Origin of the sequence: Pseudomonas psychrophila (assembly GCF_001043005.1) — a bacterium.
Classification (GTDB): domain Bacteria; phylum Pseudomonadota; class Gammaproteobacteria; order Pseudomonadales; family Pseudomonadaceae; genus Aquipseudomonas; species Aquipseudomonas psychrophila.
Map to the genome: position 1 here is coordinate 172,366 of NZ_JYKZ01000006.1, position 57,671 is coordinate 230,036.

A 57,671-nucleotide genomic window follows, 5' to 3' on the forward strand; every position below is an offset into this window, starting at 1 on the left:
AGAAGCCAGCAGGTTGATCGAAATGTAATGCAGCCCCGCAGACACCCGGGTCTTGCCCGAGCCGTGGAGCATCAAACCGTAAGAGGCGGCCAGCAGCACTTCGAAAAACACGAACAGGTTGAACAGGTCGGCAGTCAGGAAGGCCCCGTACAGGCCCATCAACTGGATCTGGAACAACGCATGGAAGCTGGCACCGGCGCGGTCCCAGCGGGCCATGGCGAACAGCAGGGCGCAGATGGCGATGATGCCGGTCAGGACCAGCATCAGGGCGCTCAAGTGGTCGACCACCAGGGCAATCCCGAAGGGCACTTGCCAGTTGCTGGGCAGGTACACGCCAATTGAGGCCGGAATGGCCTGATGACGGGTCCACAGCAACAGCATCACAGAGATGCCCAGGCCGAGCAGGGTTGAGATCAGGTTGATCCGGGCTTTGAGTGGACGGTGTTTTTCGCCCAGCAACAGCATGCAGGCTGCGGTCAGCAACGGTAGCAAAATGGGTGCGACGATCAGGTGCGGCATCAAATTCATTCTTTAGGCTCCCGGCCATCAACGTGGTCGGTACCGGTCAGGCCCCGAGAGGCCAGCAAGACCACCAGGAACAGCGCGGTCATGGCAAAACTGATGACGATTGCGGTCAGCACCAGAGCCTGGGGCAATGGGTCGGTGTAATTGAGCAAATCCTGGGGCACGCCGTTCTTGATTACCGGCTCTTTGCCGATAAACAGGCTGCCCATGCTGAAGATGAACAGGTTGACACCGTAGGACAGCAGGCACAGGCCCATGACCACCTGGAAGGTTCGCGGACGCAGAACCAGCCAGGTGCCCGATGCGGCCAGTACTCCAATAGCAATGGCGATGACTTCTTCCATCAGGCGGCTCCTTCTTTAGTGGCAAGAGCGGATTGAGGGGCAGGCAGCGGGGCAAGCTGATTGCTCGGGCGATGGGCCCGCACAGACTGGTGAGCCAGTGCCGTGAGGATCAGCAGGGTCGCACCGACCACCACCGCATAAACGCCGATATCGAAGAACAGGGCGCTGGCCACATGGATATCCCCCAACAGCGGCAAGCTGAAGTGCGCGGTGTGGGTGGTCAGGAATGGATAACCCAAGGGGATTGCGCCCAGCCCGGTCAGGGTCGCGCACAACAGCCCGGTGCCCATCCAGCGCAAGGGGCGCAGGCTCATTTGCGCTTCGACCCACTGTGTGCCGGCAACCATGTATTGCAGGATAAACGCGACCGACATCACCAGGCCTGCGACAAAGCCGCCGCCCGGTTGGTTATGGCCGCGCATGAACAGGTACATGGACACCACAAAGGCAATCGGCAGCAGCAAGCGCACCAGCACTGCCGGCACCATCATAAAGCCCAGTGCGGTATCGCTGGCGCTGCGGGGGTTGACCAGGTCGGTCATCACGTCCTTGGCCAAGAGCCGCTGCTGTGCAGGGAGTTGCATGCTTTCTTTGGAAGGGCGGAAGCGACGCAGCAGGGCGAATACCGTCAGTGCCACAGCGGCCAGAACGGTGATTTCACCCAGAGTGTCGAAGCCACGGAAATCCACCAGCATCACATTCACCACATTGCTGCCGCCGCCTTCAGGCAGCGCCCGGCTGAGGTAGAACGAAGAAATGTCGTTGGGGGTCTGGCGTGTCAGCATCGCGTAGGACAGCAACGCCATGCCGCCACCCACTGCCGTAGACAGCAGCAAGTCGCGCAAACGACGGATCTGCGCCTTGCGCAGGGTGCCCGGCAGTGGCGAGACTTCTTCGATACGGCGTGGCAACCAGCGCAGGCCCAGCAGTATCAGCACCGTGGTCACGACCTCGACCACCAGTTGGGTCAAGGCCAGATCCGGCGCCGAGAACCATACAAAGGTGACGCAGGTCATCAGGCCGCACACGCTGACCATCGTCAGGGCTGCGAGACGGTGGTACTTGGCTTGCCAGGCGGCGCCCAGTGCACAGGCAATCGCCAGCAGCCACAGGGTGATGAAGGCAATCGAACCCGGTATTTTCGGGCGATCGCCCCAGCTCAGGCCGCTGTAGAACATCGGGATCAGCCCGGCAATCACGGCAACCAGAATCAACAGGAACAGCTGGGTTTGCAGGCGCTGGGTGCTGATGCGTCGTTCAAGCCGCCGCGCGCCGCGCATGATCACTACCAGGCTGCGCTCGAAGAAACGCTTGCCATTGAAGAACTTGCTCAGCGGCGGGTACGGGAAGCGACCGAGCTTGAGCTGTTTGCGCAACAGCACATACAGCAAGATGCCGCCGGACATGGCAATCAGGCTCATGATCATCGGTGCATTCAGGCCGTGCCAGATGGCCAGGCTGTATTCGGGCAACTCGCCCCCCACCACCGGTTGTGCGGCGGCGGCGAGCAGCGGGCCGACGGTTTGTGCCGGGAAAATCCCGACCATCAGGCAGGTGAATACCAGCAGCTCGACCGGGGCGCGCATCCAGCGTGGAGGCTCGTGCGGAGTGTGTGGCAGGTTGGTCGCAGGCGGGCCGAAAAACACGTCCACGGTAAAGCGAAGGGCGTAGGCCACGCTGAACGTGCCGGCGATGGTCGCAATGACCGGCAGGGCGATTTCGACCCAGGCCGTGGAGTTGATGAACACGGTTTCAGCAAAGAACATCTCTTTGGACAGGAAACCGTTCAGCAGCGGCACCCCGGCCATCGAGGCACTGGCCACCATGGCCAGGGTTGCGGTGTAGGGCATGAGCTTGAACAGGCCGCTGAGCTTGCGAATGTCACGGGTGCCGCTCTCGTGGTCGATGATCCCGGCCGCCATGAACAGAGAGGCTTTAAACGTTGCGTGGTTAAGGATGTGGAACACCGCGGCAACGGCCGCCAGCGGGCTGTTAAGGCCCAGCAGCAGGGTAATCAGGCCCAGGTGGCTGATGGTCGAATAGGCCAGCAGGCCTTTAAGGTCATTTTGAAACATCGCGCAGTAAGCGCCCAGCACCAGGGTGCAGGCACCGGCGCCGCTAACAATCCAGAACCACTCCTCACTGCCCGACAGGGAGGGCCAGAGGCGAGCAAGCAGAAACACCCCGGCCTTGACCATCGTTGCCGAGTGCAGATAAGCCGATACGGGGGTGGGCGCCGCCATGGCGTGGGGCAGCCAGAAGTGAAACGGGAATTGCGCACTTTTGCTCAGGGCGCCGATCAGGATCAGGGGGAGCAGGATTGGATACAGACTGTGGGCGCGGATCTTGTCGCCCGCCGCGAGCACGGCATCCAGATCATAGCTGCCGACGACATGGCCAAGCAGCATGACCCCCGCCAGCAGACACAACCCCCCGGCGCCAGTGACCATCAGCGCCATATAAGCGCCGCGTCGGGCATCCGAGCGGTGGTGCCAATAACCAATCAGCAAGAATGAAAAGAGGCTGGTCAGCTCCCAGAAAAATACGATCTGGATCAGGTTGCCCGACAGTACCAGGCCGAGCATGGCACCCATAAACGCCAGGAAAAACGCAAAGAAGCGCGGAACCGGGTCTTCAGGTGACATGTAGTAGCGGGCGTACAGCGACACCAGCGTGCCGATGCCAAGCACCAGAATCGAGAACAGCCAGGCGAATCCGTCCAGGCGCAGGACAAAATTCAAGCCGAGACTGGGCAGCCACATGAACTCTTCACGAATGACGCCGCCGTGGGCGATTTGCGGATAGAGCATGGCTACTTGAACAGTACCGATCAAAGCAATAAGACCGGCCAACAGTGATTCACTGTTACGTGCGTTATGCGGCAAAACAGCCGCCAGACAGCTGCCAACGAAGGGCAGAAGCAGTAGAACTATCAGGGACATAGGCTTCTAATCTGCAGGAGTTTGTAAGCGATCATACGTGGCGAGTTGCAGATCACCAACAGCGAACCTGTGGCTGAATCCTACAAAGTCTGTCGATAACCGGTCAGGTTTCCTACAGCTCTCTCCTTGTATAACCGCTTATAAGTAAAAAATCGTACCGGTTCACAGGCGTGCAGTTCTAATCGCAGGCTTGGTCGCCTTGCTTTTCCTCACGCTCTTCGAGCTTGTTACCTTTTGTTTTTAACTCACTCACGATCACCGCTGCAACAATCAATGCCGCGCCAAGCAGTGCAATGCCAGGCAATCGCTCCCCCGCAAGACGCCCGGCGATGCCGGCCCAGACAGGTTCACCCGCATAAATAAGGGTGGCGCGGGTAGGCGAAACACTCTTCTGAGCCCAATTCATCGCAACCTGAATGGCCGCGCTGGCAGCGCCCAGGCCAACGGCACTGGCTAACAATAGCCATGAAAAGTCAGGAATGGCTTCTTGAGTTGGCACAATCATCAAGAATGCCAGAATAGACGCTGTGCTGAGTTGAACGATGGTTACCCGACGCACGTCGACTTTGCCTGCATAAGCACTGATCAGAATGATTTCGGCCGCTATGGCAATGGCGCTGATCAGCGTGGCGATCTCCCCCGGGCTGAAATCCAGGGACGCACCGCTCGGACCGGACAACAACATCAGCCCGGTAAAGGCCAGCATGATCCCCAGGCTGGGCATCAAACCGGGCCTGCGCCCCAGCACCAGCCACTGCAGCAGAGGCACGAAGGGGACGTAAAGCGCGGTAATGAAGGCTGACTGGCTACTAGGGATGGTCTGTAGGCCAATGGTTTGCAAGCCGTAGCCAAGCATGATCGAGACACCGATAAACATACCCGCCTTGAGCTCGAACAGCGTAATACCGCGCAGACTGCGAAGTGAAAACAGAGAGACGATGACCGCCGCCGCCGCAAAGCGCAGGCCTACAAAAAACATCGGTCCGCTCGCCGTCAGTGCATGCTGCACCAATAGAAAGGTGACGCCCCACACCATGGTGATCAGGATCAGCACGCACTCCGCTTTACTTAAGCGGGAGGTCAAAGACAGCAGTCTGGTAAGTTTCAATGGCGTCGCAACCTTGCGTGCTATAGGACAGGAGACGCACAATGCGTCAAAGCTGGGCAGTATACTGCGCAGCCCCACAAGGTGAGCAATATAGTGCCCAAAGAAAATTCGCAACGTGCTTCGGTTTTGCAGCACGTCAGTCAAAACGTACGACGCCTCAGGCTGCTTTCGCACCTGAGCCAAAGCACATTGGCAGAACTGTCCGGCGTGAGTCGGCGAATGCTGGTCGCTATCGAGGCGGGCGAAAAGAACGTCAGCCTGAGCACCCTTGACCGAGTTGCAGAGGCGCTGAACGTAGCCTTCAGCGATCTGATCCAGGCCCCGGGCTCACCAGACCCGAGCCGCATCAACGAAGTGGCCTGGACGGGGACGAAGCCGGGCAGCAAAGCCGTACTCCTGTCCAAAGCCACCGCCACCCGCGAAGTCGAGCTTTGGGAATGGACGTTGGAACCGGGAGAGGAATACCACTCCCAGGCAGACGCCGAAGGCTGGAGCGAACAACTCTACGTATTCGAAGGCTGCCTGACCCTGGTGATGGACGAAGAGGCGCTACGTTTTAGTGCGGGAGAGTTCTACATGTACGCCAGCAACCGACCCCATGCCTACCGCAACGAAGGCGAGGGGATATTGCGGTTTGTGCGCAATGTCGTGATCTGAAAACCCGTGCCAGAGAAATAACTAAAAATTATTAGAATTCAGGGGGTTGCCAGCTTCAACCTTCTAGTACATAATGCGCGCCATCAGCCCGGGGGCAACTACCTGAAGCGCTGAAGAATCAAATAGTTGTAGCGATAAGTCGCAGTAACACACTCTTGTTTTTGATGTTTCTCAGAAGCCTCAAGCGCAATTGGCCGAATAGCAAAATGGTTATGCAGCGGATTGCAAATCCGCCCACGCCGGTTCGATTCCGGCTTCGGCCTCCACATTCGAAAGCCCCGTAGATTAGCGTCTACGGGGTTTTTTATTGGGCGCAGGAAAGTGAAGAGTTCCGAAACTTTAGGGGTGGAGTTCCGAAACTATTTCATTGTGACGGCTTCGCGATGGCTCCAGGGCGCCGGTAAACCCTCTTGGTGTTTTCCTGTTTTGAGTGATCAAGCAGCAAGCTGGCATCACCAATATCAGTAATTTATGAAGCGGCTTACGGACGTATGCCTTTGATATTGGAACTGGGCAAACTTTTCTGCATCACTCTGGTTGCCTTCGACGATTGCTTGAGTCTGGCTTTCTCTCGGGCATCATCCCAGCGGTTGCGCAACATTTCCTGTGATACCTGTCTCCCGGATGTATTCAAAATAAAACGAGCAGAGCTGTGCTGTTTGTTCCTGGTGCATATATCTTCGATTAGCATGCCCAGGCTGGCCCGCAGCGGTCATGGTCAGATTGCGGATAGTGCTGGTCACCACTAGCGGGTTTCGAATTGATGATCCTAGCGACCTCACTACGTCGACGGCGTAACTCCTGCCTTCCAGCTCCATGACGCGGTTGATAGGGCCGGTGATAACGAGTTCGGGTACCGGCGGGGAGCTCGCTGCAGGGAAGATCAAAGTCGCTGTGGGTATTTCTCGGGCACGATCAAGCGCCCGCTGTGCGATTGAGTTCATTGGGTTGCCTCGGGATTAATCGTTGCGGATGATGCCCACAAGATCGCCATCGCGCAGGACGGCGGTCTCTTTCAGCTCCAGCAGGACAGCAGCGGCGTGTTCAAGATTGATGGCGTAGAGGTAAATGCTGAAGGTGCCTTCTTCGGTTTTAACGTCGACAGGGTAGAGCTGCCATTGCAGGCCGTTGACCATGGCGACCCGAGCCAGTGTAGCCATAGGCGGTGGACTGAAACTGTTACCGTACATATGCACTTACTGGGTTTTGGTGAGGGGCTTGCCGTCAGCGCCGTGGCTGATTATGTAGTCGTCCGGGAAGCATTGGGCCTTGTACAACTCGGCCGGTTGCAGCATCCGCAGGCAGATGTCGACGATCACATACGGCGTGCCCTTGATGGTCACGGTGACCAGTGCCAACTGATCACGCGTGGTGATGGTTGGTGCGGGCGCTGCAATGTCTCCCGCGTCACTGGTGCCGTAGTAACTGATCAGGAATGCAGCAACCCGAAGTGCGCCGGCTTCAACCTCCGGGGAGAGTTGCAGTTCAACCAAAGAGCTCTTGCCTCCGCCGCCTGCACTGATTGTGTGCAGTGGCTCATTCAGGTCTCGTGCATCGCAGTTTCCACGCAAGTGCACCAGGTTGGCCGTGACTAATTGTTGTTGGCTGGGCGTGACCAATACATCAAGCGCTCCACGGACATGATTGTTTTTCCGTCGAGTTCTATGACCTGAACACTTGGGACACTGAAGGCAAGCCTGTGTCCGCGAGACGCCGCTGGAAGACTGGCAACCCCGCCGAGTTCGGACCAGGACAGCTTGGTGCCAGCTACTTGTCCAAAGAGGTCCGCTGGGGATTCAAGCGCAACATTTTGATCTGGGCTCGACAGATGATCACGAAATACGCAGGGCAAGAGGCTGGTCGTGTCTATCTGGTCCCTTCTAACACGGCGTTGGATAAAGTCAACAGCATGAGTCGCGCTGTAGCTGCGCCGGTCAACAGCAGAAGCAGCGTCATGGTGTCCCGCCAGAACAACGGCGGTCACCCGGGTACGCCGGGCTACCAGCAGATTGCTCATGCGGTTTGGGCTTTTTTGAAATTTAACGTGTAGCTCCTAACATTAATCATCGAGCCCGCCACTGAGCGGGCTTTCTTATATCTGGAGAGCGCTATGTCCCTCGCCGTGCAGCAACTGCTGCAGATCCTCCCGAACGCCAGCCAAGTTGCTGGCGTTTTTTTTCCTGTTTTAAACACAGCCATGAGCCGGTACCAGATTGTTGGTACCAATCGCATCGCAGCCTTCATCGCACAGGTCGGCCACGAATCCGGCCAGTTAACGCGCGTGGTGGAAAATATCAACTACAGCGCTGACGGTCTGGCCAATACATGGCCGAGCCGATACGCCGAGCCAGACGGTCAGGGTGGATACGTCAAAGTGCAGGTGGCTGGCAAAGTGCGCAACAAACCGAACACCTTTGCACTGACCGTTGACCGCAAACCCGAACAGATCGCCAACATCACCTACGGTAACCGCATGGGCAACACCGCCTCCGGCGATGGCTGGAAGTAACGCGGACGTGGCCTAATCCAGATCACCGGAAAGAACAACTACCATGCCTGCGGCGAAGGGCTGGGCCTTGACCTGATCAAGCAGCCCGAGCTGCTGGAGAAGCCACAGCACGCCTGCATGTCAGCGGCATGGTTCTGGGCGACCAAGGGCCTGAGCACACTGGCCGACGCGGGCCAGTTCGACAAGATCACCCAGCGCATCAACGGTGGCCAGAATGGCGCGGCGGATCGGCAGGCGCTGTACGCCCGTGCGCACAAGGTGTTGGCGTGAAGATTGATGCGGTGAAGTGGGGTGGGGTGCTGCTGATCATCCTGGCCGTGAGGGCGGGCAGCGCGTGGGCCGCATGAGAGTGGCAGGCCAACGCCTATGGTCAGCAGTGGGCCACCAAGGAAGCTGCCCACCAAACCGAGCGCACCAATCTGGCCAACGCCAACTCTGCGCAAATTCTGGTAGAGCAAGGCAAGCGCCTCGCCCTGGAGCAATGGCTGGCAGCAAGTGACCAAACCTATTACAGAGCTCTGACCGATGAGAAAACGAAACAGGCACGTCTGCTTGATCGCCTTGCTACTGCTGACCTGCGATTGTCAGTCCAACTTGACGCCGCAACTGGTTGTGACGCAGTGCACACCGCCACCGCCACCGCCACCGCCACCGCCACCTGCGGCGACGGCGTGGTTTATGGAGCCACGAGAGTACGACTTGACCCAGTGCATGCTCAACGAATTATCGGAATCACCAGCGACGGCGACCAGGGACTGATAGCATTGAAGGCATGCCAATCGTACATTAGAGCTGTGGTGCAATAAGCCTAGCTTGGACTAGTCATTGAATTTTAAGTCCTGCCCAGATCCTGTGAGTAAGGTCTTCTAGGCAGGAAATTAAAATTTACTGTTGAGCCCTAATGAGTCAACGAGGCATTAGTAATGGCTACGGGCGCAGTTATATCCTTGTTCCCGAAAATTTCAGAAAACATCGGGACCAGTACTTTATTGCCAGACTCACTTAGATGGTCGTCATCACGGTATAAAGGCTGATTGTCTTTTGTTCCAACGCAACGGCCATCCGAACATAAGTACGGCAGGGGGTTTAGGATTTTTACGCCGCATTGGTCACGGGCGGCATCTTGTGCTTTCCAGATGAAAGCTTGACGATGGTTGTAGTCAGCAAGCGAGACGTATATTGGTTTTTGCGTTCCCGCCAATGCAGCCCTTGCCGCACGTGTTGGGACATCAACCCCCATCTCTGGAATTGGTCGAACTAGATACACGGTGTGATTTTTTGCAATTTCACACGCGGTATCTTTTAAGTTTCGAGAGTATTCGTCGATGAAATCTGGCTCGGATGTTTGGTAGGGCTTGGAAAAGTAAACCTGTGGGATATTATCTTCACCAATATTTTCATTGGCTCCGATAGCATATTGTGCATAACGATTGACAATTACTACAGGGATATTGCTAGGTATCGTTTTTAGCTTTTGAATAGCCCACTCTACAAACTCGCCGCACTGTCTCTGAACTGGGTGGTGTACACCTTGGATAGTGGGGCAGCCGCTGTAAGTCCATTCCATTATGGCGCTATTGGACGATGGAGCAGCTGATACGACTGCTGAAACAACAGCATTAGCATGGCTGTCTCCCAGGACGATTGCTTGAAGTTCGCTGCCACCGAACGTGCAGGATGGTGACACTACGCCCGTCATGAGTAAGCATTCATCCCTACGAGGGTTTTTATTTTTTGACTCAAGGCTGATTGCTTCAACCTCAGCGGGGAGCCGCCCATTTACACCTTGATTTAAACGAACACCCAACCCAGCTACAGTCACCGCAATAGCACAGCTTAGCAATACTGCGGCGTTCTTGCGCATACTCATGTTGGTTAGATAACGGCGAGCTGGCGTTTCCACAAGGTGATAGGAAATATTGCCGAGCACAAGCGTCAACACTAGTCCTGTGAGGATGTATGTTGGGTTGTTTTGCTGATCTAAGTAGGTAAGGGCCACCACTATCGGCCAATGCCAAAGATACAATGAGTACGAGCGGGTTCCGAGCCACTGTATGGCAGTTGGACCTGTCCAAATAGAGTTTGAACGAGCTGCCAACAATATCAGCGATGTGCCTATTACTGGAACCAATGCTCGCCAGCCCGGCCAGCTAGATGAGGAGTCAAACCCTACGATGGAGCCGATAATAAGAGCGAATCCAACGATTTCAAATGCAGTACGTGTACTGGCCGTAATGACCAGTCGATTTGCCAGCAGATAAACCAAACCACCTGCAAGCATTTCCCAGGCGCGAGTTGGTAACAGATAAAATGCGGCACTTGGTGCTGTCTGTGTAACTACAATAGATGATGCGAGTGATACCATTAGTCCTGTGAGCATCACCAAGGTTATAGCCTGTCGATTCGGTCGCCACTTCCAGACTGCAACCAGAACTAAAGGGAGGATAATATAAAATTGCCACTCCACCGCAAGCGACCAAGTATGTAGAAGCCACTTTTCATGGGATTGTGTATCGAAATAACCAGCTTCACGCCAAAATTGCATGTTGGAAAGAAATGAAACCCCTGCTACGGAATGAGTTCCAAGCATTTTATAATCAAGTGGTGGTAATGCCTTCCAGCCAAGTGCTAATAATACCGCGCAAAGAACAATTAGAGCAGGCAGGATTCGACGTGCCCTAGCCATGTAAAATTCGATAACTGAAAACGGCGAGGTTTTACTACGCTCTAAGCCTTCAACTACAATGCCAGTCATCAGGAAGCCAGATATCGCGAAAAATATATCTACACCAACAAATCCGCCTGCAAATCCATACACGCCGAAATGGTAGAAAATGACTGCGATTACCGCCCATGCACGAAGGCCATTGATGTCATCTCTAAATTTTCTACTCTCAATACTCATTCTGAAATTGCTTTCCTTGCTCTAGCGTGGCTTGGGGTGGGCGCGGTTAAAAAGCCACGCATAATGCCTGAATGCTGTGGAATGTTGAAACAGAGATCTACCTGTTCCCTTACATAAAAATTAGAAACCAGATGTGCGGCCACGACGCTTGACCTTCAGTTTTTGACTAGAGTCCCCCGAGGGAATGTCAGAGCGTGTGATCCCGCTGCCTTACTAGCAGATATTTGGCAGTCAGAAAAGGGTGCTGATGAGTTCATCACGCTAAATCCGTTTGGGGGCAGTCAGTGAGGGAAGGAGATAACCCTCAGTGACTTTCCGAGTGAAATCGTTACTCGGTATCCAGCAGCGTTGGGCGACGTTGCAGCGAGCGCCTGTTGCTGGAGTCCCGTATTTGCTGGCGCTTAGTAAATCCAGCTTGAATGGGGTACTAGGCGGCATGGGGAGAATCTCCGAAGGTAAATATTGCGTCTTCCATTGACGTCAAACCCCTGTCCATGGCGCGTATTGCATAAACCCGTATCCCTCAGATGATGTAGGGCTGCTTACAATGGCAGCAGTGGATGCATTCAATCGGGATTTAAGTACAGCAAGGCAGAAGTCTTGTTGCTGGACCTTTGACTGCCTGGTGAATTTTCAGATGATCTGTTTGTAGTAAACCAGCCTTAAGAATCATCAAAGGGGATGGTGGTATTGGGGGAGATGAATGGGCGCTGGGGCAGGGCACATTGCGTGCTGCCCTCATGTGGTCTCCAGCGCCAAATCCGCTTTAACTGAACTGGCTGCACATAGTCCTAACTTATGGGTTGGGGTGGTTTTTGGCTTAGACACAAAAATCATTGAACCTGCAATTACTGAGGCCCTCAGGTCAATAATGGCTTCCATCGATCCAACTTTACGTTGTGGCGGAGTCGGGAATGACTAGCAGAACGTCCACACCCTTTCCAGACTAGGTACAGTCCTTAACGAGCATCTACTGAGATGACACCCACCTGTCACGAACAATGACAATCGGCCAGTTTTAGCCATTGCAGACCAGCAGCAATCGGGCGTTTGCAGTCGGGACGCCGGAAGAAGAGTGAGAAATAGTTCCTAAACAAAGGGTAGAGGCCGCATTCTACGGGGCTTGCAGAGGGCCGATACTGCCAGAGTTTCGGAAAGGAATATAGCTACAAGCCACGGCCCGCTTGAATTTACATATCGGATTGCAAATCCGCCCACGCCGGTTCGATTCCGGCTTCGGCCTCCACATTCGAAAGCCCCGTAGACCTTGGTCTACGGGTTTTTTTATTGGGCGCGATTTGACGATCAGTTCCGCAACTTTTTGGGATCTCTTGCGCAACTACTACTGGTTCTGGTCGTACTGAATATCAGTATGTGCGCCGCATTGGCTGAAGGAAGCAGTTTCATAATTGAGCAGTGCCGTGTCGGGGCAAATTCAGAACAGTCGACCTTGTGACACGTCATCCCCACGAGCACTCACAACAGGCCTGGCCCCCACATAACTTAGAAACGCCGCTGGCGATGCGGTGGTCTGCTCAAGGCAATTTCTCTTAAGCAGAGAAACAAAAAGTGCCACCGAGTAAGCCTGGCAATTGATGGATTTTTGAGGGTTAAACTCGATGTCGGTGAACGCGGAATAGTCGGATAGCTGATCCGCCAAGTCCGTTCGATGCTTCAGCGCACGGATATATAACCAGTCATAAAAAGCTGTTTGCGGTTCCAGTGGCCACTGCACGTTAGCGAAGTTAAATCCAGTGAGTCTTCCGGATATACGCAGCCGCTCGTCACGCTTTGCATCGCGTGAGGTAAAAGCATAAATATCGGTGAAAGGGCCGCCTTGTTCGAATACCTTGCTGCCCTGGAAGGCGCATTCGACACTTAGTGGGTGACCGAGCATCAAGCTGTCGAAGCAAAGATTAAAAGCGCTGAGCGCAGCACCGAGAGGTTCAGGGGATTTAGTGGAGACCTCCAGCACTTTACCAATGCCTGGTAATGCACGCGCTGCTTGGTGAAGGGCGGTGACAGATTTTTGTTTCTGAGACACTGAGAGACCTGCAAACCATTGGAAGTCTACGAACTGTGTGCTTACGAGCGCTTGCCCGTCAAAGTCAGGGATAAAAACGGGTCTGCTGGCCATCAATAAGTCCATCCGGATTTGCGCGCATAAGTTCGTGCGCCGAGAAAGCCGTAGCCTTCAGTGTGTACGTGCACAGGCTTGTCTACTACGCAGTCTTTGTACTGTTGCAGGCTGTTCTGGTCGCTGAAAACCACGCTGTTGATAAGCGCGGGCTTTAGTGTATCGAATACTAAAACTTCAGCTTGAACATCGGAGGGGTCCCCTGGCTGAAGTCTGCATTCTGCTCGAGAAGGCAGGTTGTACTGCGGACTAAACAGGTTATCGAAAGCTGCGACTGTCTTGAGGGCCGCGAGAGGCTGTTGGCGAATACGGTTATCTGCCGCATTGTGATTGCAGAACGCCGTATCCAGTGACCATAAGACGCAGCGATCAACCACCAGTACAGCCCAGCCTTGCTCGGGACTTTTCCAGCGGTAACTGGCAAACATCTTGTCATTGGGGTGTCCGATAGACATGCACACGGCATTCAGGCGCCCATCAAGACGTAGATGATCGTTAAATCTGAAGTCGATCTTTTTGTCTGTAAGGGCAGTAATGGAGCAAAGTCCATGCTGCATGATCGAAGGCAAATTTTCGACACGTGTGAAATGAATCAGATAGGGCAGTTCAAGAGCGCGCACCCGTGTCTCGAGTTCTTGCTTGCGCAGGAATCCAGGAATGTAGGCTGTCAGCCCGCGACTCTGTATCTCCGGGTCCTGGAGGCCAGCTCTGGACGCCTGAAGTGTGCCCAGTACGGCTCCGAACGTAAGCCGCGCTAACGGTTTGTTGCTTTGCGCGGCTTTGCCGGAAATGAAATCCCAGGTGTCATGCCCCCCCAGCTTGCACAGCTCCTCACGCATTGCGTTACGAAGAGGGGCGTTAGCCCACACTTGCTGAACAATATCGCTGAAAAACCTGTCTCGTTCGTCTTGAAGCTGGCGCTTTTTGACCTCTATGGCGGTCGCCAGAGGGGTAGCTCCGACTCCGAGCACGCTGGAAAAGTCTGGAACCGCCCAAGTAAGTGAAGGAGCCGCCGCTAAGGCCTGTGTGTTGGGCTCGAGCGCTTTTGTGAACTTGGCACGCGCTTGAAGATAGTGCGCCCAGGCTATCTCCCCATGTTCCTGACGCCAAGCATCCAGCTTCAAAGCGCATTGCGCCCGCTCCAATGATTTTTCAGTCCAGAGCTTCTCCGTGAACATGACAGCTTCCAGGGAGGCAGTGGCTTTTTGAACGTCAAGGCTCAAAGCCACCGAGTCGCTGAAGGACGTGATGGTAGTGCTTAGCGAATCGAGCGAACGAAGAAAAGCTCCACCCGAGGACTGACTTTCAGAGGGTGTCCTTACTGCAGGCTTCAAATCCAAAGACTGGGGCTGCGGCGATGAACGCGAGGGTGAGGCCTTTTCACCGGCGGGTACGACGGGATGAGGCTGCACGGCGCTATTTTTGTTCCGTTTAAGGAACCAATAGCATGCCCATATGGTAATCAGCTGCAGCAAGATCAAACTGGGGAGAAACGCGTTGGAAAGTGTAAATACAGTCCATGCGGCACAGACAATAATCAATGACTTTTTACCGAAGATACTCGCGAGGTAAATAGTAAAAATAATTAAAATCTGGAAATAAAGAATTGCCATCCATTGCCCCCAATGAACTGTTTATGGGCTGACTTCAGCGCCCTGAAGTGTTAGCCAGCTGACGAGATAACAACAGGCGTTAAAATCGGGCAGAGATCACTCGACAAGCTCGCGGGTTGCTTCTTTGACGGCTTTCAACTTTGTTGGTGAGACAGGCTCAGGCTCGGGGATTGCCGTCTGGGTGTAACGCGTTATGTCCCCGGGTTGCCAGCTATCGAGCCTATTCATCTTTACCCTGACCCATAGCAAATAGCTGAAGCACAAAGTCGCTACAGCTAGCCCAATTTGAATGCTGAGGGTTTCCAGCAGAACTACGCCTTTTTGCGCATTGGCGCCGTACCAGGATAGGACCGGAATCGCCATTAACACCCATGTGGAAAACCAGGCCAGCAGACCGGCCAGCAGAGTCCTGGCAGTCAATTTGTGTAGGCTGTTGATTGTGCGATTGCACAGCACTTTGTGCCCAGGGCCTATTTGTTGTACGGCGGCAATGGTGAGCGCTTTTTTAAAACCGGGGTCGTAAAACCAGACTCGACTTTTTGTAGTGTTGTTAGCACCGGTCAGGTGGTGATAAATCTCATTGGACATGGCCAATCGTTTGACCGTACAGCCATTAATGCGAGCACTGAATTCGTCACTATGAAAGTCAACTTGTTTCAGGTCTGATATCAAGCAATCGGTATTAAAGAACCTGGGCACACAAAACATCCTGTTCGAGTGATGGCAAATTTATCGGGTTGATATCATATGGCCATATATCGTTTATGTCGAGGATGTTAGGTTGTTTTAATGCAGTGGTGGTGGGTGTGAAAGTGTACGTATATTGGCGTCAATAAAATGGCTGCAGATAGGGGTAGCAATAATATTCGCGTAGGGATACTGAGGTTGCTGATTGTTGGGTGATGAATGCTGAGTTCGCGGAAGTTTGAATTTAGTATGTCGGAAGGAGGAAGAGGCGGGGACTTATAAGTCTAAAAAGAAAAAGCCGGAGGGGGTGATGCAAGTTATTTAGTGTGTGAAGTTAGCTCTTGTGGGAGCGGGCTTGCTCGCGATTGGAGCAACGCGGTTTGACTATCTGACCGTGTCGCCTGCATCGCGAGCAAGCCCGCTCCCACAGTTATCCTTAACTGACTTACATTACCGGGGAGGGGCCTTTGGTGTCAGTAGATATCTTTTGAGATCAAGGTGAGCGGGGTCTTGATCATGATTTTGATATCGAGCCATAGCGACCAATTGTTGATGTAGTCGAGGTCGATCTCAACCCGCTTCTGCATCTTCTCAATCGTGTCGGTCTCACCGCGGCAGCCACTGATCTGAGCCAGGCCAGTAATACCGGGCTTGATACGGTGGCGTGCCATATAGGCGTGAATTTTGCCGGTGTAATAGTCGTTGTGAGCCACTGCGTGAGGGCGTGGGCCGACAAGTGCCATATCGCCATGCAGCACATTGAACAACTGAGGAAGTTCATCCAGCGAAGTGCGGCGGATAAAGCGACCAACAGCGGTAACACGTGAGTCATTGCGGCTTGCTTGTTTGACCTGTTTGTCGTCATGCACTTGCATGGAGCGGAACTTCCATACCTTGATGACTTTGCCGTTCCAGCCGTGGCGGTGCTGTTTGAACAGTATCGGGCCTGGTGAAGACAGCTTTACTGCCAGTGCGATAGCGGCGAGGAGGGGGCTCAGGCAAATAATGGCTACCAGTGAAAGCGAACGCTCCATTAATGCCTTACTTATGGCTGCAGTTGGATAACTTGTCAGTGGGCTTTCATTGAGATGGATGGCTGGGCGGCCGCCAATCTCGCTCACAGAATGGTTCAGCAGCATCATGCTGTCCAGGTCCGGAACCCAGACAACATCGACGTTTAAGTCAAGTAGATCAATGTAGAGTGCTTCAATTCGCTGGGCTTCTTGTAGGGATAAGGAGATGTAAAGCCTGCGTATATTGTGCTCGGCAATCAGTGAGCGCAACTGTGCCAGTTCGCCAACAATCAGCGGAGAGTTTGTCGAGTCTTCAAAGGGTGACGCGCTAACCACGCCAATCAGTGGGAAATGATTTTGTTGAATAAAACTGTCGGCCAGTTTCAGGGCAACGCCATCGGAACCGATAATAAGGCTGTTGTAGTGGTGGTTATTACGTTGATGATAAAACTTGGACAGACGATGCAGTATCAAATAGGGCGGGACCTGGATCAGGTAGCCCAGCAACCCCCAGCTGATAAGGGTTTCGCGGGAAAAAAGTTCACCGGATTTTGTAATGAACCCAATGGTGCTCAAGCAGGCCAGTGTCAGCATCCATCCAAAAAACAAACGGATAGAACCATTGAAGGCCTTGTGTCTTTTATAATAAACGTGAGTGATTGAGTAAGCGGGTACGGAGACAAGTAAGGTTAGAATGGCCAGCATGCGATAATGGAAATCGATCGAGCCAAACTTGGTATAGACCATTGCGAATAACAATGCGATTACAAAGGTCATGGCAATCGACCACTGACCCCAAAAAGTAAGCCCTCTGGCCACGGTTTTACGATCTAGACGTGTATGTATCAAAGTAGCAGCCTTGTGATAAGTACTTGACTATGATGGGAGCTGCTGACGGGCTTGAGTCGCAGCACTATCTTCCATGTGCAGGCGTCGTGCAGCGCAATCACTGTAAAGGCGCACGAAACCCTAATGATAAAGGTTATCTGTCACAAGGGTTCGACGTTTTATAACAGTGCTCCCAAGGGTGGAATTCAGTGGGATTAACGAATATTGCGCACTTCAATGATGGCTATTTGATTATGCACGCTCGCCTTCAGGGTGCGATGGTGTATCAGTCAATAATTTGTACATCTTGCACCAGGCAATAACCGCGATTGCGCACCGAACGAAAAAGACGCTCGCCAAATGCACCTTTGAACTTGCTCTGGAAACGACTCAGGCACATTTCCAGGCCGCAATAGCTATGAGTGTTTTTATTGATGCCGAGAATAAGTTCTTGTTTGCTGCATATGCGCTCATCGCTGCGAGACAGCGTCTGAACGAGCAGTGACTCAATGGCTGTAAGTTGTATGCAAGTCGAGTTGTTGCACAAAGAGTGTGATGCCGAACAGAACAACCAGACTTCAGGGCTGTTCGAGTATTGCACCGATGCTGAGCGGGTTGCTGGGCTGGCGGTAGCTTTAAGGGTGGGAATGGCACTGATTCCGGTAGGGGTGGGATGCTTTTTCAATAGATGAGGCTTCTTTGTCGTCATCAAACTGCAGAGATCGGTAGCGTACTTGTATTGGCTGGTTGTGCCGGGTTGTGCGCTTGACCAGCTCCCCGGAGTGAGGATGTGTGGGGTGTGCCAATACGTATCATTGAATTCAGTAGCTGCAGATCGAAGTCTTGTCTTGCTGTAATGGTCATTGACAGCGTTTATGTTTCGCGAAAATCTAAGTGTTACCTTCATGCTTCAACGTCTCCATTCGTCGATGTTCGTCTGATCCCAATTGGCGAACTACAGCTGTCTGCTGAGCAGCGCATGAAGCGACTGGTTGCAACGATAGTTATCCTGCTATTGTTCCCCGGCGGAGGCGATAACCGAACGCGCGAACACTGAATATCAATTCAAGTTTATAAGCTTTTTTAATTTTGGTTCTCAAGCGGCTAATGGTTTTTTCCAGCGCTCGCGGATCATAAAATACGATATTGGGGTCCAGGGTTTTAGCAATGCTGTCTTGGCTCAGTACATGCTGTGGTGCCTGTATCAGGGCGTCGATAATTATCATTTCGGTATACGAGATTTCAAGTTTGCCCGTGGTACTGCACAGCATCAGCCGTGTACGGTCAAGCGTGAGCTGGGTCGATGCCTTCCAGTGTGAATCTTCGATAGTGCGCGACAGGAGTGTCAGTTTTTCCTGCGGGTCGGCCGGTAACTTAATACAGTGATCAGCCCCTGCCAGGTAATAATTAATACTGGTAAATGATTTATTGTGTGTAACCAATATGAAAATGCACGCAGCCTGATTGGTTTGGCGGATATGTTTAACCAGCTCGAGGCTGTCGTTTATGTTGTCCGGGATGTCAACTTCAATAAAAACAGCTTTGACCAAGCTAAAGTCCCAGCTCAGGTTTGCGATGATATCGAAGGCGTGGATATGGCTCACATCGGCAGTGATAAGTTGATTGATATTGTCGACCAACGCTTTGCTTTGAACAAAATGAAGCGTATTTGGGGTCTGAATGTCGGTTTTGCATCCTGCGAAAAGCATATCACCTAACCCGAATACCAAGAGGCTGTAGGATTTTGCCATAGAAGCCTACACGAAAATCGACATTTTGTAACATTTGTCGCGCGAGGTGTTGTTTTTGCTGGCAATTCCCCAGGAGATGGTATCGAAGATCGATTTTTATGTAGATGCGGGCAATACAGGCTTTAAATGGAGGCTTTTAAGATGCTGGTTATCATCTGGTCGAGATGTTTTCAATGCTTACTTGCCTTGGCGGGTGCCATACCAAGTCAGTAATAGCCCAGCCACCACCCCAAGCGAGTTGGAAAGCGCATCGTAGACTGATGCGCTACGCAGGGGCTCAAGTTCTTGAGCGAGTTCGATCAGCACGCCGGCCAGCACACAGCTGAGAGCGATCCAGCGCAGTTTAACGTTCATAAACGCCAGGCTGCAGCTCAATGTCAGGGCGAAAAAGCCGACAAAATGATGCAGTTTGTCTTCCTGGGTAAAATGCTGCGCAATAGGCTGGGAGCGTAACCCTGCGAACAGCAGGCCGGCGCACACTACTATAAAAGGCAGTGCACGCAGCCAGAAGGGCAGGTCAGCCAGGCGTTGGATCAATCGACTCACTCGGTGATCTTCTCAAAGTTCTCATAAAACGCATCGCGGTTGCGGCCGTCGGTCATTGTATGCAATGAGTACTGGCGATGAAGCATTGCGCCACCGTCTCGTGTCAGCGGAGCCCATGCAATATTGGCGCGGTTCATCGTCGAAACGCTCATCATCTCGTCGAACGGAATCGAGATGTAAATCCCTTTGTCAAAACTACCTTCGCCATATTCTTCTGATGAGGCAGTGGTACGAGTTACCCAGCCTCCGAATTTCACGCCATTGGTAAATTGGCGTGAAATATCGATTGTGGTACCCCAGTCGCGAGCCAGATAGCGACCCACACTAACCGCAGCATCCAGATCAAAAGGCAGTTTGGTATAAGACGTGATATGCCCGGTCACTGTTCTGTAATCGCGTAGGCCAAAGCCTTGGTCAAAAGCTCGTTGGCGCACGTAGTTTAAATCTGCACCGATCGACCAGCGTTCCCCCATGGGGCGATACAGCACCTCACCACCCACCCCTGCATACATGGGTTCAAGGTAGCCGCCGTAAACCATGCCAAACAGATCCTGATCCAGGCGCTTGGCATGGTTAAGTTGTAAGGCTGGCATGGTCACTTCAGACGTAGTGACATACTGGCGCAAATCAGTACGCACCCGTGGCAGGTTGCTTGGGGCGTCATATTTGAACTTGTCGTAGTTGTTAAGCAGGTTGGCGCTGATACCACCGCTGGCCCAAGTTTTAGGGGTGAAGCGGTACTGGCCTTCAGCGTAAGCGCTTATCTGGTAAAGCAAGAATCCGTCGGGACCGCCCAGGTTTTGCTGGTAACCCAAGCCAAAACCATAGGTGAATGGGTCCGGTTTTTGCTCATACAAGGTTTTTTCAACATGGGCCGTGGCGCGATTGACCTCTGTCGTGCGGTGCAGATCCACGAGATCTTGATCGTTGTTGATCACGTTGCGGAAGGTTGAGCGGGGTACGCTGGTTTCTTCCACCGGCATGTCATAACGCTTGTTCACCAGGGTAAACCACTGGATCTCGTCATTGGCGTTATTGTCCAAAATCCGGCTAGCCCGACCCACGCCCTTGGCGGAGTAGAAGTATTTGGATTGTTCGCCATAGACCATCAGCTCGGAATCTCGCTGGGCGATACGCTCGACTTTATAGCCGGCATTGCTTTCCAGTTTTTTCGACACCTCGGCCCACTCCACTTGGTCCAGCCCTACAGTTGGCGTATTGGTTGGCAGTGGTTGGGCAGGCGGATCGTAGGTTTTGGCCGGTGCCTTGCGGCTGACAAAGTTGGTATGCAAGGTAATGCCGAACAATGCGGTGTTGCCGCGCTCCCAGCCTGCGGTTAGATCAATATTCTCGTTAAGCTTGTAGACGGCACCGATGTTGATTGGCGAGTCTTGAGGTAGCATATTTCGGTCTGTATTGCTTTGATATTCACTCTTGTAATCGTTGCCGTCGTACTCAAGTTTCAAGCTAAGAGGGGACCACGGTGTCTGATATGAAACCCCGCCAAATAACGACGTCGGTCCTCGAAAGTATGAACTGGTATTGACGTCTCCTGCTCCCGTCTTTTCGGGGCGGGAATCAAAACGATCATCGATGTAACCGAGAGGATTATCGAAGTCGCCACGATTGCCGATGTAGCCCCAGGCAATCCCAAGGCTAAAGTCTAAGTTTTTATAACGCTTGTTGGCGACAAAGTATTCGCTGGAAAACAGGCCTGTACCACCGACGTCCCTAAAACCCAGAGCAATTTCAGGTATCCAATGGCTTTCTTGCCATAGGCGAGCTTTAACATCAACGGCTTTGTCCTTATAGCTCTGACTACCGCTAAATGACTCGGGTCCGTAATTTAAGTCGGTAATCGCTGTATAACGAAATGTTCCTTCAAGCCAGTCAAGAGGCTGCAATGAAAGGCTATAGCGCGAGTAAGGATCAGTGCGGTTGGCGTTGAGACTCAACTCGCCAGCAGGTGCCATACGTGCCGTAGGGGTTTGCAGCAAGCCAACGCCACCGAAATCATTTTGGGTATAGCGCGGCTCGGCATGGGCCAGGCTGCAAGGCAGTAATACGACAGCAGCAAAACGTAACTTCAAGGGGCAACCTCGGCCAGCGGTTGAGTGGCTAGAAACTGGGCCAGCTGCTCATTCAAATCGGGTGTGGGCAAATCGGCATTGTCATTGCGTACTGGCACCAAAATAGTACTGCCAGCTACTGCATGTACTCCGTCCTGACGATTCCAGGCGGCGATTGCCACGCGCTGGTAACGGCCATCAGGGTTAATAAGCCACAAAAAATCCACCTCGGCTTCGGGCAGGCGCTGGCAACTGTCGAGGTAATCGCGCGCCTCTTGCTGGGCGTGGTAAGGCAGGGTGCAAGGTTGTTGCACCGCACCCAGTACCGTAACGGTGTCGGTCCGCATCGGATAAATCAGTCTGTCTCCATCGCTAAGCGCATAGTTGCGTGCAAAGCCTACTTCCAGCGCAACGGGGTCAAGTACCGCAACCTTGCGACCTGTCACCGGCAGGCGACTAATCTGATCAAACAAGCGTGCGGCCAGTGCAGCAAGGGCTTCATTGTTGTTCAGCAACGCGCCGCGCTGCAGCATTTTAAGGTCAAACAAAACTCCGACCTTGAGCCGGGTCTGCTGCTCAACCAGAGGTGTGTGCAGCCATGCGGCAGCCATCCAATAGCTTTCAGGGTCAGGTTGGGCCTGATTGATGGCATCCAGCAGGCGAATCCCGGGTTTAAACGCCAGGGTTCCTGGCTTGAGAACATCACCACTCACCGTTATGGCCGCCTGGCTCTCGGTGGTCGCACTCATTATAGAAAGACTCAGCAACAGACAAGCACTCAGTTTTTTCAAGTGGCTCACCGGGTTGCCTCCCAGTCTGGACGCAGATGCACAATCTTCAACGCAAGCTCCGGTGTCAGGTATTGTTCGCTTTGCATCACCTGGCCATCGCCAGGCCTGATCCAGAAGTGATTGGTTGCGCTAAAGCCCAGTGCCGGGATCTCGAATTTCTCATCAATGCGTTGCAGCACATGGGGCTGGTTGAGAATGGTCACGGTTTCCAGGCCTTTGCGGCGGAAACGACTGTTGACAGCCAACCCTACCTGCTCACCTTTATAGATATCGATCCAGCGCGTACTGGTGTCACCATCGACGACGTGCTGCAAGCCACGCTTGAAAGGTGACTCACCGTCAAAACGGGTGCCATCCAGGCTGGGCTCAAGCCCGACCGAACGTACGACCAGACCGTCGCGTATCAACAGCACCTGCTTGCCTGATGCAACCCAGAACTGCAGATCACCCTGTTGACGCAGCTTGGCCATAACCCCTTCGCTGGAAGGGGTGGTGACGAGTATCTGTGCATAAGGAACTGCCGCTACATCTGCGTCTGTAAGTCGAAGTGGCTCAGGGCTTTGGACTGCGGCTTTAAAAGTGTCAATAGAGCCTTTCATTAGCGGACTACAGCCGCATAGCAGCAGGCATGCTACGAGGCATGAGCGGTTACGAAGAGTTATCAAAACGGCTCAAACCTTATCGGTTGTTGGCTTCACTGAAGTTATTACCTGCAGCTGCGCTAGTACCAAGAATAGTGGCTGATGGCAGTAATTGACTGATTAGGCGGTTCCAGCGAGTGACTTGGGCAGGGCCAACGTAAACTATGTCTTGCGGCTTAAGTTCAAACTGATTAGCAATCGCAAAGGCTACGGGGGACTGGGCATCCAGTTGGAAAACTTTGGCTGGCTCTGTCTCAATATTTTTGGCTCCGCGAATCACATAGAGTGAATTGCCATTGGAAGTGGTTTGATTTAGTCCTCCAACCGAACCCACGACATCTGCCAAGTTCATATTTTTAGTTTTGAATCGGATTGCTTGGGGGACTAGAACTTCACCCATAACGTAAATCTTTTTGCGGTCATTGTAGGGCAGGTATAGCTGGTCACCGTCTTTCAAAAACACGTTATGAAGCTGTGAAGTGCTGGTGTTAAGAGTGTCCAAATCCAGCACATACTCATGGCCATCGCGGGTAAGGGTCAATCCAGAAAGATCGGCATTTCCCGGTTCAATCCCTGAAGCACCTAGTGCTTCAATCACGCTTAGAGGTGACGTTGTAATGGGCATTGGCCCGGCTTTTAGAACTGCTCCTGCTAAAATTGCTTTTTTACTGGCAAAACGTAAAACGCTCAAATCAACCTGAGGACTGTCCACATATTGCTTAAGGCGTTCCGCAATTGTCGAACGCAGCTCCTCGATGGTTTTACCTGCTGCTTCAACCTGTCCAATGTAAGGATAAAAAATTGTACCGTCCGGGCGAACTAGGCGTCCGTTCGCATCAATTTGCTGTTGAGCACCCGAGGGGGCAGTCAATTCAGGATGGTCCCAAACGGTGATATACAGCACATCGTTGGCGCCGATCCGGTAGGCCTCAGGCTTAAATGCCAGCAAAGCTGCTGGCACCGAGCTTGAGACGTGTGTCGCCGCGTTTTGCGCAATCAGCTTGGGGGTGATAGGGATCAGCTCGACCCGACTGCTTTCTGGTGAGCCTTCAGTTCCGATCTCACTGGTATCCAGGTACTGACCGGGCGCAAACATACAACCTTGCAGAGCGAACCCTGCAAGTACCGCGAGCGACAAACTACGAATCATCATTGAGGACACTTGTAAAGGAAACACATCAAAATCAAATGCCTGGAGTGCTCCAGGTGGTTGGGTACCGGCAGTCGGGCAGGTACTTAACGAGTACCGGTAGTGCCTGTAGTCCCGGTAGTGCCTGTGGTGCCTGTAGTCCCGCCATTACCACCGCCACCGCCACCACCGCCCGATGCCGCAGCCGCAATACCTGCAGCAGCAGCAACACCCAAACCAACGGCCGTTGTTGTGCTAACGCCGCCCAATACGCCGGTTTCTGCGCCCAAAGCAGCGCTTTCGGTGGTGACAGCAGGAGCTTCAACTGGAGCTGCATTAGCAGCAGGTGCTGCAGCAGGCTCAGCTGCGAAAGCAGATGCGCTCAGGGCCAAGGTCAGTGCAGAAACGAGAAATTTGTTCATGAGAAAATCCTTTTGATAAATAGTCTGTATTGGCTGTATTACTTGAGCGTATGTATGTGAGATTAAAAAAACTCACAACCCAACGTGCGTTGGTATTGCATGATACGACAAGCGTTGTACTCAAGTGATTCCGTAACAGGCATTTTATTTCACAATACCGGTTCAAGAATACCCGCGCAGAGCGGTTTGGTTTACTGACGTTTTATAACGTCAGTTGGTTTTGGCCGGGCCAAACAAGCGTTTGGCTTTTTCTTTTATCAGTAGCAAGGCAAATTTAAGGTTGGTGGTGAGGTAGCGCTTCCACATGCGGCCGGGCTCCTGAATCACACGGTATAGCCATTCCAAACCGTATTGTTGCATCCACCTAGGAGCTCGCTTGACCTTGCCAGCCACCACATCAAATGTTCCGCCGACCCCCATTACAAAGTCGACGCCCAACTGGTCTCGCCAGCGGTTAATGAAGTTTTCCTTTTTGGGCGACGTAATGGCAACGAACAACAGCTGTGCACCGGAGGCGCGGATCTTCTCAACCAGAGCCGCCTCGTCATCCCAAAAATAGCCATGGTGATAGCCCGCCACTTTAAGGCCTGGGTAGAGCGCCAGCACATTGCTGGTGGCCTGGGACACCACCTCGTCCTTGGCCCCCAACAAAAATACCGAGAACTGATTGGTCTTGCTCATTTTCAACAGTTCATGGAACAGGTCTACACCCGCCACCCGTTCAGGCACTGAATGCCCAAGAAAACGAGCACCCAGTACTACGCCCATGCCATCAATATTGATGATGTCGCAGGAGTGGACAGACTCTTTGAGCTGTGGGTCGTCACGCATATTGACCAGTTTGGCGACATTGACCACCACATGCTGGGTGAACTGCCCTGCAGTAATCGCACTCCGAATGGTCTCGACGGTGTCGTCCATGGATGCGACATCCATAGGGCAGCCCAAAAATTCAATTCTTTGCATGATCAATCTCAGCGCGATATCTGTTGTAGAAAGCCATGGAGCAATAAGCCCAGGCTTGAGTCCAGCGTGTGTAGTTGATGCGGTTGGTTACCCAGCGAGTTTGTTGGTAAACAAACTGACCTTTGTCAGGCAGGTACAGCAAGTCAATAGCGCGCTGAACAACTTTGTCGCACAGCTTCAAGTCTTCAGCACTGCTACCCACTTTGAGTAAAGTGAAAACGGCTTGAGCAAAGCTGTGCATATCAATGGGGTAGACATTGTTATTGTAATAACGAGCAGTGCCATCTTCAGTGAAAAAAGTCTTTACGTAATAGGCGTACCCGTCTCGAATACAATGATCAAACTCGCTGTCTGCCGTAGCATCACGCAGCAGGCATAACGCTTCGAGGTTATAGCCCGTATGAAATCCATCAATAAACTGGTGATGATGAAGGGCGCCATAAACCCAGGAGCCATCAGCAGATTGCTCCTGAACCGATTGACGAGCCACCTGCAGTGCTTGAGCCACCAGTTTTTCATCGCCCAGTTGTTTTCCGGCAACTGCGCACCAGGCAGCTCCCCACAGGCTGGCGTTATGCACAAAAGCCTTTTCTCCGGGGATATACGCATAAAAACTGCGCCCCCCGGTTTCGGTGTACAGCTCTGTTGAAATAAAACGCGCAGCATCCAATGCAACATCGATCAGTGACTGATCCGCTGTAAGCGTCCCTAACTCGTGCAGGGCGCGTGCGACATAACAGGTCGTGATGATATTGGGCTTGCCAGCAGGCACATAGAATGCGCGGGCCTGCCAGTCAAAATGGTACCCCCAGCAACTGTGTTTCCATTGCTGCGGATCGCTACGTTGTGTCAACAACCATGCCGCCAGCTCTTGCGCCTGATGAAGATATTCAGCAGCACCGGTACGGCGATAATCTTGCAGCAAGCCCGAAATAAACAGGCCGACACCTTTAGGGTTGCGCTTTTTAGGCACTCGCAGAAGCGGGCGAAAGTTTACAGGCGAGCGCTTCCCGATTTGCAGCCATGCCAAACGCACCCATTCATTGCGGTACAGGGGAGTGGCTTGCAGCAACGTACTATTCAGGGAGTCGAAGGGGTCGTAGCCCGCGAAGTCATCCGCTTGAATAGAGTGCAGAAGCTTCGAGTTTAGTGCAATCAGGTCTTCCATATCGGCTACAGGGGCATTACTGCCCCTTGATCCATATTATTCGGCGGCGGTCAGAACATCGGTATCGACAGTCAGGGATACGCCTAGCGCAAGTGACTCGACAGCCATCACGGTAGCAAGGCTGGTTGCCATCAAACAGGTGTAATCCACGCATGGAGTACCGGATTTAAGGCCTTCCAGCCATGCAGCGATCATGCTCTTCTGGCCTTTGTCTTGAACGCCCAGCTTGTGCTGCTTGGCGTTTGAGTCGCCACTGAAGAGCGTAACCTCTTTAAAGTCGTTGATCTGGGCACTGTACCCGCCGCCAAACACTTCAATATATTCCTTGGCCATCGCCTTGGAACCATCAGCGGTATAGGTGATGTTGGCAATGCTGCCATTATCGAAGGTCAGCGACAGGCACAGATTGTCATTCAGCATGGCTGACTTTTCTGCTTTGCTCGTGCCTACGGCATAGACCGTTTTTACGTTGCTGCCAACCAGAGCCGACGCCAGATCAATAAAGTGGCAGCCTTCGCCAATCATGCGGCCACCGCCCACCTGCGGGTCTTGAATCCAATGATTGCTTGGGATGGCACCTGCGTTAATGCGGATGTTGGCAACCAGCGGGCTTTTTACCGAGGCAAAATGCTCAATGACACGTTGAGTGGCAGGTGCAAAGCGGCGATTGAAGCCAACCATGACTTGGCATTTGCCAGCGCGATGATAAGCCGAGTGGATTTCACTCAGTTGCTCCACAGACAGGGCCAGTGGTTTTTCCACATAAACATGCTTGCCTGCATTCAGTGCGTCGCGGACGGCTACACCGTGAGTGTCATGACGGGTAGTGACCACGATTGCATCGGTATCGCCCTGCAGCAACTCTTCATAACTGCCTGCACAGAAACTAAAGCCGAACTGTTTGGCAACGCCCTGGGCAGAACGGCCACTGGCAGTGACCAAGCCACTGAACACAACCTGATTGCTCTGCTGCAAAGGCGGGAGCAGGCTGGCAGTGGCGTAGTTGCCGGCGCCATAAAAGGACAGTTTGACCTTGTCTGAGCTGACTACGGCAGGTTTAACGCTGATACGAGACGACTCATCAAGCTTTAGCTCAACTGGGTTGTACTGGAGCAAAATGCCCAGATAAGGTTCAGTCTTGTTGCCTTCAATCAGCTGATAGGCCTGATCTGCTTCATCCACTGAGAAACGGTGAGTGATAAGCCCTTTGATATCCAACCGTCCCTGGGACACCAGAGTCAGGAAAGTTTCCATGTTGCGTTGTTCGGTAAAGCGAACATAGCCATATGGGTAGTCATTGCCACTTTCTTCATAGAAAGGGTCATAACGCCCAGGACCGTATGAACGAGAAATAACGACGCTGATTTCTTTTTTGAAGTAATCCTCGCGTGGAATATCCATGCGCACAGCACCGACCACCACGACCCGACCTTTTTCACGGGTGACCGCGCCACACATCTCGATAACGGCATTACTGGAGGTGCCAGCGCAGACCAATACGCCATCAACGCCATGCCCGGAGGTCAACGAATGGCAAATACCGACTACATCCCCACCAGGAGCAACGGCAACAGCGCCGTAACCTTCCGCGCGGGCGACCAGTGAAGGATCAAGATCGGTACCAATTACGTTACAACCGTTCGCCTTGAGCAGTTGAACGGCGATCTGACCCAGCAGGCCCAAACCTACAACCAGAAAGGTCTCGCCCAGCAGCGGCTCAGCAAGGCGGACACCTTGTAAAGCAATTGAGCCTACAGTGGTGAATGCCGCTTCCTCATCAGAGACATTGCTTGGAATCTTCACGACCAGATTCTTTGGCACTGCCACGAACTCGGCATGGTTTGCATAGTCTGCGCCGCCGCAAGCCACACGATCACCCGGCTGAATACCTTCGACCAGGCCACCCGCAGCAACCACAGTACCAGCGCAGCTATAGCCAAGTGGAGAAGGGGAGTCGAGTCGCGAGTTGACAGTCTGGAGCGTTTTCTTCAGGCCTTCAGTGCGGATTTTGCCGATGACTTGCTTAACGAGGTCCGGGCGAGATTTCGCTTTTTGAAACAGGCTTTTCTTGCCCATATCAATTTTGGTTTTTTCAGTACCGGCGCTGATAACGGAAGTGCTGTTACGTACCAAGACAAATTTGTCAGTAAGAGCCGGTACCGGAACTTCGTTAATTTCGACAACGCCTGTGCGGAGAGTTTGGGTGACTTGTTTCATTAGAAGTCCGTATAGAGTTTTAAGTAAAAGTTTTCAATTTCTTGAAGAGCTCCAGAGTTACTTCTCGCTGGCAATGGGGCTCTTAGCGCATTCAAAATAGACTCACTCAGTGAATCTAATGATCGATTTTTAAATAACTGTGTACCTTCAGGCCTGTTAGTACAGTCCGATGCAATGCACGGTTTATTTAAAAAAAGAGACTCTCTAATAGATAAGGCGTCGCCATCAGTATTGGTTGCTCTGATAGAAATGTCAGAACTTTGCAGTAAAGCATAAAAGTTAATGGAACCCAGTTGGAGGTAAATAACATCCTCAAGTTTTCGTTCTGCGATAATTTTCAGATAGCATTCAATTTTTTTTAGATTTGTACTGGGGTCGGAAATCGAAAATACTAAAACTGCTGATTCTGATATTTCTTTTTTTGAAAATGCATCAATACACAGATCAAGGCCATAGAGGTCTTGACGATTATGCTCAACTATTCTGAATGCGTTTGAAGAGGCAATTTTCTTATGTTGCAGTTTTGCACTGGCAATGAACGCACTCAGTTCAATAGGAAGGTCACCTAGTACATCTAATGGCGGGATGAATGCTGGGTAAAGAACTTGCTTAGCTATATTGACTTTCAAACGTTTGGAAATCGCATGATTGACCAATATTATTTTTGAGCAAAGCAAATTGAATAGTAAAGACCATATATAACTTGAGATGACTCCATTTCTCCAGGAATGGAGGGTGACAATGGTTTTCTTTCTCATTACAAAAGCGAAAAGCAAATGCATTAATCTAAAAATACCAATTGATGAGTGAATGTGGACTATATCTGACTTAAAGATGAGTGATGCATATGCAATAAAATTTAGACTGCGAATGTTAAATATATTCTCCTTTTTGTTTGCTGACTCATCGCAGAAGCTTGTTCCAATCGCCGCTCTGTTTAAGAGTGTTGCTAGGCGTTGGATATGAATTGAAATGCCACCGATTGGATCAGGGTAAGGCCCGCAAATTAGAACTCTTGGCATTTTGACAATGACCCATGGGGAAGTATTTAAGTGTGGTGTGCGTAGGTAGTGGAAGTCACTTTTAGATTAATTTGATTTCGTGCTTATTAAGTTCTTTGATTATATGGTCTATGGTAAGTTTCGATTTCTTCGCATTTAATAATGTCGTAAGTTCAGAAGTTGTAAATCGAGATTTTACTATTCTGATAGGGTTCCCAACAGCGACACAATAAGGTGGAATGAATTTATTGACTATGCTGCCCGCACCGATTACTGCACCTTCTGAGATGTGAGCACCATCCAATACGATTGTGCTAACTCCAATCCAAACATCATTCTCTATGATTATACCCTTGTCGTGACCTGGTTTTTTTGGGGGGCTTTGGTTCATAGGTCCATGAATGTAGTTAATAATATGATTCCCAGATATTATTTTTACCGATGGTCCCATCATTACATCATCACCAATGGCAATAGATGATATTTCATTGGTGTTCAAGTAGAGGAAAGGACCTGCAAAAAAATTGTTACCAATTTCAATATTTTTATAGCCTTTTATGTGGGAAGTGTGGCCGAGTCTAAAATTATTGCCGCATTTTTTTAATGATAGCTTTGCGACAACTCTTGAGTATATGGTATTGATTTTTTTGAACATTTTAAGCACTTTAATTAATGTTTCTGAGAGGGGGGTAGTTGGGTAGGAGTCAGGTAAAGATAAAGCAAAGAAAATAATATTGTTGATTGGTGAAAAACCACGCCATTCACTAAGAATAATATAATAAAGCTAATGCTTGCCGCAGGCCTTATACGCTTGGGTAATGTGGAGAAAAATTTATAATACGCATAGGAAATCAAGGAGAATCCTAATATGCCGTACGACACTAAGAGGTTTAAAAAGTCGTTGTGCGCCGAAAGATTGAATTCCTTAGGGTCCAGCCAGATGGGGCCTTTACCAATTAGCCAGTCTGTAAAAGTATATTTTTCGATTAAGTATTTGACATAGTAAGCATACATTTCGGAGCGGCCACTACTTAAGTTGTCAATATCTTGAGTGTTACCTGCTGTTCTATTCTTGAAAACTGCTCTTTCTAGAATCTGATTAATATCTACAAAGGATAAGACGAGAATGATTGCTATTGTTGCTAGTATAACGATCTTAAAAAGCCGCCGCTTTTGTAATAAGCTGCTCTTATGAAACATAGAAATTGAAAAAATTAGCGCTAAAATAGTTGATCTTACATTAAGTAAGCCAAGCAATATAAAGCCAGCTATTAATAAAGGAATGCTTTGAAGAAATAATAATGAAATTTTCAAGCTGGTCTGAGCAAAAACGTGGTTAGGGTTGTTTGCATAATAGTCGAAAAAGCTTTGCCCAAGATTGTTCTGTTTGTAGTCAAGAAATGAGAAAATTAAAATTAAAAATAACGCCGGCGCAGCTATGTATTTTTTAAATCTTATCCCGCTTTGCATTAATACTTTTTGTTTGCCAGAACAGGCGAGTAAGAAAATTATAGGTGTTAATATTTGAAGTGAAAAGTTTATATGGTCTAAAAAATCTACGTTGCTGTTTAGGAAAGATGCTAGAACGGCGCTCATTAAGATAAATATTAGCACAAGGCTTGATAAGCCCTTGGCTGCCTTGGTTGTTAAAATTAAGTACGCTGATATGGTTAATGTTGATATGGTGTATAAGGCGATTAACAATTGCGGCTTTTGATTCGAAAAAATAATGTCAATTAATACGCGACTTGTGAGTAATAATACTATGGTTTTCGAAATAAAAGTCTGTTTCATTTTTTGCCTTTCGATATAGCTCTTATGAATTCTCTTGATTGCAGTGCATCATCAACCCACAATTCAAAGCGATCTGGAATCCTAAAAATCAAAATAGCTTTAAGAATTTTTCAGCGATCCGATTCTCATCAAACCGTGATATGTCAGGTTTGATAAAACCTGAAAAATCGAACTCTAAAAATTTTAGAAAATTTTCAAAGTCTTTTTGATCCTGGGCTATTTCAATAAAAGGTCTTGAGCTTAAGGTGTAGTCAATAATCTTGCTTGGAGCCTGATTTGTCGACTTGTTTGAGAAGTTCACTAGAAAGTCCATACTGCTCATCGTTGTAATACATTGTTTTCTAGGGATTTGGCTATGTAAAGCAAGTCGGGATTTTAGCTTATCTTTATAGGGAGTGAGTATTTCCATCGTTTCGGTATTTCGGTAGTCTGTGTAAATGTGGAAAACAAAGTCCTGGTCTATTGTCGTAAGCATGTCTAGAAAAGTTTTAGGGTTTCTGATTTTTTTATATAAATTTCCAGCAAAACAAAAATTTGGGATTTTGTTTTTTTTATAGTTTGAGGAGAAATCTTGGTCGATATTATAGCCTTGAGGTATTATCACTACTTTATCTAAGTCAGTAATGTTTTCGTAAGCTGTTACGGCATTTTCTGTTGGTATTGTGATTTTATCAAATCTAGCTAAGGTCCAGCGCTCTAATTGTTCTGCATAAAAAGGTTTTAGCGCGGATGGGTTCATGCTGTATGGGTCGCCGTAGTCAGCAATGAGTTTTGTTGTTGAGAGCTTTCCACTTTTTACTGCTAAAGCGGTGATCAGATGGACAGAAAATGGAAGCCCAATAGAAATAGTAAGGTCAATTTCGTGATGATTTATTTTTTTTAAGAGTTTTACAGTGCGAAAGAAATTTTTCCCATCTGGAAAAATACTACTTAGAAGTAGAGAGGTTAATCCCCTTAGTTTGCTTGTAAAATAATGTCGTTTATCTGTTTGGTGGGTTTGAGTTTGATTCGCGTTATCTTGGTGCGCTGAAATGAACTCAACATCATGTCCTTCTTTGATAAATGTGTCGTGTAGAGATTTAGCTCGAAATGCACGAGGTGTGTTTTGACTCATTGAAAAATTAGATATTATTAAGATTTTCATAGTGTTCTGTTAGGTTAGTCTAAAATGGGTAGTTAGCGAGAAGTTATACTTTTTAAAATCGTATTGCATGTTTTTTTGAATGAAAAAATTATAACGAGTGAAAGTGTAAGCCAGGCAACTGCAAATAAATATGGAGACTCACTGCCTTTTAGAGTATATGAAATGGAAAGCGTCAAGCAGGCAAGTGTTGTTATATAGGTTTTACATCTAGGTATTTTCTTCCATGTGTGCACAGATATCTCTGTTCTCAGAAGAAGAAACAGCCATGATGATATAGCCGTCGAAACAGCCGCGCCAGCCGCGCCATAAATTGGAATCAGTAAGTATATTGCTATAAGATTTATTATCATTATAGCGATAGATGAGTAAAGAGTGTGACTACTTTTCCTCAAAATACCTGATCCTATACCAGTCGTTTCGGATAGGGTATAAAAAAGAGGGTATGCCATGCAGGATATTAGTATGTATTGAACGTCTGAATACTTATTTGGAAGTATGAAGTTAATTGAGCTTGAAAGAAGGGCAGTTATACAGAACAGTATGGCAATTGAAAATGTGATTTGATCGGTGGTGCTTTTTATTTTCTCAACAGCTACACCTTCGTATTCCCATCGGTATACAGTTGGAGCCCATATAGTTGAAAAAATGCTTCTGAAGACACCGCCGACAGACGCAAAACTTATTGCAATAGAATATATTGCAAGCTGATCAAAAGTAGATGTATTGCGCATGAAAATTGTATTCATGGCGGTCAAGCCCCAATATGATAGCCCTGATATAATTAGCGGCATCCCAAATAGAAGCATTGGTTTGAGTTGATCCTTGTTGACTTTCTCTTCCAGTGCCCTTTGCCAAGTGCTTTTAGTTTTGAATATAAAAAATATAGCAGCAATAGTTGAAGATACGACACTGGCGACTATCAGATAATAAAAATCTAAGCCGATGGACAAGCTGGCGTAAAGTCCTATTATTATTAATAAAAAAATTTTCGGCAAAAGTTGAGTTAATGAAAAGAATAGACCCTGCTCTTGCATGCGAAAAATAATGGATATGAATCGAGTTATAAACCCGATCGCTATATAAAGGATCACCATTAGGCTAATGGAAAAACTATCAACGTCAAATAAAAGTTTCGAGATGCTTCCGGGAAATGCGCCGAATATTGCAAGTGTGCACGTTAGTAGTAGTAAGCCTGGTACCAGAGAGGTCTTGAAGAGTTGCGGTTTGTTTTTGGATTCGTGGTAGTTGCGGATGTAAGCTTGATCAAGTCCTAAGCTGAATAGTAGTACTGCAGAACTCAATATTACTTGCAGTACTGCAAGCCGACCAATATCTTCAGATGAGTAAAGCCAGGCTATTATCGGAACGGTTATTAATCCAAGTGCTGAAGAGCCAATCGGACCAACAGCAAACCCTATTATTTTTTTCAAGTTCATATTTATTCCAAGGGTTATATCGAGAAATGCCTAGGTCGATACAACCCTCATTGTGGGGCCTAAGTTTCTAATGTCGCCGTTGTTAGTGCAGCATAGGTTACTGATTTTTACTGGAGCCCCAGATGCCACGAGTATCAATGGTTTTTATGCTTGATATGGTTTCTTGAGATAGTGTTTTAAATTGGCTGTGATCGACTAGAAGTACCAAGATGTCAGCCTCGGCAATTCCTTGCTCTACAGTTTTAAGTTGTAGTTTGCCATTAAGCTTTTCGGGTAGCTGTTCAATATTCGGCTCAATAGCTAGTACGCGACCTGGATGCGCATCAGCAATTTCAACTGTAATTGCTAATGCAGGGCTTTCTCGTAAATCATCGATATCGGGTTTGAATGCCAGCCCAAAACAAGCAATCGTTACTTCTTTCGAAGTTTTGTCCGGATGGGATTGCAAAAACTCTCCGACTGCCAACTTTACTTTTTCAATGACCCATTGTGGCTTGCTGTCATTTACTTCACGTGCAGTTCGGATCAAGCGTGCTTGTTCAGGCGTTTTGCTAACAATAAACCATGGGTCAACGGCAATGCAGTGACCGCCTACGCCAGGTCCAGGTTGCAGGATGTTTACGCGAGGATGACGGTTGGCAAGGCTTATCAACTCCCAGACGTTGATATCCAACTTGTCGCAAATCATAGACAATTCGTTGGCAAATGCGATGCCAACATCGCGGGAGCTGTTTTCGGTCAGCTTGCACATTTCTGCGGTACGGGCATTGGTGACTATGCATTCTCCCTGTACGAATATTTTATACAAGCTAATGGCCAATTGTGAACACTTTGGTGTCATGCCGCCGATGACTCGATCGTTCTGAACCAATTCGCGTAATACATGCCCTGGCAATACACGTTCTGGGCAGTGAGCTATGCGGATATCGGAGTCTTCGCCATGGGTTTGCGGAAAACTCAAGTCCGGGCGCGCTGCTGCAAGCCAGGCCGCCATCTGTTCGGTTGCGCCGACAGGGGAGGTTGACTCTAAAATGACCAGATCGCCCTTCTTCAATACAGAAGCAATACTTTTGCTGGCTGACTCGATATAGCTCAGGTCCGGCTCATGATCGCCTTTAAACGGTGTAGGTACAGCAATAAGAAAAGCGTCTGCAGGTTCTGGTTGAGTGGTAGCGCGTAAGTAGCCTTCGGTCACTGCGGCATGTACAACCATGTCCAAGTCTGGTTCGACGATATGAATCTGGCCACGATTAATAATGTCGACAGCATTTTGATTAACATCTACGCCGATTACTTGCTTCTTACGCGAAGCGAAAACTGCAGCGGTAGGTAAGCCGATATAGCCGAGACCAATAACAGATATAGTTGTGAAAGGCATGGAGCGTCCTTGACTGGGATGAGGTGTTAAGGTTTTAAATCGGTATGAATGTTTGCGGTAAATATAGTAATTCAGTTATTGCGGTTATCTAATAGTGCTTCAAGAATACGTTGACAGGCTTTCCCGTCGCCATACGGATTATGAGCATAACTCATGGCTTGATAGGCGGATGTGTCGATCAGCAATCGGTTCAACTCGCGGACTATATCTGAGGTATTAGTGCCCACCAGCTTTACTGTGCCTGCTGATACAGCTTCTGGTCGTTCTGTGGTATCTCGCATTACTAATACGGGCTTACCCAGTGATGGAGCTTCTTCCTGAATACCTCCCGAATCGGTCAAAATAATGTGCGAACGGCTCATCATGTGAACGAAAGGCAGGTAATCAAGAGGGGCTATTAGATGGATATTTCCTATACCATTTAGCAGGCGATTAACGGGCTCGCGAACATTGGGATTTAGATGGACCGGGTACACGATATCGACGTCGGGATGCATCTGTGCAACTTCCATGAGCGCCTGGCAAATGCGCTCGAAACCGTCACCGAAGCTTTCACGGCGATGACCAGTTACAAGAATTAGTTTACGTGCAGGATTAAGAAACGCCGCGGGCTCTGAAGCTTGCGCCAACAATTCAGGGTCTTGATCAAGGCGTTTAACAACATCTAACAGAGCATCAATTACTGTGTTGCCGGTCACAACGATATCGTCTGGGCTAATGCCTTCGCGCAGCAGGTTATTCCGCGAGGTATCTGTAGGTGCAAAGTTTAGTTTGGCTAGTGCACCTGTAAGTTTACGGTTACCTTCTTCGGGCCAAGGTGAGTAAAGATTTCCGGTGCGTAATCCAGCTTCAACATGCGCGACTGGGATTTGCTGATAGTAGGCAGCAAGACTGGCTGCAAATGTTGTTGCAGTATCCCCGTGAACCAATACGATATCGGGCTTGAATTCATTTAAGACTGCTTTTAAACCCTGCAAAATGGCAGTAGTAACATCAGTTAGGTCCTGGCCAGGTTTCATGATGTTTAAATCAAAGTCAGGTGTTATAGAAAATAATCCTAGCACCTGATCCAGCATTTCACGGTGTTGTCCCGTAACGCAGACTTTTGCTTCAAAGCGTTCATCTGCTGCCAGTGCCTGTACCAATGGAGCCATTTTAATGGCTTCAGGTCGAGTACCAAAAATACATAGGGTTTTCATAGAGCGTTCCTTTCGTATTCTCATGAATAAATATTGAGAGCTTCGAATACTCAAATTAGCTTAAAGTTCCTGATTTTAATCTCGGTATCAAGTTTCTTGAGTATTGTGGTATTGATGGGGTGTAATGAGGGCGATGTTTTGTCTGGCGTTTTATTGAATTCATTCTCGATCAGACACGCTACCGCCCCAGGATTTTTGCGCTAATCCCTGGAAGCGATTTATCTTTTGTTATTTTTTGTTTCGAATGTAGATATAGTAAAAGAGCGCCCCTAAGCTATTAAGGGCGCTCGATAGCAGTTGAGCCGTTCTGGTATTAAACTTTATCTGACTTATACTCGTAGTTATAATAACCGTATGCGCCATATCCGTATTTGGCTGATGCACGTTTCTCTACGCCGTTAAAGATGGCGCCTTTAAGCTCAATACCACTTTGGGCGAAACGACGCATTGTTAATTCAATTTCACGTGCCGGATTCAGTTCAAAGCGAGTAACAATGAGGTTGGTCCCCGATTGACGGCCAACAATAGCTGCATCGGTTACGGCTAGGAATGGTGGTGTATCAAGTATCACTTGGTCGTATTTGGAACTGATTTGTTCGAGGAAGTCACTAAAGTTCTTATGCATTAACAATTCAGATGGATTGGGCGGGATTTGCCCGCGGCCGATCACATCCAGATTTTCAATTTCAGTTTTATGGATCGCGTTACTGAGGTCGCAGCGTTTAGCGAGCACGTCAGACAATCCGTTCTCTACAGGAATGCCAAACATTTTATGTATGTAGCCTTTGCGCATATCTACGTCGACTAGTAGCACTTTCTGCCCAGACTGTGCAATTACTGCTGCGAGGTTTGCAGATACAAAGGACTTTCCGACCTTTGGGCTGGGACCCGAAATCATCAGTCGATTGTTGTTTGCTTCTAGCATGGCAAAGTGCAAGCTGGTGCGCAGGCTACGTAGGCCTTCAATTGCCAGATCAGTTGGATGGCTACTTGCAAGCAATGGAGTGACACGAGTGCCACGACCATGTGTGCTTTTATCATCTTCTACTTTTTGTAATGAGCTGAATGGAATAGAGGCATAAACGGGCAATCCAAGTTTTTCGATGTCATCTGGGTTTTCAACTCCACGATTTAGCGCTTTGCGGAACAGTACATAGCCTATTGCCAAAAAAGCACCTAACAGAGTCGCTACGAGTACTATCAGGGATTTTTTAGGTTTGACAGGAGTACGTAGATCTACATCTGCTGTGTCAATTAGTCGTACGTTACCTACCGCCCCAGCACGCATTACATCCAGCTCTTGAGACTTATTTAATAGCTGAGTATAAATTTCTGTGCTGACTTTCAAGTCCCTTGTCAAGCTTAATAGTTCTTGCTGTGTACTCGGAAGGCCTTCAACTTGCTTGGCCAAACGTTGTTGTTTGCTGGTCAGCTCAGCTAACTGTCCCATCAATGCTCGGTAAGCTGGATGTTGTGGAGTGAATTTACGGTCCATCTCCGCTTGTTGCAGTTTGAGAGTTGAGATGCTTGTATCGAGTGCGACTATCTGGTCAAGAATGGCTTTGGCTTCAAGGCTGATGTCAATTGACTTGCTCCGAATTTGGAACTGATTCAGTGCAGTTTCAGCTTTCTCTAGGTCTTTTCGCACTTGAGGCAGTTGATCTTTCAGGAAGCCCAAGCTCTGCGCCGCTTCCGCTGATGTGCGCTCGATATTTTGTAGTACATAAAGACGAGAGATTTCATTGAGAATCTCAATAGCTTTGGCTGGGGCAGTGCTTTCAAGCGCAAGCCCGACCATGCCCGACTCTTTGCCTCGTTCAGCGACGTCCAGTGCTTGTTGATAATTCAATATAGTAGTCAAGCGCGGGGATCGGATAACAGTAAAAGTAGTTCCAGGGTTGGATTTTAGAGTTTCAACTTGAAGCTTAATGCCGTTTTCATTAATGAATTCACCGATCTGACCCTTAACCAGCAGATTATCGTCATCGTCCAGCAAGGTAAAACTGCCAGATTCTCCGCTGACTAAGATCAATTGCTTGCCCAGCAATTCTGGAGGCAATGCCAATTCAGCAAGCTTCAGTTGTTCTCCTCCCCACGCAAAACTGTCCATACCGAACATCGGGCTGGCCACACTGTTTTCTGCATCAGGTTTAAAGCGGCGGGCAAAAAATTCGCCGATCAACGGGAAATAGTTAGGCTCAACCTTGATATCCAATTTGAGGTTATCGACCGCAGCGCCTATATTCTTGCGAGACTTGATTAGTTCGATTTCAGTAGCAGAAGGCGATTCTTTACCCAGCATGCTGCTGATATCAGAAAAGCCCAGCGGGTCATTTTTCTTGGCTTCAACCTGAATCAACGCATTCGCCTGATACACCGGTGTAGCCAGCAGGGCGTAGGCAACCCCCGCAGCCATAAAGACGCCGGTCACGCCAGCAATCAACCATTTGTGGTCAATCAGCGTGCCCAACAACCCCATCAGGTCAATTTGGTCGTTGTCATCATCTTGTTCATGGGGCTTTGTCACGGGTGCTTGCTGCATAAGTCGATTCTTTTTCTTCACAGGTAATTCGAGGGATGGCTTAGCGTTTGATGCGCTGGGCCCATGCATTTACTGCTGCGTCGATCAGCGCGTACGCGTGTACAAAGGCTGGCTTGCCTTGACGGTACGGGTCGTTGATTTCGCGGTTGTCTTGCCATTTGCCCAGCAGGAACACTTTGCCCCTAGCCTCTGGAGAGATGCTTAGGACACCACCAATATGATGTTGTTCCATTACCAAAATAAGATCGGACTCATTTATGGCTGCAGCCGTCAGCTGGGTGCCGCTGTGTTCGGGCACGACGTGGCCGTTTTCTTCGAGAACGAGGGCTGCTGTAGCTTCGATGGGCTTTCTTTTGACGGCGCTGAGGCCTGCGGAACTCACGACGATGTCGGAGGGCGCCAGTGCGACCCGCATGAGATGTTCGGCGGTGGGGCTGCGGCAAATATTGCCAATGCAGACAATCATGATTCGTTTAAACAAGGCAGCTTCCTTTGTGCCAAACATGCTCAGCCGGCGAGAGCATTTAACGATTCGTCACGACCAATATCCCCGATCCAGGAGATGGCAGTGCCTATCAATAAAGGCTGCCCGCATCAGTTTGATGTGGCGATGGCCTGGGCGGGAGCACAGTTGCTCCTGCTTTATTACGGATAATGGGTCGGTACGAAGTTGAACAACGAAAATATTAACTGCGAAACGATTGCAATATCAACCTTTAAATCGGCAGAGTTTTTTATTCAGGCTATATAGGCGATTTTCAATATTTATTGTCTGACAATAAATAACATTTTGGCCGTTTCCGACCAAAAATAACTCCGCCCAATGGCAGGCTCCTGGAGCATGGCCCTGTGGTAGCGGGCGCTGCTCAGAGCGGTGGTGCGACCCTTGCCTGGGCCTTGTGCGGGTGGGATGTGTGCGCTGGCCAGTGTGAATGGGCCTGAAAGCGAGTCGTGCATGGGGTGCGTCTGACCTTCGGGTCGGCAACCTGTAGAGATAGTGGCACTGTGATATCTTCGTGTAAATAGCAACGGCGAACTTGTTTGAAGCGGTGTTAGTTGGTTAGAACAATATGCCTAACTTCTGAGTGCATTGGATATATATAACGTGCGGCCTTGGGTTTAAGTATTAAAGGGGTGCGTATATACGGTTTTATCTGATGGGTGCACCAAGACAGTGATTGGATTGTTGTATGTGGTGATGGCAGGTGGGTGTAGCGGATCAGGTTTTTATGGTTTTGCGAAGCCGTCATGAAATCTGATCGCGCGTTTTCTCATATGAATGGGTTTATGGCTCTGTGACGGCTTAGTCGGGGTGCGGCATCAGGCCGTACGCAACCTCGCGCTGCCCTGAAGTACTAAGGGCATTCGCGAGCAGGCTCGCTCCCACAGGGGGGAGGCAGGTTTTTGCCCATGGACAGGCCCGGGCCGCCTGGCGGTCGTTGCGCAAAAGCACAAGACTTCACGCTCAAAAACCGGATAATGGCCGCCAATTATTTGTCTGGTTATTCTGGTAATCCCGCATGGAAATCAAGGTCAACTTTCTCGACAACCTCCGACTTGAAGCCAAGTTCGATGACTTCACCGTGGTTGCCGATCAGCCTATCCGTTACAAGGGCGATGGTTCGGCTCCTGGTCCGTTCGATTACTTTCTGGCTTCGTCGGCGTTGTGCGCGGCTTACTTCGTTAAGTTGTACTGCGTGACGCGTAATATTCCCACCGAGAATATCCGCCTCTCGCAGAACAACATTGTTGACCCCGAAAACCGCTACAACCAGATTTTCAAGATTCAGGTCGAGTTGCCGGCTGATATCTCGGAGAAGGACCGTCAGGGCATCCTGCGCTCCATCGACCGCTGCACCGTGAAAAAGGTGGTGCAAGCCGGGCCCGAGTTTGTGATTGAAGAGGTGGAAAACCTCGACGCCGATGCCCAGGCGTTGCTGATGCCTGTTTCCGGTTCAGAGGCGGGTACTTATATTGCGGGCAAGGATCTGCCGCTGGAGCAGACCATTGCCAATATGTCCGGCATTCTGGCTGGCCTGGGCATGAAGATTGAAATCGCTTCGTGGCGCAATATCGTGCCCAATGTGTGGTCGTTGCATGTCCGTGATGCCCAATCGCCGATGTGTTTCACCAATGGCAAGGGTGCCACCAAGGAAGGCGCCCTGGCGTCGGCACTGGGCGAGTTTATCGAGCGCCTGAACTGCAATTTCTTCTACAACGACCAGTTCTGGGGAGAAGAGATCGCCAATGCCGAGTTCGTGCATTACCCCGAAGAGCGCTGGTTCAAGCCAGGCCCTAAGGATGAGCTGCCGACCGAGATTCTCGATGCGTACTGCCTGAAGGTTTACAACCGCGAGGGTGAGCTGCGCGGCTCTCATCTGATCGACACTAACTCCGGCAATGAAGAGCGCGGTATCTGCTCGCTGCCGTTCGTGCGCCAATCGGACGGTGAGGTGGTGTATTTCCCGTCCAACCTGATCGAAAACCTGTTCCTGAGCAATGGCATGAGCGCCGGTAATACCCTGGCCGAAGCCCAGGTGCAGTGCTTGTCGGAGATTTTCGAGCGAGCGGTAAAGCGCGAAATCATCGAGGGCGAGTTCGCTCTGCCGGATGTGCCGCAAGCCGTGTTGGCCAAGTACCCCGGGATTTTGGCAGGTATCCAGGCGCTGGAAGAGCAGGGGTTCCCGGTGCTGGTCAAGGATGCATCCCTGGGCGGTGAGTTCCCGGTGATGTGCGTCACTCTGATGAACCCGCGCACCGGTGGTGTGTTCGCTTCGTTCGGGGCACACCCGAGCCTTGAAGTGGCGCTGGAACGCAGCCTGACGGAATTGTTGCAAGGTCGCAGCTTCGAAGGCCTCAACGATTTGCCTCAGCCGACCTTTGAAGGTCACGCGGTGACTGAGCCCAATAACTTCGTTGAGCACTTCATCGACTCCAGCGGTGTGGTGTCGTGGCGCTTCTTCAGCTCCAAATCCGATTACGAATTCGTTGAGTGGGACTTCACCAGCCAAGGTGAAAACGCCAATAGCGACGAGGCCGCCACCCTGTTCGGCATTCTCGAAGGCATGGGCAAGCAAGTGTACATGGCGGTCTACGAGCATATTGGGGCCAAGGCCTGCCGCATCCTGGTGCCGGACTATTCGGAAATCTATCCGGCCGACGATCTGATCTGGGATAACACCAACAAGGCGCTGTTCTTCCGTGCCGATATCCTGAACCTGCACCGCCTGGATGAAGACGAGCTCAAAGGGCTGGTTGAGCGTCTGGTGGAAAGCGAGCTGGATGACTACACCGATATCACCACCTTGATCGGCATCGAGTTCGATGACAATACCGCTTGGGGCCAGTTGACGATCCTGGAGTTGAAGCTGCTGATTTATCTCGCCCTGGAGCAATATGAAGAGGCGAAGGAAGCGGTCGAAATGTTCCTGCAGTACAACGACAACACGGTCGACCGCGGTTTGTTCTACCAGGCCGTCAATGCTGTGCTGGAGATGAAGCTGGACGAAGATCTGGAGCTGGATGACTACGAAGCCAACTTCCGTCGCATGTTTGGCAACGAGCGGATGGATGCTGCGATCGGGTCGGTTAATAGCACCGTGCGTTTCCATGGTTTGACGCCTACCAGCATGAAGCTCGAAGGCCTGGACAAGCATTTGCGCCTGATCGAAAGCTACAAGAAGCTGCACACGGCGCGGGCCAAGACGAAGGGTTGATGGCGTTGGCCAAAAAGCACCTCGACCGGGTAATGCCCGTCAGTCAATGAGTGCTGTGGGAGCGGGCTTGCTCGCGATTGGAACGGCGCGGTGTGACTGTCTGACCGAGTCGCTTGCATCGCGAGCAAGCCCGCTCCCACACGGGTTCAAGTTTCTGCGCTGGCCTGACAAGCAAAAGCACCTCAGGGTGCTTTTTTGTTGTCTGCAGTCGTGGTGAAGCGCTTGTTTCGGTGCTTTACTGCACTTCTATACGGGTACCAAACGCTGAGCAGATTTCCCAGCAGATCAGGCTAGAAACTGCCTTGGCGGCCTCTTATTTGAGCGCTTTCCATGTCCAACATACCTGCCACACTCCTGATCGTTGATGATGACGTTCAAATCCGCTCACTGCTTGACGCCTTGTTGCAGGATCAGGGTTATCGGACGCTGACTGCCAGCTCGGGCGAGCAGGCCCTGGCCACGGTCGCGCAACAGCCGCCGGACTTGATCCTGCTCGACGCCACGATGCCCGGCATTGACGGTTACCAGGTGGCCCGACGGCTCAAGGCGAATCCATCAACAGCCAATATTCCCATCATCATGCTTTCGGGCCAGGGCGAGCAAAGTGCTCGTCTTTTGGGGCTGGAGGCGGGTGCCGAGGACTTTCTCTGCAAGCCGGTATCCAGTGACGAGCTGTGGCTGCGGGTGCGCAATCTGTTGCGTCTCAAGGCGTTTGGCGACCATCGGGCGGTGCATACCCTGATGCTTGAGCAGCAACTCGAAAAACGCACCAGCGATTTGGAACGCTTTCGCTCTGCGATGGGGACCGATGAGCGGCTGCTGAAAATGGCCAATTACGACCCCCTGACCGGCTTGCCCAATCGCGACCTGTTTTACACCACCCTGCAAATGGGGCTGACCCAGGCAGCGCTGCGGGGCTGGCAGTTGGCCGTGGTCACGATTGGCCTGAACGACTTCAAGAACATCAACCTGACCTGGGGTCATTTGATGGGGGACAAGGTGCTGGCAGAGTTCAGTCAGCGCTTGTCCAATTGCCTCAATGTCAGTGACACCCTGGGGCGGATGGACGGCGACGAGCTTGCACTGATCCTGATGATCCGAAAAGGCCAGGCCGGCCCCAGACAGATGGTTGACCGCATCCGCGAGGTGCTGCGTGATCCGTTCAAGCTCCATGGCCATGACACACCCATGACGGCCAGTTACGGCATTGCCCTGTATCCGGATGACGGTACCGAGGCGCACCGCCTGATCAAGCATGCGAATACGGCCATGGGGCTGGCCAAGCAGGCGGGCAAAGACACTTATCGTTTTTATACGGCACAAATGAACGTCGAGGTCCTGGCCCGCCAGGAGCTTGAAACTGCGCTGCGGGAAGCCGTTCGCAAGCAGGCCTTCGAGGTGTATTACCAGCCGAAGATAGGCTTGGCAGACGGTCGGATTTGCGGCGTTGAAGCGCTGTTGCGCTGGCACCGGCCGGGGCATGCCACGGTTTCTCCCGCCGTTTTTGTTCCGTTGCTTGAAACCCTCGGGCTTATATCCCGTGTGGGGCAATGGGTGATTGACCGCGTATGCAGCCAGATTGCGCACTGGCAGAATTCTGGTCTGGGCGCGCTGCAGGTTGCGGTGAATGTGTCGGCGCAACAGATTTGCGAAGGTGACCTGGTCAATGATATCGAGCGCTCGCTCAAGGCCCATCAGCTTGAACCGCATTTGCTTGAAGTGGAGCTCACTGAAGGCTCATTGATGGAGAACACTCCCCATACCGTCGCCAGCCTGCTGACGCTGCGGGATATCGGGGTGAAGATCTCCATTGATGACTTTGGTACCGGGTACTCAAGCCTTGCGTACCTTAGCCGCTTCCCCATCGACAAGCTCAAAATCGATATCGCGTTTATTCGCGAGGTCACCTTCAGCCCTCAGGATGCAGCCATCGCGCGCACGATCATCGAGTTGGCACACAGCCTTAATCTTCAGGTTATTGCTGAAGGTGTGGAGACCCGAGAGCAGCTAGAGTTTTTGACCCGTAACGGTTGTGATCAGGTGCAGGGCTATCTGTTTTGCAGGCCCCTGCCGGCGGTGGAACTGGAAGCGCTCTTGCGCGAGCCGCGCTCTTTTATTTGATGTTGAGACGGTTCGGGTTCCGATCGTTGAAGGGTGGCGCCTGTATCGCAGGCAAGTCAGCTCCCACAGGACTAAGGTGTTCACACAGCAGTGTGGGAGCGGGCTTGCTCGCGATGGCATCACCGCGTTTTGCCTCAGTTCCCACAGGTCCTAACCGGCAGGCTCGAGCAGCGCCAGGATTCGCTCGCCCAGTTGTTCGGCGCTGGCTTGGGAGGTGATATTGGCAAACCCCAGCAGCAACCCCGAAGGTTTTTCTCCCAGCAAGCTCCACTCGCTCAGCGCTTCTGCGAAGAGCCCGTCCTGGCGCATGCGCTCGACCAGCTCCCAATCGGTCATCTGATTCCCAAGGCGCAAGATCAGATGCATGCCTCCCGGATTGGCATCAATGTGAACTCGATTACCCAGCACTTTGTTTAACCCTGCCACGGTAAACGCCCTGCGCTCGCTGTAGAGCTTGCGCATGCGCTGGATATGCCGGGCGAAATGGCCTTCGGTCATGAACGTCGCGACGATGGCCTGGGTCAGTTCCGGGCAACTGCTGCGAAAGGTCTGGCTGGCTTGTTGAAAGCGCTCGACCTGCTCCTGCGGCACCACTGCATAGGCCAGGCGCAGCCCCGGAAACAGCACTTTGCTGAAGGTGCCGCTGTAGAGTACCCGTCCGTCACGGTCCAGGCTTTTGAGGGCGGGAAGAGGACGGCTGACGTAGCGGTATTCACCGTCGTAATCGTCCTCAATGATCCATGCCTGTTGCCGGCTTGCCCAGCCCAGCAGCTCCAGCCTGCGCGGCAGCGACAGCGATACACACAGCGGGCTTTGATGAGCCGGTGTGACGACAGCCGCCTGTGCTTGCAGCGCATCGCTTCCCTGTGCGGGTAGCTGCAGGCCGTCGTGGTCGACGGGCAAGGCAACGGTCTGTATGTGCAGATGCTCGAGCAACTGGCGGGTAGGCGGGTAGCCAGGGTCCTCAATCAGCACCCTGTCACCGGCCTTGAGCAGGGCGTGGGCGATCAGCGACAGCGTGTCCCGATACCCCGCCGTGATAAAGATTTGAGCGGGAGAGCAAGCAATACCGCGGGAAACCTGCAAGTAGGTGGCAATGGCCGTGCGCAGTGATTGCAGGCCGTGGGCCGACGGATTAGCCATGTCCTGGGCACGGGTGCTGCGCACACATCGGGCGCCGATTTGTGCCCATACCTTTTTCGGAAAGGCGTCCAGCGCCGGCAGACCCATCTGAAAGGGCAGAGTCTCGGGCTGGTGCCGCACGGACGGGCTTGAGTCTGGGGTGCGGATAGCGGCTGTGGGTTGGATCGGGATATCCGGCGTCACGATGGTTCCTGCCTGGCCACGGGCTTGCAGGTAACCCTCCGAGGTCAGGAGGGAGTACGCCGCGTCGATGGTGCCTCTGGCCAGACCCAACTCCTTGGCCAGTGCCCGGGCCGCAGGCACACGCTCCCCCGGCCCCAGTACGCCATTGGCAATAGCTTCCCGAAAGCGCCAGTAAAGTTGCCGGTAGATGGGCTCGCTGGAGCCGGGATCAAGAGGGGAGAAGCGTGGTATGGGGGTTTTCATGGTGTTCCCGTGTGCCTGATTCCGAAGCTGGAGTAATCATGGCCTGGTAGTAAAGCTAAATCATGGCCCTTTTGGACAGGGCCAAGAAACCGCACTATGGCGTCACTCAAACAGTCAATGCAAGGGCAAGTCATGAACCAGCGTATCGATTACTCCAAGGCATCACCCGAGGGCTACAAGGCGTTTGGCGGTGTGTACGGGTATCTGCAAAACAGCGGGTTTCCCAAGGCCCTCATCGATCTGGTGTACCTGCGGGTTTCGCAAATCAACGGCTGTGCCTACTGCATCGACATGCACTCACGGGATCTGCTCAAGTCCGGTCTGAGCGTCGAAAAGCTGGTACTGGTGCCGGTGTGGCATGAGGCAGGCGAACTGTTCACGACCCGTGAGCAGGTAGCCCTGGCCTGGGCCGAGTCGGTGACACTCGTCGCCCAGAGCGGGATTCCGGATGCGGACTATCAGGCCGCAGCCGCAGAATTCAACGACAAGGAACTGTCGGACCTGACCTATGCCATCGGCCTGATGAATGCCTACAACCGTTTTGGCGTGGCCTTCCGCCTCAAGCCTGCGGCGGCGGTGTAACCCTGTTGTCCTGTAGCCGCTGAGGAGCGTAGCGAGGCTGCGACCAATCGTGAAGCGGTCGCAAAACCGGTATGCGCGGTATGCCTGATTAACCGTGAAAACGACTTTACGACTGCTACGCAGCCTCGCACGGCTCGTCAGCGGCAAGGTCTGAAGGAAGCTTCAACTGTGGGAGCGAGCCTGCTCGCGATCGACCTTCGCGAGCAGGCTCGCTCCCACAGGGAGAGTTGACTGACAACAGAGTATCTACAGGCTTATAACGATTTACGACTTAATATTTCTTCATGTAATAAGGAGACGTTCAGCTTGTCAGTACGACACAGGCTCTGAATACGGTTTTTTCAGAGCCATGAATCGCCTTAAAGGCGTTTTGAGGATGTCGTGTGATGACGCTTATCCTGACCAAGTCCCGGCGTTTTACCCCGTCCCGAATCCTATGTTCGCTGTGCCTGTGTACATCTGCACTGGCCGCGGCCGAAGGGGGGCTGCCCGGCCAGGAAGCCCTGCGTCTGCAACAGCAACAACAACGGGCCGTGCAGCAGCTGCAGCTGGAGCAACGTCGGCGACAACTTCGGCGCAGCAGTCCCGACTTACGCTCCACAGAGCCAACAACCCCAGCGCCCACTGCCAAAGATGAGCGCTGCTGGCCGCTGCAAGGGCTACGGCTCGCCGGTATGACGCTACTCAGCCCTTCGGCGCTGGATTCACGGGTCAAGCCCCTGATGGCGCAATGCATGGGCATCAACCGTATCAATCTCTTGCTGGCCGAAATCACCCGCCTGTATGTCGAGGCTGGTTACGTCGCCGCGCGTCCTTACCTGAGCAGCACTCCGTCCGCCGGGCAACCACTGGATATCCGTGTGGACGAAGGCTATGTCGAGGCGATCGAACTGGCTGACCAGCGCCTGCCGGTGTCGTTACGGACAGCATTCCCCGCCATGCTGGGCGCGCCGCTGAACCTGCGTGATCTGGAACAGGGCCTGGACCAGCTCAACCGGCTGCGCACGTTGGACGTCACGGCAGATATTGTGCCCGGCACCGAGCAGGGCGCTTCGCGGATCATTCTTCGCTCGAGGGCTGTCGAGCACCACTGGGGGCTGGATCTGGGCCTGGATAACCTGGGCAGCGCCGCCACCGGCCGCGATCGCAAGGTGATCGGCCTGAGCCTGGACAGCCCGCTACAGCTCAACGACTCGCTCAATTTAGGGTTCAGCGAGACCCTCAACCACGGACCGCGTTTCAGCCGCACTAACAGCCTGTTCTATGCCGTGCCATACGGTTACTGGACCTTGAGCGCATTCGCCAGCCACATCGAGTACCGCTCGCCGATCAAACTCAGCACCACCACACTCTATGGTAGCGGCCGCACCGATCAGTTCAGCTTGCGCACCGACCGCGTGGTGTGGCGCGATCAGGGCCATCAACTGAGCGCCCATCTGCAGTTGACCCACAAAGCGGTCGACACCTACCTGCAAAAAGCCCGGCTGCAAATCCAGAGCCCGACGCTGACGGTGGTTGAAGCAGGCCTCAATCTGTTCTGGCAGGACACCGCCGTGTGGAATCTGGACGTGACGTATGCCCACGGACTGACCTGGTTAGGCGCAGACCGTGACAGCGATCAGGTGCAAAGCAACCTGCCCAAGGCGCAATTCCAGGCGTACCGCGCCAATCTTGTCCAATGGCGCAACGGCCAGTTGTTCGCGCAGCCCTGGCAGTGGCAGAGCCAATTGACGCTGCAATACAGCCCTGACCCGTTGCCCGCCATTGAACAACTGCTGGGCACTGACGACTCGGCCGTTCGCGGCTACCGCGAAAACAGTGCCTCCGGTGCCATCGGCGCGATTTGGCGCAACACCTTTTACCTGCCTCTGAACAATGACCTCCCGATCAGCATCACCCCCCGTCTTGGCCTGGACAACGGCTGGGTCAAGCCTCAACACGGCGCAGCGGGCCAGCGCCTGAGTGGCGCGAGCGTGGGTATCAACCTGCGCTGGAGGCATCTGCAACTGGACCTCGATTATCAGCACAACCTCACCATTCCCAAGGGTTTTAGCCAGGAGCCCGATGTCTGGCTGGCACGCCTGAGCGTGCAGATTTAACGCCTGCAGGGGCCCGTCAGGCTCACGCAGCGTTACACCGGGCGACACGTATCGCCCATCACTCACGCAAAGGAAGACCTTTATGTCGACGCTCAAACCGCGTTTTCACCTGTCCCCCCAAGGCAAGCTGCGCCTGGCCATTGCCAGCCTGTTTCTGCTGCCCCCATTGGCACTGGCCACTGGCATTACCGGGGCCGATGGGCCTGGTGGCACCCCGCAACTGCAAAACCAGGGCGGGGTGCCTATCGTCAATATTGTCGCGCCCAATGCCGGGGGGCTGTCCCACAATCAGTTCCTCGATTACAACGTCGACCGCCAGGGTGTGGTGTTGAACAACGCCCTGCAGGTGGGGCAGTCCCAACTGGCCGGGCAACTGGCGGCCAATCCGCAATTTCATGGACAGGCGGCCAGCGTGATCCTCAATGAGGTCATCGGTCGTAATGCGTCGGCGCTCAACGGCGCCCAGGAGGTTTTCGGGCGCAAGGCCGATTATGTGCTGGCCAACCCCAATGGGATCTCGGTCAATGGCGCCAGTTTCATCAATGCGCCCAATGCCAGCCTGGTAGTGGGGCGGCCCGAGCTTGATAACGGCCGTCTGCAGGCCTTGAACAGCGGTGATGCCCGTGGCCAATTGAGCGTGCAGCAACAAGGGCTGCACAACCCTGACGGGGCCATCAGCCTGATCGCGCCGCAGATCGACAGCCAGGGCCAGATCAGTGCCCGCGACGCGTTGAATATTGTGGTTGGGCGCAATCGGGTCGACGCCGCCAGTGGCACGGTGAGCACGGTCTATCCGGATGGCGCGGCCTCGGGCACGCGTATCGACGCCAGCCTATTCGGGGCCATGAGGGCCGGGCGCATCAATATTGTCAGCACAGCCGAGGGGGCAGGGGTACGCGTTGGCGCGGTGCAGGTAGCCGGCGCCGACGGGGTCAACATCCGCTCTGCCGGCGATCTTGAAATCAGCGGCCAGACTCACGACAACAGCCTGCAGGGCACCCGTGCCGAGGTGCAGAGCAGTCGTGGTGATGTGGATCTGTCCGGTGCCAGAGATGTGAAACTCGCTGGCGCCGACATCAGCGGGGGTAACGTCAAGCTCGATGCCGGTCGCAATCTGACCCTGTCCAGCCTGCAAAGCACGGCTCTTCATGAAAAACGGGATCAATGGAACAACAAGGCACTTTTTGTGACCTACGAAACCTTTGACCGCACCACCACCGACAAGGACTCGCGCCAGCAGGGTACGCAGGTCACGGCCCGGCAAAATGCCGCACTGACTTCCGGCGCCGACACGTTGCTTGTGGCCAGCCACGTTGACGCGGGCGATACCCTGGGAATCAACAGCGGCAAGGACCTGGTCCTTGCAGCCGCGACTGAAACCCATGAAACCCGGGATCAGGGCAATCATCGCAAGAACCTATGGAAGGAAAGCTGGGACACCTCCACCCACGATGAGCGCAACGTTGTCAGCGGGCTCAAGGCAGGCAAAGCAATCGAACTGAACACCGGGCACAACATGCAATTGCAAGGTGCCGAGCTGAAAACCCCGGGCGATATCCGTCTCAGCGCTCGCCAAGTCGACATCGCCAGTGTCAGCCGTAGCCAGGGCAACAGCGGCAAGCGATACTCCGGCGATCTGCTGGGTGGCAGCTTCTTCGGCAATCAGGGCGAGGGTGACGGGGACAAGACCCTGCACACCGGTAGCCAGGTCAACGCCGGTGGCAAGCTGATTATCAAGGCGGACGATGTGCACATCAGCGCCAGTCAGGTGCGAGGCGGGACCCAGGCCAGCGTGATCAGCGACACGGGGTCGCTGATGATCGATGGCGTCCATGACACGTCCCGCGACAGCAATCACAGCAAGAACAGCACGTTCTTCTCGTTGATCAATGACGAAAGCCGCAAAGACCACAGCGACCGCACCCTCGTCGCCAGTGACCTGCATTCGGACAGTAACCTCACGTTGCAAAGTGCGCAGGACATTATCGTCAGCGGCTCCAAAGTATCGGCCACAGGTGACACCCAGGTGCAGGCCAAGGGCGATATCCAGATCGTAGCGGCTGAAAATACCGCCCGCGACACCACTCGCACCGATAACCGCGGCTTCACTGCCAGTACCAAGGAAACTTCTGCGGGCAGCCATGAGTACCGTGTGGATGCGGGCTTGAAGGATCAGCAGCACATCAACGTCACCGACACTACGCTGCAGCAAGGCGCAAGCATCAGTGGCGGTGCTGTGGCTGTCAGCGCGGGGGGCAACTTGAGTGTCAAGGGCTCGGACCTTGGCGCGACCGGGGGCGATGTGAGTCTCTCAGGCAAAAATATCGAACTGATGGCGGCTCACGACAGCACTGACAGCAAAACCCAGGACCTCAGCACCGGTGGCGGGATCGTCTGGACGGCAAGCCTGGACAAGGTTGGCAGCGGCCTGGAGTTTGTCCGCCAGGGCAGCGAGGACAACGCCAGCCGGACCACTGCAAAAACCAGCAGCGTGACAGCCACCGGCAATGTGCGGGTGCAGGCTGACAACACCTTGGTCAATGAAGGGACCCGGATCGTTGCCGGCTCAGGGGTGCAGGTCAATGCAGGCCAGATGGACAACCGGGCGGCCTATAACACCGAATCCAGCTCCCACACCGAGAACGGCTGGCAGGCGGGGCTGGGAGTGAGTGCCGAGATCAAGGGACTCAGCACACCGGTGGAAAAAATCGTCAAAGGCCTGGCCAAAGGCACATTGCCCCAGTCCGGTTTAATGGACGGCGTGGAGCTGGCCAGCCTGGGGCTCGACGGGCAGGTGGGGTATCACAACAAGACGCAGGCACAGCAGGACAGTACTGCGGTGGTCAGCCAGCTCAGTGGCGCCACCGTTCAGGTCAATGTGGGCGGCAACTTGCAGGATGAAGGCACGCAATACCGCGCCACCGACGGTGCTTTGAACATCAAGGCGGGCAGCCATGACGCCCGCGCCGCTGCCGACACCCACAACCGCGCCGAGCGGGATGTGGCGGCCAAGGTCGGCCTGCGTGTATACACAAAGACCGGTGAAGATGTGAATGTGCGCGCCAACGGCTCGGGCGAGTTTCGTCACGCTCAGGAAACCGGCAGCACGGCACAGGTGGGGCACTATGCCGGGGCTCAGGGTGTGAGCATCGACACCCAAGGCGATGCCCGGTATGAAGGCGGTGACTTTGACGGTGGAGCCGGCTCAGTCAACATCGATGCAGGTGGCAAACTGGCGCTGCAGCAAGCCACTGACACCCACAGCCAGAGCGCCATGGGACTTAGCGCCAGCGGCTCGTTGGCGCTGGAAACCGGCGAGGGCAACAGCCTCAGCCCCGGGGGCAGCCTGAAGTTTGACTACTCTCCCGACAACTCGCCGACCAGCGAGGCCCATGTCGCGACGTTCCGCGGCAAAGATCGGCTGCGGCTCTCTGGCGTCACGGTGGGGGGTGATCTGCTGAAGGGTGAAAACAAGGAGCCCCAGTCCTTACAGGCCGGGATTGATCAGACCATGAACTAAAGTCGGGTGCCGGGTGCGCCCATAACCGTGCAATCACTTGTCACGGTTATGGGTTGCACTGCTGATTTGACCTATCATTACGCCTTTCCAACAGGTGAATGATTAATGAGCGATTCAAACCAGACCTTGCGCGCAGCCCTTGAAACCAGCGATATGTTGGTGATTGACGGGCTGCATGCCTGGGATTTTTCTCTGGACGATGTGCAGTTGCTCATCAAGTGCATGGACGGTCGTGCCGAAAAACGCTGGAAGTTCACGCTTGAACAGATCGATGCCAGCGTTTTTGACGACACTCTGCAAAGCTGGACCCTCGTTGGCGACTCCGGTGAACACCGCCTGGTTTGCCTCAGTGCCCTGAGCGCAAACAATGATGACGATGAAGTCGAGGCCGAAGATGAAGTTTAAAACACTGCCAATGCTGATGGCGCTGAGCGTGGGAGCGATGTCGGCCCAGGCCGAGTCCCGTGATGAGGTCGAACTGCTGGTCGGTTCCTACACCCAGGGCAAAAGCCAAGGTATCTACCGTCTGCAGTTTGACAGCGCCAAAGGGCGTATCACCCCTGAGCCGCTGCAAGTGTTCAAGACCGCCAACCCGTCATGGTTGACCCTTTCCAAGGACCAGAGCCGTCTGTTCGTGGTCAATGAAAACGGTAAGGGCCAGCGCGATGTCGTCGGTCGTGCCAGCAGCGTTGCCATCGACCCCAAGACCAATCAGATGACGCTGATCAACCAGGTCAAGACCCTGGGTGAAGAGCCGACCCATTCCAGCCTGAGCGCGGATGAGCGCTACCTGTTTGTCGCCAACTACGGCGTGCACGCCGATCCGGGTGGCAGCCTTGCGGTGTTGCCGATCAACGCCGAAGGCCAGTTGCAGCCCGTGACCCAGATGAGCACTCACCCTGCCAGCCAGGTCAATCCTGAACGTCAGATGTCCGCCCACGTGCACTCGGTGGTGTCATCGCCAGACGGCAAGTTCGTCTACGCCAGTGATCTGGGTGCAGACAAGGTGTTTGTCTACCAGTACGACCCGGCTGCCAACGCGGACCATCCGCTGGTGGCTGCCGATCCGGCTTTTGTAGAGCTGCCGGCTGGCAGCGGACCGCGTCACTTGCTGTTTTCCAAAGACGGCAAACACGCCTACCTGACCACTGAAATGAGTGCCCAGGTGTTTGTGTTTGACTATGACAAGGGTCGACTCAAGCAGCGTCAGGCCCTTGAGCTGGCCCACGGCATGCCCGCGCAAAACCGTGCAGCCGGTGCATTGCATGCCTCGCAAGACGGCAAGTTCCTGTACGTCAGCAACCGTGGCAAGGCCAATGAAATCCTGGTGTTTGCGATTAACCCGAGTAATGGCGAGTTGACTGAAATCCAGCGTCGCTCGGTGGATGGCGATCACCCGCGTGAGTTCGCCTTGAGCCCCAACGGCAAGTTTCTGTTGATCGCCAACCAGATGAGCAATGCCATCGTGGTGCTGGAGCGCGACCCTGAAACCGGCATGTTGGGCAAAACCGTACAAACCCTGGAAATGGATGCACCGTCCGATCTGAAATTCATCAACCGCCCGTAAACAAAGGCGTGCAGCTGTCCATCAATCCCACTGATAGACGCTAGTGTTTTAATGAATTTCTGCACGATGACCCTTGGCGTTAAGTTGGTTTCACGGCCTTAAAAGGCAAGCACGCCAACTGAATCGTCGAGGGTTATCGTCATGAATTTCAATCTTTTCTCCGTGATTTCCGCTTGCGCCATCTCCGCCACCGTGGCCCTGCCTGCCAGTGCAACGACTGTGGTCAGCGACAAGAAATCCGCGGCCTACACCCAAAAATACCTGCAACAAAGCGCCAATTTCTATGCGGCCCTGGATCATAAAACCCGAAGCTGAGAGAGCGTTACCCGTAGCAGCTGCCGAAGGAACGAGGCTGCGTTCGGCGACGAAGTCGTCGTAAAACCTGATTACGCGGTTTTTCTGTGATACCGCGTAATCAGGTTTTACGATCGCTTCGCAATCGAACGCAGCCTCGTTCCTTCGCCAGCGGCTACGGGTGTTTGGTGGTTGCAACGTTCAGGGTTTTCTCATTACCGAACTGAACAGTTCTGACGCCAAAAAACGCTCTAGCCAGGCATTCAGATGCGGGTAGGGTGCTTGCGCAAACCAGTCGCGGTCCACATGGGCAAACTGGCGCACAAACGGTGCCAGCGCCACATCGGCCAGGCTCAATGCCGGCCCGGCAAGATACGGTGAGCGTGTCAGCACGTCTTCCAGCCGCTGCAAAAACTCGGCGCCTTGGGCCCGGTAAAACGCCATGGGATGTTCCGGGTAACGGATGGCGTATTTGTAGCGGTCCAGCAGCACCTTGAAGGTGGTGTCGTTTGCTTCGATCAGTTCATTGCAGTCCGGCTGCAACCAGTTATCCGGATCATGCCGGGCCAGCGCCCAGTGCATGATGTCCAGGCTTTGCTCGATCACGCTCCCATCGGCGCAGACCAGCACCGGTACCGTGCCCTTGGGCGAGGCGGCGAGCATTTGCTCCGGCTTGGCTTTAAGGCTGACCTCGACAATCGACAGCGGCACCCCGCTGTAGCGCAAGGCCATGCGCGCACGCATGGCGTAGGGGCAGCGGCGGAAGGAATACAGCACGTGCTCTGTCATTTCACCTCCACGGTGCTCAAGCCGTTGCCTTGACGCTTGACCTGGATCTGGACCGGGATGCGTTCGTGCATTTCCTGAACATGGGAGATCACCCCCACCTTGCGCCCTTGGGCCTGCAGGCCGTCCAGAGCATCCATCGCCAATTGCAGCGACTCGGGATCGAGGCTGCCAAAACCTTCGTCGATAAACAGCGATTCGATTTTCAGCGTGCTGGAGGCCATCGAGGCCAGGCCCAGGGCCAATGCCAGCGACACCAGGAAGGTTTCACCGCCGGATAACGAATGCACCGAGCGCAGCTCGTCGCCCATCTCGGTGTCCATCACCAGCAGGCCGAGCATGCTGCCACCGCGTTTGAGGCGATAACGGCGGACCAGTTGGCGTAACTGCGCGTTAGCGTGATGCACCAACAGATCGAGGTTGTAGGCCTGGGCGATTTTGCGGAACTTGTCGCCAGTGCCTGAGCCGATCAGCTCACTGAGGCGTGCCCAGCGTTGCCATTCGTCATAGGCCAGTGCAATGCGCTGCGCCAATGCCTGGTTGGCCTGCTGACGGCGTTGATCCTCGCTCTGCTGGGCCCGCAATTCGGCACACTGCTGCTCGCTGGCGGCCAGCTGTGTGTGCAGTTCGATGAGGGCGATGTTGAGTGATTCGCCATCCAGGTTGCCATTGGCGTGCGCCTGGTGCTGGGCCAGACGCTGTTCGCGCTCTTGCAGCAAGACGCGGGCTTGTTCGACGGCTTTTTCGCTGTTTTGCAGCTGCAGGCGCAGTTCGCGTACCTGTGCTTCGTCATGGGCCAGCAATTGTTGCAAGCGACTGTCATCAAGCTCGATGTGCTGTGCCCGCCATTGCGCGAGCAGGGCATTGAGTGTGTCGTGCTCTTGTTGCAACGCCAGCAGGCGCTCTTGCTCGGACTTGAGCTCGGTAGCGAGCTGCAGCAATTGGTTGGCGGTGGCTTGCAGGGCTTGTTCAGCCTGGGTCTGGGCAGTGCGGGTCAGTTCGACAGCCTGTTCCAGGGTTTGCTGCCACTGCTCGGCGCTACTGAAGTCGCCCAGTAACTGCTTGAGGCTGAGCTGACTTGTCTGGTGCTGCTCGCCCAGATCCTTGACGCTGCGCTGCAGGGCGTCCAGTTCTTTGCTGCGGTTGGCCTGCTGATACTGCTCGCGCTCGATGCTGCTCGCTCTTTCAGCCTGCTCCGTTTGCTCGTCCCGCTGCTGGTCGAGTTGCGCCACCCGATCAGCCACTTGCTGGTCGAGGGCCATGAAGCAGGCGGATGCGTTCTCACGCAGCGCGTTGAGGGTGGCGGGGGCCAGCACGCTGGCAAACTCGTTCAGTTCATCGTCAAGGCGCTGACTGTCGGCATTGAGGTGCAATTGCTGCTCAGCCAATTGCTGGGTGGCGAGCTGGCTGGCTTCGGTGCAGCGCTGGACTTGCTGCTGCAAGTGAGCCGCTTCTTTTTGCAAAGCGAGCAAGGCGTTCTGGCGTTGTTCGTCCTGGGTAATGCTGTGCTGCAACTGGTTCAGGCGCAGGGTCAGCCATTGCTCACGCTTGGCCGGGTCCTGGGCTAGCCATTGCTGATGGAGCGGATGCGCCTCAAGGCTTGGAGCGAGGGCCTGCTGTTCTTGGTGGAGGCGCTCTTGCTGGAGCAAAAATTCTTTTTGCTGGGCGATCAGCCCACCGACTTTTTCGCGCAGTTGGGCGAGCGTTTCCTTGAGTCCGTCGACCACGGTCCGCGCGCTGGCCTCTTCCTGTTCATCGTGACGGGTCAGGCTTTGCAGCAACGCTTCAGGTTGATGGTAGGGATGCTCGGCGCTGCCACACACCGGGCATGGCTGGTCGTCCTGCAACTGCCCGCGCAGTTCCTCGACGCTGGCGCTACGGGCCAGGCGCTGGCGCTCCAGCAGTTGGCGGGTGACCTGAAGGGTTTGCTCTGCCACTTCAAGATCGGCTTTGGC

42 protein-coding genes, 2 tRNA genes and 4 pseudogenes (2 of these 48 only partly in view) are annotated in these 57,671 nt (G+C 52.7%); 14 read left to right on the forward strand and 34 right to left on the reverse strand.

The features are described from left to right. From TU76_RS15545 to TU76_RS15560, 4 genes are all read right to left on the reverse strand, one after another. Positions 1-528, reverse strand: the 5' end (the start) of a protein-coding gene (locus TU76_RS15545) for a monovalent cation/H+ antiporter subunit D (RefSeq protein ID WP_019829080.1). 1,158 nt of this gene lie to the left of the window's left edge; only the first 528 of its 1,686 coding nucleotides appear in the window; it begins with the start codon at positions 526-528; its stop codon lies off the left edge, out of view. Further along, the gene (locus TU76_RS15550; RefSeq protein WP_019829081.1) at positions 525-869 is read right to left on the reverse strand and encodes a Na+/H+ antiporter subunit C; all 345 of its coding nucleotides are present in this window, start codon (positions 867-869) and stop codon (positions 525-527) included. Before TU76_RS15550 ends, TU76_RS15545 begins: the two co-directional genes overlap by 4 nt. Beyond that, positions 869-3,811: a monovalent cation/H+ antiporter subunit A gene (locus TU76_RS15555; protein WP_048352018.1), complete on the reverse strand. Its 2,943-nt coding sequence runs from the start codon at positions 3,809-3,811 to the stop codon at positions 869-871. Before TU76_RS15555 ends, TU76_RS15550 begins: the two co-directional genes overlap by 1 nt. A 178-nt stretch (positions 3,812-3,989) precedes the next feature. Beyond that, positions 3,990-4,943 carry a DMT family transporter gene (locus TU76_RS15560; protein WP_403212599.1) on the reverse strand — a complete coding sequence of 318 codons (954 nt, stop codon included), beginning with the start codon at positions 4,941-4,943 and terminating at the stop codon, positions 3,990-3,992. 69 nt (positions 4,944-5,012) lie between these two features. On the opposite strand from TU76_RS15560, the gene TU76_RS15565 reads away from it, so the two are divergent. After that, positions 5,013-5,576 (forward strand): helix-turn-helix domain-containing protein, encoded by a 564-nt coding sequence (locus TU76_RS15565; protein WP_046810223.1) that lies wholly within the window; start codon positions 5,013-5,015, stop codon positions 5,574-5,576. 192 nt (positions 5,577-5,768) lie between these two features. Beyond that, positions 5,769-5,842, forward strand: a tRNA-Cys gene (locus TU76_RS15570). Between the two features lie 693 nt (positions 5,843-6,535). Here TU76_RS15570 and TU76_RS15580 read toward each other — a convergent pair. Further along, a complete protein-coding gene (locus TU76_RS15580) occupies positions 6,536-6,736 on the reverse strand; it encodes a hypothetical protein (RefSeq protein WP_048352083.1) in 201 nt (66 codons plus the stop codon). 39 nt (positions 6,737-6,775) lie between these two features. Beyond that, positions 6,776-7,189, reverse strand: a pseudogene (locus tag TU76_RS15585) (DNA cytosine methyltransferase); the annotation flags it as partial. 158 nt (positions 7,190-7,347) lie between these two features. On the opposite strand from TU76_RS15585, the gene TU76_RS25245 reads away from it, so the two are divergent. From TU76_RS25245 to TU76_RS15600, 3 genes and pseudogenes are all read left to right on the forward strand, one after another. Continuing rightward, the gene (locus TU76_RS25245; RefSeq protein WP_157316097.1) at positions 7,348-7,626 is read left to right on the forward strand and encodes a hypothetical protein; all 279 of its coding nucleotides are present in this window, start codon (positions 7,348-7,350) and stop codon (positions 7,624-7,626) included. 60 nt (positions 7,627-7,686) lie between these two features. Then, positions 7,687-8,355: pseudogene (locus TU76_RS15595) on the forward strand (glycoside hydrolase family 19 protein). Beyond that, positions 8,352-8,891 (forward strand): annotated as a pseudogene (locus TU76_RS15600) (lysis protein). The pseudogenes TU76_RS15595 and TU76_RS15600 overlap by 4 nt, the downstream one beginning before the upstream one ends. Before the next feature lie 92 nt (positions 8,892-8,983). Here TU76_RS15600 and TU76_RS15605 read toward each other — a convergent pair. After that, positions 8,984-10,990 (reverse strand): acyltransferase family protein, encoded by a 2,007-nt coding sequence (locus TU76_RS15605; protein ID WP_048352022.1) that lies wholly within the window; start codon positions 10,988-10,990, stop codon positions 8,984-8,986. Between the two features lie 1,131 nt (positions 10,991-12,121). Here TU76_RS15605 and TU76_RS25250 point away from each other — a divergent pair. Then, positions 12,122-12,236: transfer RNA gene (locus TU76_RS25250), tRNA-Ser, on the forward strand. Between the two features lie 189 nt (positions 12,237-12,425). Here the strand turns inward: TU76_RS25250 and TU76_RS15610 are convergent. From TU76_RS15610 to TU76_RS15720, 24 genes are all read right to left on the reverse strand, one after another. Then, a complete protein-coding gene (locus TU76_RS15610; protein ID WP_048352023.1) occupies positions 12,426-13,127 on the reverse strand; it encodes a DarT1-associated NADAR antitoxin family protein in 702 nt (233 codons plus the stop codon). Then, a complete protein-coding gene (locus TU76_RS15615; protein WP_048352024.1) occupies positions 13,127-14,740 on the reverse strand; it encodes a DarT ssDNA thymidine ADP-ribosyltransferase family protein in 1,614 nt (537 codons plus the stop codon). The genes TU76_RS15610 and TU76_RS15615 overlap by 1 nt, the downstream gene beginning before the upstream one ends. A gap of 96 nt (positions 14,741-14,836) precedes the next feature. Continuing rightward, positions 14,837-15,328 carry a hypothetical protein gene (locus tag TU76_RS15620; protein ID WP_156877920.1) on the reverse strand — a complete coding sequence of 164 codons (492 nt, stop codon included), beginning with the start codon at positions 15,326-15,328 and terminating at the stop codon, positions 14,837-14,839. 572 nt (positions 15,329-15,900) lie between these two features. After that, positions 15,901-17,217: an undecaprenyl-phosphate glucose phosphotransferase gene (locus TU76_RS15625; RefSeq protein WP_231984088.1), complete on the reverse strand. Its 1,317-nt coding sequence runs from the start codon at positions 17,215-17,217 to the stop codon at positions 15,901-15,903. Positions 17,218-17,554: 337 nt separating this feature from the next. Then, positions 17,555-18,175, reverse strand: a complete 621-nt coding sequence (locus TU76_RS25640; RefSeq protein ID WP_231984089.1) for a helix-turn-helix domain-containing protein — start codon at positions 18,173-18,175, stop codon at positions 17,555-17,557. A gap of 97 nt (positions 18,176-18,272) precedes the next feature. After that, entirely contained in the window at positions 18,273-19,019 is a 747-nt protein-coding gene (locus TU76_RS15635; RefSeq protein WP_231984090.1) for a winged helix-turn-helix domain-containing protein, read from the reverse strand. Positions 19,020-19,196: 177 nt separating this feature from the next. Next, positions 19,197-19,565, reverse strand: a complete 369-nt coding sequence (locus tag TU76_RS15640; RefSeq protein ID WP_048352027.1) for a VanZ family protein — start codon at positions 19,563-19,565, stop codon at positions 19,197-19,199. After that, positions 19,562-21,655 (reverse strand): YjbH domain-containing protein, encoded by a 2,094-nt coding sequence (locus TU76_RS15645; protein WP_048352028.1) that lies wholly within the window; start codon positions 21,653-21,655, stop codon positions 19,562-19,564. The genes TU76_RS15640 and TU76_RS15645 overlap by 4 nt, the downstream gene beginning before the upstream one ends. Further along, positions 21,652-22,383 (reverse strand): capsule biosynthesis GfcC family protein, encoded by a 732-nt coding sequence (locus tag TU76_RS15650; RefSeq protein WP_048352029.1) that lies wholly within the window; start codon positions 22,381-22,383, stop codon positions 21,652-21,654. Before TU76_RS15650 ends, TU76_RS15645 begins: the two co-directional genes overlap by 4 nt. 47 nt (positions 22,384-22,430) lie before the next feature. Then, complete coding sequence (locus tag TU76_RS15655) at positions 22,431-23,090, reverse strand: YjbF family lipoprotein (RefSeq protein ID WP_082136545.1); 660 nt, start codon at positions 23,088-23,090, stop codon at positions 22,431-22,433. Between the two features lie 13 nt (positions 23,091-23,103). Further along, positions 23,104-24,216, reverse strand: coding sequence for a polysaccharide biosynthesis/export family protein (locus tag TU76_RS15660; RefSeq protein ID WP_048352086.1), 1,113 nt, complete (start codon positions 24,214-24,216; stop codon positions 23,104-23,106). An 86-nt stretch (positions 24,217-24,302) separates the two neighbouring features. Beyond that, positions 24,303-24,617 (reverse strand): hypothetical protein, encoded by a 315-nt coding sequence (locus TU76_RS15665; protein WP_048352031.1) that lies wholly within the window; start codon positions 24,615-24,617, stop codon positions 24,303-24,305. A gap of 210 nt (positions 24,618-24,827) precedes the next feature. Beyond that, positions 24,828-25,583, reverse strand: a complete 756-nt coding sequence (locus TU76_RS15670) for a WecB/TagA/CpsF family glycosyltransferase (protein WP_048352032.1) — start codon at positions 25,581-25,583, stop codon at positions 24,828-24,830. Continuing rightward, positions 25,570-26,751, reverse strand: a complete 1,182-nt coding sequence (locus TU76_RS15675; RefSeq protein ID WP_048352033.1) for an aspartate-semialdehyde dehydrogenase — start codon at positions 26,749-26,751, stop codon at positions 25,570-25,572. Before TU76_RS15675 ends, TU76_RS15670 begins: the two co-directional genes overlap by 14 nt. Before the next feature lie 36 nt (positions 26,752-26,787). Further along, positions 26,788-28,968: a bi-domain-containing oxidoreductase gene (locus tag TU76_RS15680; RefSeq protein ID WP_048352034.1), complete on the reverse strand. Its 2,181-nt coding sequence runs from the start codon at positions 28,966-28,968 to the stop codon at positions 26,788-26,790. Continuing rightward, on the reverse strand, positions 28,968-29,990 hold the full coding sequence (locus TU76_RS25255; protein ID WP_151121072.1) for a glycosyltransferase family protein: 1,023 nt from the start codon (positions 29,988-29,990) through the stop codon (positions 28,968-28,970). The genes TU76_RS15680 and TU76_RS25255 overlap by 1 nt, the downstream gene beginning before the upstream one ends. Positions 29,991-30,051: 61 nt before the next feature. After that, positions 30,052-30,624, reverse strand: a complete 573-nt coding sequence (locus TU76_RS15685) for an acyltransferase (protein WP_048654703.1) — start codon at positions 30,622-30,624, stop codon at positions 30,052-30,054. 14 nt (positions 30,625-30,638) lie between these two features. Continuing rightward, positions 30,639-31,763, reverse strand: a complete 1,125-nt coding sequence (locus tag TU76_RS15690) for an O-antigen ligase family protein (protein ID WP_048352035.1) — start codon at positions 31,761-31,763, stop codon at positions 30,639-30,641. A gap of 88 nt (positions 31,764-31,851) precedes the next feature. Further along, positions 31,852-32,907, reverse strand: coding sequence for a glycosyltransferase family protein (locus tag TU76_RS25260; protein WP_151121073.1), 1,056 nt, complete (start codon positions 32,905-32,907; stop codon positions 31,852-31,854). Between the two features lie 32 nt (positions 32,908-32,939). After that, positions 32,940-34,343, reverse strand: a complete 1,404-nt coding sequence (locus tag TU76_RS15700) for a lipopolysaccharide biosynthesis protein (RefSeq protein ID WP_048352037.1) — start codon at positions 34,341-34,343, stop codon at positions 32,940-32,942. A gap of 97 nt (positions 34,344-34,440) precedes the next feature. Continuing rightward, positions 34,441-35,721, reverse strand: coding sequence for a UDP-N-acetyl-D-mannosamine dehydrogenase (wecC, locus tag TU76_RS15705; protein ID WP_048352038.1), 1,281 nt, complete (start codon positions 35,719-35,721; stop codon positions 34,441-34,443). A gap of 71 nt (positions 35,722-35,792) precedes the next feature. Further along, complete coding sequence (gene wecB, locus TU76_RS15710) at positions 35,793-36,920, reverse strand: non-hydrolyzing UDP-N-acetylglucosamine 2-epimerase (RefSeq protein ID WP_048352039.1); 1,128 nt, start codon at positions 36,918-36,920, stop codon at positions 35,793-35,795. Between the two features lie 313 nt (positions 36,921-37,233). Further along, a complete protein-coding gene (locus TU76_RS15715) occupies positions 37,234-39,462 on the reverse strand; it encodes a polysaccharide biosynthesis tyrosine autokinase (RefSeq protein ID WP_048352040.1) in 2,229 nt (742 codons plus the stop codon). A 40-nt stretch (positions 39,463-39,502) separates the two neighbouring features. Further along, positions 39,503-39,943: a low molecular weight protein-tyrosine-phosphatase gene (locus TU76_RS15720; protein WP_231984091.1), complete on the reverse strand. Its 441-nt coding sequence runs from the start codon at positions 39,941-39,943 to the stop codon at positions 39,503-39,505. 1,039 nt (positions 39,944-40,982) lie between these two features. Between TU76_RS15720 and TU76_RS15725 the strand changes: the two genes are divergently transcribed. Further along, positions 40,983-43,178 (forward strand): OsmC domain/YcaO domain-containing protein, encoded by a 2,196-nt coding sequence (locus TU76_RS15725; RefSeq protein WP_048352041.1) that lies wholly within the window; start codon positions 40,983-40,985, stop codon positions 43,176-43,178. A 330-nt stretch (positions 43,179-43,508) separates the two neighbouring features. Beyond that, positions 43,509-45,299 (forward strand): putative bifunctional diguanylate cyclase/phosphodiesterase, encoded by a 1,791-nt coding sequence (locus TU76_RS15730; protein ID WP_019821921.1) that lies wholly within the window; start codon positions 43,509-43,511, stop codon positions 45,297-45,299. Between the two features lie 150 nt (positions 45,300-45,449). Here the strand turns inward: TU76_RS15730 and pdxR are convergent, their stop codons facing one another. Next, positions 45,450-46,868: a MocR-like pyridoxine biosynthesis transcription factor PdxR gene (pdxR, locus tag TU76_RS15735; RefSeq protein WP_046810501.1), complete on the reverse strand. Its 1,419-nt coding sequence runs from the start codon at positions 46,866-46,868 to the stop codon at positions 45,450-45,452. Positions 46,869-47,000: 132 nt separating this feature from the next. On the opposite strand from pdxR, the gene TU76_RS15740 reads away from it, so the two are divergent. The 6 genes and pseudogenes from TU76_RS15740 (at position 47,001) to TU76_RS25405 (ending at position 54,951) form a co-directional block, all read left to right on the forward strand. Continuing rightward, positions 47,001-47,450, forward strand: a complete 450-nt coding sequence (locus TU76_RS15740) for a carboxymuconolactone decarboxylase family protein (RefSeq protein WP_019821919.1) — start codon at positions 47,001-47,003, stop codon at positions 47,448-47,450. Positions 47,451-47,836: 386 nt separating this feature from the next. Beyond that, the gene (locus TU76_RS15745) at positions 47,837-49,549 is read left to right on the forward strand and encodes a ShlB/FhaC/HecB family hemolysin secretion/activation protein (RefSeq protein ID WP_151121074.1); all 1,713 of its coding nucleotides are present in this window, start codon (positions 47,837-47,839) and stop codon (positions 49,547-49,549) included. An 82-nt stretch (positions 49,550-49,631) separates the two neighbouring features. Then, a pseudogene (locus TU76_RS15750) lies at positions 49,632-52,823 on the forward strand (hemagglutinin repeat-containing protein); the annotation flags it as partial. Positions 52,824-53,174: 351 nt separating this feature from the next. Further along, positions 53,175-53,474 carry a DUF5629 family protein gene (locus TU76_RS15755; protein WP_019821916.1) on the forward strand — a complete coding sequence of 100 codons (300 nt, stop codon included), beginning with the start codon at positions 53,175-53,177 and terminating at the stop codon, positions 53,472-53,474. After that, positions 53,464-54,636: a lactonase family protein gene (locus TU76_RS15760; RefSeq protein ID WP_048352043.1), complete on the forward strand. Its 1,173-nt coding sequence runs from the start codon at positions 53,464-53,466 to the stop codon at positions 54,634-54,636. Before TU76_RS15755 ends, TU76_RS15760 begins: the two co-directional genes overlap by 11 nt. 141 nt (positions 54,637-54,777) lie before the next feature. Continuing rightward, a complete protein-coding gene (locus TU76_RS25405) occupies positions 54,778-54,951 on the forward strand; it encodes a hypothetical protein (RefSeq protein ID WP_019821912.1) in 174 nt (57 codons plus the stop codon). Between the two features lie 180 nt (positions 54,952-55,131). Here TU76_RS25405 and TU76_RS15765 read toward each other — a convergent pair whose 3' ends face one another. Together TU76_RS15765 and TU76_RS15770 are read right to left on the reverse strand one after the other, a co-directional pair. After that, a complete protein-coding gene (locus TU76_RS15765) occupies positions 55,132-55,719 on the reverse strand; it encodes a glutathione S-transferase (protein ID WP_048352044.1) in 588 nt (195 codons plus the stop codon). After that, positions 55,716-57,671 carry the 3' portion of an AAA family ATPase gene (locus tag TU76_RS15770; RefSeq protein WP_048352045.1) on the reverse strand. 1,686 nt of this gene lie beyond the right edge of the window, so only the last 1,956 of its 3,642 coding nucleotides appear in the window; its start codon lies beyond the right edge, outside the window; the stop codon is at positions 55,716-55,718. Before TU76_RS15770 ends, TU76_RS15765 begins: the two co-directional genes overlap by 4 nt.

Bases quoted from the DNA above. Each gene is read 5' to 3' on its own strand.
- TU76_RS15605 (WP_048352022.1), bottom strand. From the start codon at position 10,990: ATGAGTATTGAGAGTAGAAAATTTAGAGATGACATCAATGGCCTTCGT.
- TU76_RS15740 (WP_019821919.1), top strand. From the start codon at position 47,001: ATGAACCAGCGTATCGATTACTCCAAGGCATCACCCGAGGGCTACAAG.
- TU76_RS25260 (WP_151121073.1), bottom strand. From the start codon at position 32,907: ATGAAAATCTTAATAATATCTAATTTTTCAATGAGTCAAAACACACCT.
- TU76_RS15610 (WP_048352023.1), bottom strand. From the start codon at position 13,127: ATGGCCAGCAGACCCGTTTTTATCCCTGACTTTGACGGGCAAGCGCTC.
- TU76_RS15700 (WP_048352037.1), bottom strand. From the start codon at position 34,343: ATGAACTTGAAAAAAATAATAGGGTTTGCTGTTGGTCCGATTGGCTCT.
- TU76_RS15620 (WP_156877920.1), bottom strand. From the start codon at position 15,328: ATGTCCAATGAGATTTATCACCACCTGACCGGTGCTAACAACACTACA.
- TU76_RS15635 (WP_231984090.1), bottom strand. From the start codon at position 19,019: ATGGCAAAATCCTACAGCCTCTTGGTATTCGGGTTAGGTGATATGCTT.
- TU76_RS15615 (WP_048352024.1), bottom strand. From the start codon at position 14,740: ATGGCAATTCTTTATTTCCAGATTTTAATTATTTTTACTATTTACCTC.
- TU76_RS15685 (WP_048654703.1), bottom strand. From the start codon at position 30,624: ATGTTCAAAAAAATCAATACCATATACTCAAGAGTTGTCGCAAAGCTA.
- TU76_RS15760 (WP_048352043.1), top strand. From the start codon at position 53,464: ATGAAGTTTAAAACACTGCCAATGCTGATGGCGCTGAGCGTGGGAGCG.
- TU76_RS15625 (WP_231984088.1), bottom strand. From the start codon at position 17,217: ATGACCTTTGTAATCGCATTGTTATTCGCAATGGTCTATACCAAGTTT.
- TU76_RS15765 (WP_048352044.1), bottom strand. From the start codon at position 55,719: ATGACAGAGCACGTGCTGTATTCCTTCCGCCGCTGCCCCTACGCCATG.
- TU76_RS15690 (WP_048352035.1), bottom strand. From the start codon at position 31,763: ATGAAACAGACTTTTATTTCGAAAACCATAGTATTATTACTCACAAGT.
- TU76_RS15715 (WP_048352040.1), bottom strand. From the start codon at position 39,462: ATGCAGCAAGCACCCGTGACAAAGCCCCATGAACAAGATGATGACAAC.
- TU76_RS15680 (WP_048352034.1), bottom strand. From the start codon at position 28,968: ATGAAACAAGTCACCCAAACTCTCCGCACAGGCGTTGTCGAAATTAAC.
- TU76_RS15755 (WP_019821916.1), top strand. From the start codon at position 53,175: ATGAGCGATTCAAACCAGACCTTGCGCGCAGCCCTTGAAACCAGCGAT.
- TU76_RS15650 (WP_048352029.1), bottom strand. From the start codon at position 22,383: ATGAGTGCGACCACCGAGAGCCAGGCGGCCATAACGGTGAGTGGTGAT.
- TU76_RS25405 (WP_019821912.1), top strand. From the start codon at position 54,778: ATGAATTTCAATCTTTTCTCCGTGATTTCCGCTTGCGCCATCTCCGCC.
- pdxR (WP_046810501.1), bottom strand. From the start codon at position 46,868: ATGAAAACCCCCATACCACGCTTCTCCCCTCTTGATCCCGGCTCCAGC.
- TU76_RS15725 (WP_048352041.1), top strand. From the start codon at position 40,983: ATGGAAATCAAGGTCAACTTTCTCGACAACCTCCGACTTGAAGCCAAG.
- TU76_RS15665 (WP_048352031.1), bottom strand. From the start codon at position 24,617: ATGAACAAATTTCTCGTTTCTGCACTGACCTTGGCCCTGAGCGCATCT.
- wecB (WP_048352039.1), bottom strand. From the start codon at position 36,920: ATGAAAACCCTATGTATTTTTGGTACTCGACCTGAAGCCATTAAAATG.
- TU76_RS15550 (WP_019829081.1), bottom strand. From the start codon at position 869: ATGGAAGAAGTCATCGCCATTGCTATTGGAGTACTGGCCGCATCGGGC.
- TU76_RS15555 (WP_048352018.1), bottom strand. From the start codon at position 3,811: ATGTCCCTGATAGTTCTACTGCTTCTGCCCTTCGTTGGCAGCTGTCTG.
- TU76_RS15730 (WP_019821921.1), top strand. From the start codon at position 43,509: ATGTCCAACATACCTGCCACACTCCTGATCGTTGATGATGACGTTCAA.
- TU76_RS15745 (WP_151121074.1), top strand. From the start codon at position 47,837: ATGACGCTTATCCTGACCAAGTCCCGGCGTTTTACCCCGTCCCGAATC.
- TU76_RS15660 (WP_048352086.1), bottom strand. From the start codon at position 24,216: ATGATTCGTAGTTTGTCGCTCGCGGTACTTGCAGGGTTCGCTCTGCAA.
- TU76_RS15670 (WP_048352032.1), bottom strand. From the start codon at position 25,583: ATGCAAAGAATTGAATTTTTGGGCTGCCCTATGGATGTCGCATCCATG.
- wecC (WP_048352038.1), bottom strand. From the start codon at position 35,721: ATGCCTTTCACAACTATATCTGTTATTGGTCTCGGCTATATCGGCTTA.
- TU76_RS25640 (WP_231984089.1), bottom strand. From the start codon at position 18,175: ATGAAGGTAACACTTAGATTTTCGCGAAACATAAACGCTGTCAATGAC.
- TU76_RS15675 (WP_048352033.1), bottom strand. From the start codon at position 26,751: ATGGAAGACCTGATTGCACTAAACTCGAAGCTTCTGCACTCTATTCAA.
- TU76_RS15580 (WP_048352083.1), bottom strand. From the start codon at position 6,736: ATGGCTACACTGGCTCGGGTCGCCATGGTCAACGGCCTGCAATGGCAG.
- TU76_RS25255 (WP_151121072.1), bottom strand. From the start codon at position 29,990: ATGCCAAGAGTTCTAATTTGCGGGCCTTACCCTGATCCAATCGGTGGC.